The 48,398-nt window shown below is 66.9% G+C and carries 48 protein-coding genes and 1 pseudogene; 22 read left to right on the top strand and 27 right to left on the bottom strand.

The annotated features are described in order from the left end of the window. The coding region (locus VML93_RS20150) for a hypothetical protein (RefSeq protein ID WP_325613393.1) at positions 1 to 248 on the top strand (248 nt) is incomplete at its 5' end. On the opposite strand, the gene mftG is transcribed toward VML93_RS20150, so the two are convergent. The 7 genes from mftG to mftA all read right to left on the bottom strand — a co-directional run bounded on the left by mftG (position 242) and on the right by mftA (position 6,729). Beyond that, complete coding sequence (mftG, locus tag VML93_RS20145) at positions 242 to 1,669, bottom strand: mycofactocin system GMC family oxidoreductase MftG (protein WP_325613387.1); 1,428 nt, start codon at positions 1,667 to 1,669, stop codon at positions 242 to 244. The genes VML93_RS20150 and mftG overlap by 7 nt on opposite strands. Positions 1,670 to 1,683: 14 nt before the next feature. After that, entirely contained in the window at positions 1,684 to 3,096 is a 1,413-nt protein-coding gene (mftF, locus tag VML93_RS20140) for a mycofactocin biosynthesis glycosyltransferase MftF (protein ID WP_325613386.1), read from the bottom strand. Further along, a complete protein-coding gene (gene mftE / locus VML93_RS20135) occupies positions 3,093 to 3,830 on the bottom strand; it encodes a mycofactocin biosynthesis peptidyl-dipeptidase MftE (protein ID WP_325613391.1) in 738 nt (245 codons plus the stop codon). The genes mftF and mftE overlap by 4 nt, the downstream gene beginning before the upstream one ends. Positions 3,831 to 3,968: 138 nt before the next feature. Next, positions 3,969 to 5,156 (bottom strand): pre-mycofactocin synthase MftD, encoded by a 1,188-nt coding sequence (gene mftD, locus VML93_RS20130; RefSeq protein WP_325613384.1) that lies wholly within the window; start codon positions 5,154 to 5,156, stop codon positions 3,969 to 3,971. A 2-nt stretch (positions 5,157 to 5,158) separates the two neighbouring features. Then, entirely contained in the window at positions 5,159 to 6,334 is a 1,176-nt protein-coding gene (mftC, locus tag VML93_RS20125) for a mycofactocin radical SAM maturase (RefSeq protein WP_325613383.1), read from the bottom strand. A 3-nt stretch (positions 6,335 to 6,337) separates the two neighbouring features. After that, entirely contained in the window at positions 6,338 to 6,655 is a 318-nt protein-coding gene (mftB, locus tag VML93_RS20120; protein WP_325613381.1) for a mycofactocin biosynthesis chaperone MftB, read from the bottom strand. Continuing rightward, complete coding sequence (gene mftA / locus VML93_RS20115; protein ID WP_325613379.1) at positions 6,640 to 6,729, bottom strand: mycofactocin precursor MftA; 90 nt, start codon at positions 6,727 to 6,729, stop codon at positions 6,640 to 6,642. The genes mftB and mftA overlap by 16 nt, the downstream gene beginning before the upstream one ends. Before the next feature lie 87 nt (positions 6,730 to 6,816). On the opposite strand from mftA, the gene mftR reads away from it, so the two are divergent. The 7 genes from mftR (at position 6,817) to VML93_RS20080 (ending at position 11,607) form a co-directional block, all read left to right on the top strand. Further along, a complete protein-coding gene (mftR, locus tag VML93_RS20110) occupies positions 6,817 to 7,413 on the top strand; it encodes a mycofactocin system transcriptional regulator (protein WP_325613377.1) in 597 nt (198 codons plus the stop codon). Next, the gene (locus tag VML93_RS20105) at positions 7,410 to 8,456 is read left to right on the top strand and encodes a DUF2332 domain-containing protein (protein WP_325613375.1); all 1,047 of its coding nucleotides are present in this window, start codon (positions 7,410 to 7,412) and stop codon (positions 8,454 to 8,456) included. The genes mftR and VML93_RS20105 overlap by 4 nt, the downstream gene beginning before the upstream one ends. 55 nt (positions 8,457 to 8,511) lie before the next feature. Then, a complete protein-coding gene (locus tag VML93_RS20100) occupies positions 8,512 to 8,874 on the top strand; it encodes a hypothetical protein (RefSeq protein ID WP_325613374.1) in 363 nt (120 codons plus the stop codon). A 65-nt stretch (positions 8,875 to 8,939) separates the two neighbouring features. After that, complete coding sequence (locus VML93_RS20095; protein ID WP_325613372.1) at positions 8,940 to 9,440, top strand: sigma-70 family RNA polymerase sigma factor; 501 nt, start codon at positions 8,940 to 8,942, stop codon at positions 9,438 to 9,440. Continuing rightward, positions 9,425 to 10,675 (top strand): VOC family protein, encoded by a 1,251-nt coding sequence (locus VML93_RS20090; protein ID WP_325613371.1) that lies wholly within the window; start codon positions 9,425 to 9,427, stop codon positions 10,673 to 10,675. The genes VML93_RS20095 and VML93_RS20090 overlap by 16 nt, the downstream gene beginning before the upstream one ends. A gap of 31 nt (positions 10,676 to 10,706) precedes the next feature. Next, a complete protein-coding gene (locus VML93_RS20085) occupies positions 10,707 to 11,135 on the top strand; it encodes a helix-turn-helix transcriptional regulator (protein ID WP_414686401.1) in 429 nt (142 codons plus the stop codon). A 40-nt stretch (positions 11,136 to 11,175) separates the two neighbouring features. Next, positions 11,176 to 11,607 carry a VOC family protein gene (locus VML93_RS20080; RefSeq protein ID WP_325613368.1) on the top strand — a complete coding sequence of 144 codons (432 nt, stop codon included), beginning with the start codon at positions 11,176 to 11,178 and terminating at the stop codon, positions 11,605 to 11,607. 8 nt (positions 11,608 to 11,615) lie between these two features. Here the strand turns inward: VML93_RS20080 and VML93_RS20075 are convergent, their stop codons facing one another. The 8 genes from VML93_RS20075 to VML93_RS20040 form a co-directional block, all read right to left on the bottom strand. Then, entirely contained in the window at positions 11,616 to 12,788 is a 1,173-nt protein-coding gene (locus VML93_RS20075) for an NAD(P)/FAD-dependent oxidoreductase (protein WP_325613366.1), read from the bottom strand. A gap of 25 nt (positions 12,789 to 12,813) precedes the next feature. Continuing rightward, positions 12,814 to 13,641, bottom strand: coding sequence for a mycofactocin-coupled SDR family oxidoreductase (locus VML93_RS20070; RefSeq protein WP_325613365.1), 828 nt, complete (start codon positions 13,639 to 13,641; stop codon positions 12,814 to 12,816). 93 nt (positions 13,642 to 13,734) lie between these two features. Then, complete coding sequence (locus tag VML93_RS20065) at positions 13,735 to 14,541, bottom strand: SHOCT domain-containing protein (protein ID WP_325613364.1); 807 nt, start codon at positions 14,539 to 14,541, stop codon at positions 13,735 to 13,737. A 152-nt stretch (positions 14,542 to 14,693) separates the two neighbouring features. After that, positions 14,694 to 15,884, bottom strand: coding sequence for an elongation factor Tu (tuf, locus tag VML93_RS20060; protein WP_325613362.1), 1,191 nt, complete (start codon positions 15,882 to 15,884; stop codon positions 14,694 to 14,696). 110 nt (positions 15,885 to 15,994) lie between these two features. Then, entirely contained in the window at positions 15,995 to 18,100 is a 2,106-nt protein-coding gene (fusA, locus tag VML93_RS20055; RefSeq protein WP_325613360.1) for an elongation factor G, read from the bottom strand. Between the two features lie 85 nt (positions 18,101 to 18,185). Then, positions 18,186 to 18,656 carry a 30S ribosomal protein S7 gene (rpsG, locus tag VML93_RS20050; protein ID WP_036352615.1) on the bottom strand — a complete coding sequence of 157 codons (471 nt, stop codon included), beginning with the start codon at positions 18,654 to 18,656 and terminating at the stop codon, positions 18,186 to 18,188. Beyond that, positions 18,656 to 19,030, bottom strand: a complete 375-nt coding sequence (gene rpsL / locus VML93_RS20045) for a 30S ribosomal protein S12 (protein WP_007167812.1) — start codon at positions 19,028 to 19,030, stop codon at positions 18,656 to 18,658. Before rpsL ends, rpsG begins: the two co-directional genes overlap by 1 nt. A 301-nt stretch (positions 19,031 to 19,331) precedes the next feature. Beyond that, positions 19,332 to 19,976: a TetR/AcrR family transcriptional regulator gene (locus VML93_RS20040; RefSeq protein ID WP_325613390.1), complete on the bottom strand. Its 645-nt coding sequence runs from the start codon at positions 19,974 to 19,976 to the stop codon at positions 19,332 to 19,334. 209 nt (positions 19,977 to 20,185) lie between these two features. On the opposite strand from VML93_RS20040, the gene VML93_RS20035 reads away from it, so the two are divergent. From VML93_RS20035 to VML93_RS20025, 3 genes are all read left to right on the top strand, one after another. Beyond that, positions 20,186 to 20,563 carry a DUF3060 domain-containing protein gene (locus VML93_RS20035; RefSeq protein ID WP_325613357.1) on the top strand — a complete coding sequence of 126 codons (378 nt, stop codon included), beginning with the start codon at positions 20,186 to 20,188 and terminating at the stop codon, positions 20,561 to 20,563. Between the two features lie 67 nt (positions 20,564 to 20,630). Continuing rightward, positions 20,631 to 21,137, top strand: a complete 507-nt coding sequence (locus tag VML93_RS20030; RefSeq protein WP_325613356.1) for a DUF3060 domain-containing protein — start codon at positions 20,631 to 20,633, stop codon at positions 21,135 to 21,137. Positions 21,138 to 21,157: 20 nt separating this feature from the next. Next, positions 21,158 to 22,405 (top strand): serine/threonine-protein kinase, encoded by a 1,248-nt coding sequence (locus VML93_RS20025; RefSeq protein ID WP_325613354.1) that lies wholly within the window; start codon positions 21,158 to 21,160, stop codon positions 22,403 to 22,405. On the opposite strand, the gene VML93_RS20020 is transcribed toward VML93_RS20025, so the two are convergent. Genes VML93_RS20020 through VML93_RS19990 form a run of 7 tightly spaced genes read right to left on the bottom strand, consistent with a single transcriptional unit; the run spans position 22,402 to position 29,105 of the window. Beyond that, positions 22,402 to 23,169 (bottom strand): crotonase/enoyl-CoA hydratase family protein, encoded by a 768-nt coding sequence (locus VML93_RS20020; protein WP_325613353.1) that lies wholly within the window; start codon positions 23,167 to 23,169, stop codon positions 22,402 to 22,404. The genes VML93_RS20025 and VML93_RS20020 overlap by 4 nt on opposite strands. Then, complete coding sequence (locus tag VML93_RS20015) at positions 23,166 to 23,897, bottom strand: PaaX family transcriptional regulator C-terminal domain-containing protein (protein WP_325613351.1); 732 nt, start codon at positions 23,895 to 23,897, stop codon at positions 23,166 to 23,168. Before VML93_RS20015 ends, VML93_RS20020 begins: the two co-directional genes overlap by 4 nt. Before the next feature lie 5 nt (positions 23,898 to 23,902). After that, on the bottom strand, positions 23,903 to 24,841 hold the full coding sequence (locus VML93_RS20010; protein WP_325613349.1) for a crotonase/enoyl-CoA hydratase family protein: 939 nt from the start codon (positions 24,839 to 24,841) through the stop codon (positions 23,903 to 23,905). Next, on the bottom strand, positions 24,841 to 26,469 hold the full coding sequence (locus VML93_RS20005) for an acyl-CoA dehydrogenase family protein (RefSeq protein WP_325613347.1): 1,629 nt from the start codon (positions 26,467 to 26,469) through the stop codon (positions 24,841 to 24,843). The genes VML93_RS20010 and VML93_RS20005 overlap by 1 nt, the downstream gene beginning before the upstream one ends. A gap of 46 nt (positions 26,470 to 26,515) precedes the next feature. Continuing rightward, positions 26,516 to 27,358, bottom strand: a complete 843-nt coding sequence (locus VML93_RS20000; RefSeq protein WP_325613345.1) for an alpha/beta hydrolase family esterase — start codon at positions 27,356 to 27,358, stop codon at positions 26,516 to 26,518. A gap of 43 nt (positions 27,359 to 27,401) precedes the next feature. Further along, positions 27,402 to 28,157, bottom strand: a complete 756-nt coding sequence (locus VML93_RS19995) for a deoxyribonuclease IV (RefSeq protein WP_325613344.1) — start codon at positions 28,155 to 28,157, stop codon at positions 27,402 to 27,404. Positions 28,158 to 28,166: 9 nt separating this feature from the next. Continuing rightward, complete coding sequence (locus tag VML93_RS19990; RefSeq protein WP_325613342.1) at positions 28,167 to 29,105, bottom strand: hypothetical protein; 939 nt, start codon at positions 29,103 to 29,105, stop codon at positions 28,167 to 28,169. A 345-nt stretch (positions 29,106 to 29,450) separates the two neighbouring features. Here VML93_RS19990 and VML93_RS19985 point away from each other — a divergent pair, with 345 nt between their 5' ends. Beyond that, positions 29,451 to 30,713 carry an IS110 family transposase gene (locus tag VML93_RS19985; RefSeq protein WP_325613341.1) on the top strand — a complete coding sequence of 421 codons (1,263 nt, stop codon included), beginning with the start codon at positions 29,451 to 29,453 and terminating at the stop codon, positions 30,711 to 30,713. A 134-nt stretch (positions 30,714 to 30,847) separates the two neighbouring features. On the opposite strand, the gene VML93_RS19980 is transcribed toward VML93_RS19985, so the two are convergent. Genes VML93_RS19980 through VML93_RS19970 form a run of 3 tightly spaced genes read right to left on the bottom strand, consistent with a single transcriptional unit; the run spans position 30,848 to position 36,575 of the window. Further along, positions 30,848 to 31,759 carry an ROK family protein gene (locus VML93_RS19980; RefSeq protein WP_325613339.1) on the bottom strand — a complete coding sequence of 304 codons (912 nt, stop codon included), beginning with the start codon at positions 31,757 to 31,759 and terminating at the stop codon, positions 30,848 to 30,850. After that, complete coding sequence (locus tag VML93_RS19975; protein ID WP_325613338.1) at positions 31,759 to 32,379, bottom strand: DUF7158 domain-containing protein; 621 nt, start codon at positions 32,377 to 32,379, stop codon at positions 31,759 to 31,761. Before VML93_RS19975 ends, VML93_RS19980 begins: the two co-directional genes overlap by 1 nt. Continuing rightward, positions 32,376 to 36,575: an NEW3 domain-containing protein gene (locus VML93_RS19970; protein ID WP_325613336.1), complete on the bottom strand. Its 4,200-nt coding sequence runs from the start codon at positions 36,573 to 36,575 to the stop codon at positions 32,376 to 32,378. The genes VML93_RS19975 and VML93_RS19970 overlap by 4 nt, the downstream gene beginning before the upstream one ends. A gap of 135 nt (positions 36,576 to 36,710) precedes the next feature. Here VML93_RS19970 and VML93_RS19965 point away from each other — a divergent pair, with 135 nt between their 5' ends. From VML93_RS19965 to VML93_RS19920, 10 genes and pseudogenes are all read left to right on the top strand, one after another. Then, positions 36,711 to 37,286 (top strand): DinB family protein, encoded by a 576-nt coding sequence (locus tag VML93_RS19965; RefSeq protein WP_325613388.1) that lies wholly within the window; start codon positions 36,711 to 36,713, stop codon positions 37,284 to 37,286. A 19-nt stretch (positions 37,287 to 37,305) separates the two neighbouring features. Continuing rightward, on the top strand, positions 37,306 to 38,229 hold the full coding sequence (locus VML93_RS19960) for an alpha/beta fold hydrolase (RefSeq protein ID WP_325613335.1): 924 nt from the start codon (positions 37,306 to 37,308) through the stop codon (positions 38,227 to 38,229). A 118-nt stretch (positions 38,230 to 38,347) separates the two neighbouring features. Continuing rightward, entirely contained in the window at positions 38,348 to 39,694 is a 1,347-nt protein-coding gene (locus tag VML93_RS19955) for an AarF/ABC1/UbiB kinase family protein (protein WP_325613333.1), read from the top strand. Between the two features lie 51 nt (positions 39,695 to 39,745). Beyond that, complete coding sequence (locus tag VML93_RS19950) at positions 39,746 to 40,651, top strand: alpha/beta hydrolase (RefSeq protein WP_325613332.1); 906 nt, start codon at positions 39,746 to 39,748, stop codon at positions 40,649 to 40,651. 85 nt (positions 40,652 to 40,736) lie between these two features. Beyond that, positions 40,737 to 41,597, top strand: a complete 861-nt coding sequence (locus VML93_RS19945) for a cyclopropane mycolic acid synthase family methyltransferase (RefSeq protein WP_325613331.1) — start codon at positions 40,737 to 40,739, stop codon at positions 41,595 to 41,597. 120 nt (positions 41,598 to 41,717) lie between these two features. Beyond that, positions 41,718 to 41,915, top strand: a pseudogene (locus VML93_RS19940) (class I SAM-dependent methyltransferase); the annotation flags it as partial. A gap of 171 nt (positions 41,916 to 42,086) precedes the next feature. Continuing rightward, the gene (locus tag VML93_RS19935; protein ID WP_325613328.1) at positions 42,087 to 42,968 is read left to right on the top strand and encodes a cyclopropane mycolic acid synthase family methyltransferase; all 882 of its coding nucleotides are present in this window, start codon (positions 42,087 to 42,089) and stop codon (positions 42,966 to 42,968) included. A gap of 99 nt (positions 42,969 to 43,067) precedes the next feature. Then, complete coding sequence (gene mmaA4 / locus VML93_RS19930) at positions 43,068 to 43,964, top strand: hydroxymycolate synthase MmaA4 (protein ID WP_325613326.1); 897 nt, start codon at positions 43,068 to 43,070, stop codon at positions 43,962 to 43,964. A gap of 99 nt (positions 43,965 to 44,063) precedes the next feature. Then, on the top strand, positions 44,064 to 44,762 hold the full coding sequence (locus tag VML93_RS19925; protein WP_325613324.1) for a YciI family protein: 699 nt from the start codon (positions 44,064 to 44,066) through the stop codon (positions 44,760 to 44,762). Between the two features lie 8 nt (positions 44,763 to 44,770). Further along, positions 44,771 to 45,988 (top strand): RNA polymerase sigma factor, encoded by a 1,218-nt coding sequence (locus VML93_RS19920; protein ID WP_325613323.1) that lies wholly within the window; start codon positions 44,771 to 44,773, stop codon positions 45,986 to 45,988. A gap of 1 nt (position 45,989) precedes the next feature. On the opposite strand, the gene VML93_RS19915 is transcribed toward VML93_RS19920, so the two are convergent. Together VML93_RS19915 and rplA are read right to left on the bottom strand one after the other, a co-directional pair. Further along, positions 45,990 to 47,855, bottom strand: coding sequence for a fatty acyl-AMP ligase (locus VML93_RS19915; protein WP_325613322.1), 1,866 nt, complete (start codon positions 47,853 to 47,855; stop codon positions 45,990 to 45,992). A 66-nt stretch (positions 47,856 to 47,921) separates the two neighbouring features. Continuing rightward, positions 47,922 to 48,398, bottom strand: a 477-nt coding sequence (gene rplA / locus VML93_RS19910; RefSeq protein WP_325613320.1) for a 50S ribosomal protein L1, incomplete at its 5' end; no start/stop codon positions are given.

The following is a 48,398-nucleotide window of genomic DNA, read 5'->3' as shown; positions in this document are numbered from 1 at the left end:
ACTACGCCCGCGATGTCGGCGGACCGGCGTTGAGTGCACTCACGTTCCCGCAACGTGCCGGTTGCCTCAAGCAACTCGGCAAGCTGCTGATGGCCGGCAAGGACGAGTTCTATCCGCTGTCCTTCGCGACCGGCGCCACCGCACGCACCGATTACGGGGAAGTACGCTGGGATGCGGTGGTTACCAACCAGGACGACGTGCCGGTCGCCACTTACGACGTATTGACCCTGGTCGCGAAACTTCACTGAACGAACTCCGCGGCGCGGTGCGCCAGCATCACGATCGTCGCGTGCGGACCGCGGCTGGGGATCACCGGCAATATGGAACCGTCTATCACCCAAAGGTTTTCGATGCCGCGGACCCGGCACCCTTGGTCGACAACGGATCTCGGGTCACCCTCAGCGCCCATCGGGGCGCTGCCGCACAGGTGTTGCGAGGTTGACCACACCGCGGGTCCGATATGTGTTGCCGCACCAAATAATTCGCGCGCCAATTCGGTGCCCTGCCGTAACAGCACGATGTCGGCGGGCTCGCTGTCGTAACGGTGCTCGATCCGGGGCGGCACTCCGGGATCGGCTGAGACCAGCGTGATGTGTCCACGTGATCGCGGCTGCATGAGCGCCACCCCGATGTGCGGCCAGTCCCGGTGGCCCGCGGTGCCGTCGCCCGTCATCGCTATGAAGCCACCCGTATAGGGGCGGATCTCGATGCCGTCGGTGGTGCTCAGCACCACCTCCAGCACCGGCCTGTCCTCGGCCACCGCCCAGTTGGTCGGCATCACCCATTCCGGATGGTCACTGCAGTGCAGCCCGACCGGCAGTGCCGCAACCATTTCGACCCCGGCCGCTGCCAGCATCGTCTCTTCCCCGACCCCCGAGAGCATCAGCAGGTGTGCCGACTGAATCGCCCCGGCGCACAGCACAATTCGGTCGGCCGTCAAAGCCACCGGACCGCCTGGGCCGACCGCGTCGACCCCCACCACCGCTGCGCCGGAGAAACGCAACCGCACCGCCCGGGTTCGCGACAGCAGCGTCAGGTTGGCCCGCCCCAGCGCGGGGATCAGATAGCCGGCACCCGAGCCGGTGCGCACGCCGTCAACGACGTTGAGCGGGATCGCGCCCACGCCCGACGGTAGCTGCGTCCCGACATCGTTGAGGTCAGCGATCCAGGGGAAACCCGCGCTTTGCGTGGCGGCTACGAAAGTCTCGGTGGCACCCGTCATATCGCGGGTCCGGCGAACACGAATGGGACCGCTCTGGCCGTGCGCGTAGGTATCGAAATCCAGGTCGGTTTCGATCGCCCGAAAGTGCTCGAGGACGTCGGGCCACGCCCAACCGGGTATCTCGTTGCGGTCGAAATCCGGGGGCAGCGCGCGGCAGAAGTACCCGCCGTTGACCGCGCCGGAACCGCCGACCGTCGCCCCACGCACGATGGGCGATTGGCGGGCCGGCCGATCGGTGAGCTTCGTCAGATAGCGCTGGACCAGCGGGCTGCCCGACCCGATCGGAAGTTGATGCCCATTCGCGGTCTGAGCCAGCAACTCCGGATCGTCCAGGCCGGGCCCGGCTTCCAGGACGGTCACCGCGCAGCTGGGATCGGCGGAAAGACGTTCGGCAACAACTGATCCAGCACTGCCGGCGCCGATGATCAGCACATCGCTGTGAGTCAATTTCGGGCGACGGTCTAGGTCCGAATCTTGGGTTTGAGCGCGCCGAGATTGCGTTCGCGCACCACCCCGCTCCACAGCCCGATGCCGTAGGCCATGTCGTCGATGCGCTTGAGCAACAGGAAAGTGAATACGCCGATCGGTTCGGCGTCCTCGCCGACGGCATCTCGACGGCGTAGCCAGTCCACCACGCCGTCGACGATGCCCGCGATCAGCACGACGCGTCTGCAATGTCGCGACAGCAGGGCCGCCACAAATGCCAGCGGCCAGTAGTGGCGGCAAATGGCCGAAGCCAGTTGCAGCGCCGCCGACCACAGACCGCGGGTGGCGATCAGCAGAACATCTCCGAGCGAGGTGTCGGCTTTGCTCATCGCTTTGGCGATCCGCCGGCCCGTCAGGATGGCCAGCACCAGCGACGCCAGCTGGGCGATGCTCGTCCCCAACGCCATCAGGATCCAGACCATCAGCGCCCCGCCGGAGATCACCAACGGAGACGTCTTGTCCGGGTGACGCACCGACAGCGGAGCCGCCGAGCCACCATAAAACGCCTTGCGGGCAATCCAATCCTTCAGTTCGGTGCGGTGATCGTGGGCGACCAGCGCGATCGGCTCGTAGCGCAGCCGCGCGCCCGACTCGATCAGCCGCCAGCACAGGTCGACGTCCTCGCCGGACCTCAGGGTTTCGTCGAACCCGCCGACGTCACGGATAGCGGTGCTGCGGCAGATGATCGCCGCGCTGGGAACATAGGACACGGTGCTGTGCGGTAACACCGGAGCCTCTCGCTGGCCCAGGTCCAGTGATGAACGCAGCGCCTCATACCTGGCTACCAGGTTCTCGGTTTGCGACAGACCGACGATGCGGGGTGCGACCAGTGCGACCGTCGGATCACAGAAGTGCCCGAGCAGCGCCTCCAGCCAGCCACGGCGCGGCGACACGTCGGAATCCAGGAATGCCACGAAGTCGGTGGCGCAGGCGGCGAAGCCGGTGTTGCGTGCCGCCGCCGGCCCCTTGCTGCGGTCGTGGCGTAGCACTTCGACGTCGCAATGCGCACCCACGAGGTCTTCCGGCTGGATGGCGCAGTCCGACCCGTCGTCCACCACGATGACCCGCAATCCACGCAGTGAAGACACCAGCCGCCGCACACCAGAGGTGTTGTCCCGCACCGGAATCACCACGGTCACGTCCCGGTGCGACGGACCACCGGCGGGCCGGGGATGTGCCACCGTGGCGTCCAGCAGGGTGCGGGCCAACTGGGCGCTGAGCTCGTCGCGCACCTTCAATCGCCCGTCGGACAGCATGTCTTGGGCAGCGGGCGCCAGCTTCAGCAGCCGGGTCGGTGAGCCGCCGAGCAATGCGGAGCCGTCACCGAGCACCCGCACACGGCGGTCAACCTGCACGGCGAACCCGTCTGGGAGCCGAGTCTGGATCATGTCAGCATCCCGTCCGGCCCGGGCAACCACCGGGCAACTCGACGTGCACACCCATCTACCATCTCCCCGAAGATGCGTCTCCCTTCGGCCGCGGTCGCGGTCGTCGGGTCCCCCAGCACACCCACCCGGCTGACTGCCGCGACTCCTCCGCGGCGCATCGACGGGAGCAGCTCGTGCAACGGCGCACCGTTGCCGGCCAGCCACCGGTCGGTCAGTACATCGGCGGGCGAAATATGCAGCAACACGGATGTTTCGGTATGGCCGGCATGAGCATCGCCGCCGGCCACGGTGCAGGGGGACCAGCCGACGTCGCGGCCTTCGGTCCGCAGCCTGCTCACCGCGTCGTTCAATGCCGCGACGTTGCCGCCGTGGCCGTTGACGAAAACCAAGCGCTGTGCCCAGCCGGCGGCCGACCTGCCGTACTCCACCAGCAGGGACGTCAGGGCCTCGGTACCGATCGAGATCGTTCCGGCGAAGCTCTGATGCTCGCCGCTGGCGCCATAGGCGATAGCGGGTGCCACCAGCCATTCTCGGCCGTCGTCGAGGAGCGCGGCGGCCGCTCGGGCTACCGCGGTAGCGATGCGCGTGTCGGTGTCCAGCGGCAAATGCGGGCCGTGTTGTTCGGTCGAACCCAGCGGAATCAGTATTGACGGCGAGGTGCTTGGCAGCTGACTCGACGTCACACTCCCCAGTTCGCCGAGTACGGGCACTTGCCGATGGTAGGACGAATTCACCTGACGTGCACCGATTGTTGTACCTTCCATCGAAATTTCTTACCGGGCGCTAATCCCGCACCGGAATTTCGGGCTCGTCTGCCACGACTGCCACGCCAGCACCAAGATTCTCGGGAAGGTGAATTTGCACCTGGCCGGCTAGGCATCCCCGGGTGGCACACCGAGCGCCCGGGCAAATCCCGCCGGTATCAGGATGTCGTCCGGGCCGAGGTCGTGTATCGACGCAAGCCCGAGGCCCATCAGCGCCGAGTCGATGCCCCCGCGCAGAATGTCGAGGACGTTCTCGACGCCGGCCTGGCCGGCCGCGGCGAGACCCCACAGGTATGCGCGACCGATCATCACGGCCCGCGCTCCCAGCGCCACCGCCTTCACCACGTCGCTCCCCCGCCGGATGCCTCCGTCCAGCAACACCTCGACCTGATCGCCGACGGCCTCGGCCACCGCCGGCAGCGCACGAATCGAGGCGGGCGTACCGTCCAAGTTGTTGCCACCGTGGTTGGACACCGATATCGCCGAAACACCGGCATCCACGGCTCTTTTGGCGTCGTCGACCCGCATCACGCCCTTGAGCATGAACGGCCCGCCCCACAGTTCGCGCAGCCAGGCGATGTCGTCCCAGGTCGGCGGCGGGGTGCCCATCCACTCTCCGTAGGCGGCGAAGAACGGCGGGCCGAGCTCGCCGCGGCGGCCCTGGTTGGGTACCCGCAGGTCCGGTGGCCGCAGCGTCTTGCCGAACTTCCACAGCCACCGCGGCTTGGTGATCGCCTCCGGGGACATGCGCAGCATGGTCCGCAGGTTCATCTCTTCCGGAATCTTGGGGCTGCCCCAGTCGCGGCCGTGCGAGAACGTCCAGTCGGTGGTGACGATCAGCCCGGCGGCCCCGGCTTGCCGCGCCCGTTCCACCCGCTCCGCTATCGCATCGCGACCGCCGAGCCAGTACACCTGGAAGAACACCTTGGGGTTGGCGGCGATGACATCCTCGATCGGCTTGCTGGCAAACGAGGACAACCCCATCGCGGTGCCGCGGGCAGCGGCGGCCCGCGCCACGGCGACCTCGCCGTCCGGATCGACCGCCTGCACACCGGTGGGCGAAATGAGTACCGGCAGCGAAATGTCTTGTCCCATTACCGTGGTCGACAAGTCGCGCTTTTCACTCACACCGATCACATGCGGCGCAAAACCGAGCTCACCGAACGCTGCAACGTTGTCAGCGACCGTAATTCCCTTTTCGCTTGCCGAAATCAAAGAGGAATAAACCGATTTCGGAAGCCGCCGCTTGGCGCGTTGCTGGGCGATGGCTACCGTTTCGAACCACTCGTCTGCCATAGCTATACGGGACTTTCGTTGCAGAGCCGTGCCGGCGGTCGCATGGACAGAGTGAGCGGTACCGGCGTGCTGATCCGCTTTCCGCGGGAGTGGTCGACGCGGGGTTGCGGCGTCTCGCGGTCCCGCTCGAGGGCCGGCGCGCCGTAACCTTGCACGCACTCTGGATCCGGGCCGTCCAGCGGCAGGCCGGTGAAGAACTTCGCCGCCATGCAGCCGCCCCGGCAGCTGTCGTAGTGCCCGCAGCTACCACAGGCGCCCGCGGACTGCGGTTCGCGCAGCTCGCGGAACAGTGGGGCGTTCTTCCAGACGTTGGCGAACCCGCTATCGGACAACACGTTTCCGGCCAGAAAGCGGTCGTGGATGGCGAACGGGCAAGCGTACACGTCGCCCACCGGGTCGATCAGGCACACCACCCGGCCGGCGCCGCACATGTTCAGGCCGGCCAGCGCACCGGACGCGCCGAGCGGCGCCAGATGAAAGAACGAGTCGCCGGTGAGCACTCGCTCGCCCTTGGCGACCAGCCACTGGTAGAGCTCGACCTGCTGGTCGGCGGTGGGATGCAGGTCTTCCCATACGTCGGCGCCCCGGCCCGACGGCCGCAGCCGGGTGATCCGCAGGGTGGCACCGTAACGGCTTGCCAGCGCGGCGAATTCGTCGAGCTGGCCGACGTTGTGCCGGGTCACCACCACAGAGATCTTGGCGTCCCGGAAGCCCGCTTCCGCGAGGTTTTCCAGCGCGCGCACCGCCACGTCGAATGAACCGGCGCCGCGGACAGCGTCGTTGACCTCGGCGGTGGCGCCGTCCAGCGAGATCTGGACGTCCACGTAGTCGCTGGCCGCCAGCCGCGCGGCCACCTCGGGCGTGATCCGGACCCCGTTGGTGGAGAACTTCACCCCGACGTGGTGCTCGGTGGCGTAGTCCACCAGCTCCCAAAAGTCCGGGCGCACCGTGGGTTCCCCGCCTCCGATGTTGACGTAGAACACCTGCATGCGTTCCAGCTCGTCGATGATGTCCATGCACTGGCGGGTGGACAGCTCGCGCGGATCGCGCTTGCCCGACGACGAAAGGCAGTGCACGCAGGCCAGATTGCACGCGTAGGTCAGCTCCCAGGTCAGGCAGATGGGCGCGTCGAGGCCGTGCTCGAACTGCTCGATGAGCCGGGGTTCGGCGGTTGTCATGGACTAAGCCTCCTGGGGCACCAGCATGTTGGAGTCGGCCAGCACGCCCAGCGCGTGCAGGTAGGGCGCCTGGCCGGGATCGCCCACCCCCGCGGCCCGGCAGGCGGACCGGACGTCGGGATGGTCGGCCAGCGACTGCACGACGGCGAGGATGGTGCGATTCTTCAGAAACGACAGCTTGCGCGTGCCGAAGTGGTAGAGCAGCGCGCCGAACGGCTCGGGCCGAACCGCCACCTGCGGGTGTAACCGCCAGCCGCGCTCCGGGTCGAAAAGGCCTACATCGGCCCGCGCGGACGCAGGCACGGTCAGTAGACCCCGCACATACCGTCGATGGACACTTCTTCGACCAGAGTCTCGGTGACGAGTTCGGTGTCGGTCTCGTTCTCGTGGTCCATGCGAATTTCCTCTCCTGGGGTCTCGACAAGGTTGAATCGATCTGGACACAATATGGCATCGAGTGCCGAAACGGAAGGGCGGATCTGATGTTGCCGCAGCCGCGGGTGGGCCGGCGCCGCTCGACGACGCCGAACCACATCAGCAACGTCGGCATCGACCTGTTCGCCGCCCGGAGTTTCGCCGAGGTCAGCGTCGACGACGTCGCGCATGCGGCAGGCATCGCACGACGCACCCTCTTCCGCTATTACGCGTCAAAGAGCGCGATCCCGTGGGGCGACTTCGACACCCACCTCGCGCACCTGCGCGACCTGCTCGACAATGTCGACGAGAGGGTTCCGCTGGGCGCGGCGCTGCGCTCAGCACTGCTGGCGTTCAACACCTTTGACGAATGCGAGACCGCGCGGCACCGCCAGCGCATGCGGGTCATTCTGCAAACCGAGGAATTGCAGGCCTACTCGATGACGATGTACGCCGGCTGGCGGGAGGTGATGGCCGGGTTCGTCGCCGGCCGGTTGGGCCTCAAGACCACCGACCTGCTGCCCCAAACCGTTGCCTGGACGATGCTGGGGGTTGCACTGAGCGCCTACGAACACTGGCTGGGCGACGAATCCGTCCCATTGCCCAAGGCGCTGGGAAACGCGTTCGACGTGGTCGGCGCCGGACTGAACGGACTGGAGCGATGAGCACCGAGCACCTGTTGCACATGCTGCGGTCCCAGGGCGGGTTCTGCGCCGGCTCCGGCTCGCCGATGTACGGCGAGCTGTTCGAGTTGGTGGCCCGCGACGTCGAAGCCGACGGTGTCTTCGCGACGATCTTGTCCGGCCACGAAGATGCTCCGTCGCGCCAAGCGGTGCCGCTGCGACTGCTCGGCGGCCTGCACCGGATGGTGCTCGACGGCGGGGCACCGGAACTGCGGCGCTGGTATCCCAGCACCGGCGGTGACTGGGACGCCGAAGCCGCCTGGCCCGAGATCACCCGGATCGCGGCCGCCCACACCGACCTGCTGCGCGCCGCTCTCGAGCACCCGCCGCAGACCAACGAGGTGGGCCGGTCAGCTGTGCTGATCGGCGGACTGCTGTGCGTCAATCGCCAATTCGATTTTCCGGTACGGCTTTTCGAGATCGGATCCAGCGCCGGACTGAACCTGCGGGCCGACCACTACCAGTACCGCTACGCCGGTGGCCGGTGGGGACCGGCCGACTCGCCGGTGACCATTGACGACGCGTGGCACGGCGCGCTGCCGCCGGAGGGTGGGGTGCGGATCGTCGAGCGCCATGGATACGATATCGAGCCGATCGACGTCACCGGCAGCGACGGCGAGATGGCCTTGGTGAGCTACGTCTGGCCCGATCAGCGCGCGCGGCTGGAACGGCTGCGCGGCGCCATCGCCGTCGCGCGCAACGTTCCGGCGGGGCTGGAACGGCGGCCGGCGGGCGACGCGGTCGCCGGCCTGAGTCTGGCCGACGGCGCGTTGACCGTGCTGTGGCATTCCATCACCTGGCAGTACCTGTCCGACGACGAACGGGCCGCCATCCGCGACGGGGTCGACGCACTGGCCGCGCAAGCCGATGCCCGGTCGCCGTTTGCGCATCTGACCCTCGAGCCCGCGCGGGACGGACCCGGCGCCCCGCTGAAGTTCCTGGTCCGCGTGCGCAGTTGGCCGGGCGGCGAGCTACAGGTCCTGGCCGAATCGCATCCGCACGGCCCGCCGGTGAACTGGCAGTAGGGTGTTGGCCGCTGTTCGTTGAGCACACACTCGGCGAAAGTCCCATAATCAGCTGATGACTAGCGCAGGACCGTCGCTCAGTGCGACCTTTAAGAACCCGCGATTCTCCACGGCGGCGATGGCCGCGGGGATCAAGGTACGGGAAAAGATGGGCGTGCCGTATATCGCAGTCGACGGCGTCGAGCATGAGGGTGATTGGCTGAACCCGACTCAGGTGGCCATCTCCCCGGGGGATCACCAGGTCGAGGTGTACTTCCGCCTGAAGGGACTGCCGGTCAAACGCGGCAAGGGTAAAGCCAACTTCACCGCGACGGAGGGCCAGGTTTCGGTGCACGCTGAGTTCGGTCAGTTCTTCACCACCACGGAAGTGGCCAGTCCAGGTCAGCCGCCGAGTCGCAGCAAGCGGATGGTGTTCTAGACACCGTAGACAGAAATTTGTGTCGGGGGCGTCGGAGTTCGGCCCCCAGCGGCGACGATAAGGGTGTGAGCGAGGCTCAACGCGCGTTATTGGAGCTGTACGACGAGGCGTTGCCGGTGGTGTACGGGTATTTCGTCCGGCGGTGCCCGGATCGCGGGACGGCCGAGGACCTGACGTCGGAGACCTTTCTGGCGGCTATGGACGCGGCGCGCAAGAGCGATCCGCCGCCGATCGCCGTCCCGTGGTTGCTCGGCGTGGCACGGCACAAGCTGGCCGACCACTATCGGCGCCGCCGTGACCCGGTACCGGTTGCCGAGCCGCCGGATGACCCGATCGACGACTGGGACGCCGAGCTGGATCGGCTGGTCGCCGAAAGCGTGCTGGCCCGGCTCAGCGAGCCCCATCGCGCGGTGCTGGTCTTGCGTTATATGGACGACTGCTCGGTCGGCGAATGCGCGCAGCTGATCGGGCGCACGCTGCACGCCACCGAGGCGCTGCTGGTGCGCGCCCGGCGGGCTTTCAAACAGGAGTATCCGGAGGGAGGCACGTCGTGGACGACCCGTTGAACGTGCTGCGCACCGATGACCTTCCGGTGCAACCTGATCCGGCTTTCGCCGCGCGACTGCGCCGGCGTCTGGAATCCGCATTGTCGCTACCGGAAGGAGTTCTCATGAGCGGCACCGCAACAGCAATTTCCGAGCTAACCGAACCATCATCCGCGGAGGTCCCGCGACCCGCTGCACTGCCCTACCTCAGCGTCGCGAACGCGCGTACCGCGATCGCGTGGTACACCGACGCGTTCGGCGCCGTCGTGGTCGGAGACCCAATTGTGATGGACGACGGGCGAATTGGGCACGCGGAACTCGCCATCGGCGACGGTGTGCTGTACCTGGCCGACGAATATCCCGACCTCGGGTTGAAAGCCCCTGCGCCGGGCGCTGTCTCGGTCAGCCTGATGCTGCACGTCGCCGACACCGATGCCGCTTTGCAGCGGGCACGCGAACACGGCGCCAACGTCGAGCGTGAGATCTACGAGAACTACGGGGGCCGCAACGCGACCATCGTCGATCCGTTCGGTCATCGCTGGATGCTCACCGGCCCGATGCGCGTTGCCGCCATTCAACACGGGGACATCGGATACGTCTCGGTGTGGACGCCCGACGCCGACCGCGCGGCCGCCTTCTACCGGCAGGTGCTGGGCTGGACGTACGATGCCGAGTCGCACCGGGTAACGAATACCGAACTGCCAACGGGCATTTCGGTGGGCGATGCCACCGCCCTGTTCTGCTGCTACGCCGTCGACGACGTACGTGCCGCTCGTGCTGCGATCGCCGAAGCGGGCGGCGTGCCCGGCGAGATCACCGAAAGGGAGTACGGCGTCCTGCTGGACGCCACGGATCCGCAGGGCACGGCGTTCGCCGTCTACCAGCCGGCCCCCGGCCAGAAACGCCCGGAGCTCAACGGATCCGGGCCGGGCGAACTGTCCTATGTCACCTACCAGACGCCGGATTCGGCCGGGTTCCGCGACTTCTACGGCCGGGTGCTGGGGTGGACCTTCGAGCCGGGCCGGGTGGCGGACGGCTGGCAGGTTCAGGACACCCACCCGATGGCCGGTGCCGCGGGCGGCAGCCCGCGTCCGGTCACCGTGCCGATGTGGACCGTGGCGGACATCGACGCGGCGGTCGCACGGGTCCGCGAAGCGGGCGGGACGGTGCTGGCCGAGCCGTCGCGTCAGCCCTACGGTATGAGCGCCGAATGCACCGACGATCAGGGCACCCGCTTCTACCTGGGCCAGCTCTGACGGCCAGCGGAAGATACGGCACACTTTGACGGTGGCACCGGTATTGACAGCCCGACATCTGTTGCGCGCCAAAGACCTGGTCGACGCGCGTTACTGCGAACGGCTGACAGTCGCCGACCTCGCCGCGGTGGCCGGCCTGTCACCCGCCCACTTCAGTCGGCTGTTCAGGCGGACGTTCGGCGAGTCACCACACCAATACCTACTCACGCGGCGATTGGAGCGCGCGGCCGCGCTGTTGCGCACGACCGATTGGACGGTTGCCACAATTTGCTACCGAGTGGGCTGGGAGAGCCTCGGGTCTTTCACGACGAGCTTTCGCCGGATGTTCGGTGAAACGCCGCTGGCGTATCGCGCCGGTTGTCCTCCCGCAGAGCGGCATGTGCGGATTCCCCGCTGTGTCGCAATGGCCTACGGGCGGCCACAAAACCGCACGTTTCGAGAAGACGGGCCAACCACGTAGCTCGTAGTGTCGAACCGACACCAACGGACGAGGAGAACCAATGCTCAAGATTGCCAACGCGCAGTTCTGGGTGCATGACCAGGACGAAGCGCTGAAGTTCTACACCGAGACGCTGGGCTGGGAGGTCCGCTCGGACGTGACGATGGAGGCATGGAACTTTCGCTGGCTGTGCGTCGGACCGGTCGGCCGGGACGATGTCGGCCTGGTGTTGATGCCTGTGCCGGGTCCACCGATGCTCGACGCTGCCGCAAGCGGGCAACTCGCAGAGCTGGTGGCCAAGGGAGCCGGTGGCACGCTGTTCCTGGAGACGGACGACTGCCAGGCCTGCTACGACGAATTATCTTCTCGCGGCGTAAGATTCAACGATCCTCCCACGCCGCAGGCCTATGGCATCGACACTTCTTTTCGCGATCCCTCCGGAAACAACATCCGGCTCACCCAGGTTCTTGAGTTCGACCCGGCACGGAGCTGACGCCGAGCCTAAGCCAGCATCTCTGAAATGGGTGTGGCGGCAGCGATTTTGGCGCGCACCTTCATCACCTTGCCCGGCATGCCGCCGCCGACGACGCCAACCAGCACGCCGTCTCGCTCGTAGTAGGCCAGGAACTTACGGCCATCGTCCTCGAGCACGTGCACGACGTCGGTGGCTTCCGGCTCCCCGAGGCACTGGATCTTGACGTCGTATTGATCGCTCCAGAAGTACGGGACGACCACTGCCGACGGCATGTCCTGCCCCAGCATCGCCGGCACCACGACGCGGGCCTGGTCGGCGACGTTGCTCCAATGTTCCACGCGCGCTTGGTGTCCCGTCGGATCACGCCAGGAAGCGACGTCACCCAGCGCCCACACGTTGGGCGCGCTGGTGCGCCCGGCTTCGTCGCAGATCACGCCGTTGTCGACCTCGATGCCGCTGCCGTGCAGCCACTCGGTCGCCGGCCGCGACCCGATGCCCACCACCACCAGATCGGCGGCCACCTCGGTACCGTCCGTCAGCACCACGCTGTCGACATGGCCCTGGCCCCGCACCTCCGCCACGCCTTGCCCAAGGCGGACGTCGACTCCCTCGTCGCGATGCAACCGCGCCACCAGCTCGCCGATCTGCTCGCCGAGCACCGATGCCAACGGCTGCGGCTGCGGCTCCACCAGCACCACATCCACGCCGAGGCCGCGCAGGCTGGCCGCCACCTCGCAGCCGATGAAACCAGCGCCGATCACCAGGGCACGCTTCGCCGACGACGCGTGCTCGCGCAGGGCCATGCTCTCGTCGAACGACCGCAACACCCGAATGCCCTCGAGATGGGGAAAGGACGGGATGCGGCGCGGCACCAGACCGGTGGTGATGACGAGTTCGTCGTAGCCGAGCACGGATCCATCGGCCAGCGTCACCGTCTGGGCCGAGGTGTCGAGGCCGGTGGCGGCCGAACCCAGCCGCAGCGTGATGTCCTTCTCGTCGTACCATTCCCGCGGCTTGAGGAAGACGTCGTCGACCTCGCTGCGCAGCACCTCCTTGGAGAGCGGCGGCCGGTCGTACGGCAGGTGCACCTCGTCGCTGACGATCGTGATCGGACCGGTGTACTCGGCCCGGCGCAGTTGCTCGGCGGTGCGGGCGGCACCGAGGCCCCCGCCAACGATCACGATTCCGTTATTGGTCACGTGGAGTTCATAGCACGACGACCGGTCAGTACTTTAGGGCGCCCTTATCCACCGGGATCTGCGTGCCCGACAGCGTGCCCGAGCCATCGCCGGCCAACCAGGCCACGACGTCGGCTACCTCGTCGGCCGTCATGAACCCCTTGTACTGCAACGGCATTGGCGGGAAGCTGTGCACGAAACGGGGATGCTTGGCGAAAATCTGCATCATCGCCTCGGGCTCGATCATCGGGGTGTCGACCGAGTAGGGGTGGATGGAGTTGACCTTGATGCCGTATTCGCCGAGCTCGATCGCCAGCGTATTGGTCAGCGCGGTGAGCCCGTGCTTGCTGGCCGCGTAATGGCCGTTTCCGGGCGTGGCTTTGAGACCGGCCGACGAGCTGACGACCACGATCGAACCGCCGTTGCCCGCCTCGATCATCGCCGGGATCGCGGCGCGCAGCGTGCGCCAGGTGCCGGTCAGGTTGACCCCGATGACGGTGTCCCACTGTTCGTCGGTGAGCTCCCAAACCCGGCCCCAGCCCAGCACCCCGGCGTTGGCCACCAGGATGTCGAGCCTGCCGAACTGCTCGACACCGTCGGCGACCAGTTGCCGCAGGGCGGCGTCGTCGCGGATATCCACCTCGCGGGCCAGCACCTTGCGGCCCTCGGCTTCCACCAGGCGGACGGTCTCGTTGAGGTCCTCCGGGGTGGCCGGCGTGTAGGTCAGCGTGTCGGACACCGGCGCGCAGATATCGAGCGCGATGATGTCGGCGCCTTCCCGAGCCAGCCGCACCGCGTGTGCCCGTCCCTGCGCGCGGGCCGCGCCGGTGATGAATGCCACCCGGCCTTGCAGTAATCCAGCCTGTCCAACCACCCAGACAGGCTAGCAGCAAAACTGAAACGTGTTCTAGTTGGGGCCGAGCGTCACGCCAGCGTGACGCTCGGGCGGGGTGGCGGCGCGACGGCGCTAGATCTCGGAGATGATCTGGGCGCGTTGGGCGTTGTATTCCTGCTCGGTCAACGCGCCGCTGCTGTGCAGCGTCTCGAGTTGCTGCAGACGCTCGGCGATCGACGCCTCCGGAGCCGACGGGACCGCAGCAGCCGGCTGCGATTGCTCCGCAGCGCGGCGCACCACCGCCTGGACCTGCTGACGCAGGCCCGGATTCGACCGAATGTCGACCATCCGGTTCAGCGGGACATTGTTGGCCTTGAGGATCTGCAGGATCTCCATCAGCGGGCCGGCCTGCCCGCTGAGGTCATAGGTCTTGCGGTCTTCCTCCACGGTGAACTGCGCCGGCACTAAACCGTTGATCAGAGAGCTACTCGCCCAGTCGATTTCGTATTCCTGCGTGGTGGGGTTGACCAGCACGACGAGCTTACGCGCCAACAGGTTGCCCTGAATCGCGATGCCGGCGGTTACCCGCTTCTCGCTGTCGAAAGGCACGACCCCGGGGCCCGCGATGTGCAGGCTCACCTTCACCACCCGCCGGTCGTTGATCTCCATGTTCGTTTCGACGAGCCCAGTGATTTGGGCCAGCGCCAGCACCCCGTTCGCCTCGAGATCCGCCTTCTTGACGGCCGCCTTCCCGCCGGCGTTGGCCAACCAGATTGCGATCGCCACGTCGGCGATCGTGATCAGCACGCCGATGTAGAACAACAGCTTGATCGACTCGCCGAGGTCGCCCATGGCGAAGTAGACGATGACAAAGATCGGGCCGACCATGCCGCCGAACAGCAAAACCAGCAACTGGGCCTTCACATAGCGCGCCAACACGTATCTGCTCCTCACTTCACCCAATAAGTGGTGTCAGATTAGCGCCCCCGCAAGCGCTACCGATCCCATAATCGGCTGCGCGCGCCCGGTACTGGGGCAAACAAAAACCCGGACTGCCGAAATCGGCAATCCGGGCTTTGTACTAGAGAAACCTACTTGATGATCTTGACGACCCGGCCGGCGCCGACGGTGCGGCCACCCTCGCGGATCGCGAACCGCAGACCCTCGTCCATGGCGACCGGCTGGATCAACTTCACGTTGATGTTGGTGTTGTCACCGGGCATCACCATCTCGGTGCCCTCCGGCAGCGTCACCACACCGGTCACGTCGGTGGTGCGGAAGTAGAACTGCGGACGGTAGTTGTTGAAGAACGGCGTGTGCCGGCCGCCCTCGTCCTTGGACAGGATGTAGACCTGGCCCTCGAACTCGGTGTGCGGCGTGGTGGTGCCAGGCTTGACCACGACCTGGCCGCGCTCGACGTCCTCGCGCTTGATACCACGCAACAGCAAACCGACGTTGTCGCCGGCCTGGCCCTGGTCCAGCAGCTTGCGGAACATCTCCACGCCGGTGACGGTCGTCTTGGTGCTGGTCGGCTTGATGCCGACGATCTCGACTTCCTCGTTGACGTTGATGACGCCACGCTCCACGCGACCGGTGACAACGGTGCCACGGCCGGTAATGGTGAAGACGTCCTCAACGGGCATCAGGAACGGCTTGTCGGTCTCGCGGACCGGGTCCGGAATCGACTCGTCGACCGCGTCCATCAGCTCCTCGACGGACGAGACCCACTTGGCGTCGCCCTCGAGCGCCTTGAGCGCCGAGACCCGGATGACCGGAGCCTCCTCGTCGAACTCCTGGGCCGCCAGCAGCTCGCGCACCTCCAGCTCCACGAGCTCGAGCAGCTCCTCGTCGTCCACGGCGTCGGCCTTGTTCAGCGCGACCAGGATGTAGGGCACGCCCACCTGACGGGCGAGCAGCACGTGCTCACGCGTCTGCGGCATCGGGCCGTCCGTGGCGGCGACCACCAGGATCGCGCCGTCCATCTGGGCGGCACCGGTGATCATGTTCTTGATGTAGTCGGCGTGGCCCGGCGCGTCGACGTGCGCGTAGTGGCGCTTGTCGGTCTGATACTCGACGTGCGCGATGTTGATGGTGATACCGCGCTGACGCTCCTCGGGCGCGTTGTCGATCTGATCGAACGCCTTGGACTCGTTCAGCTCCGGAAACTTGTCATGCAGGACCTTGGTGATAGCCGCGGTCAGTGTGGTCTTGCCGTGGTCAACGTGACCGATGGTCCCGATGTTGACGTGGGGCTTGGTCCGCTGGAACTTCGCCTTCGCCACTTTTGTGTCCTCCTGGACTGTTGGTGCTTAAAAAAAGCAGTGTTGATTTTTCTGTTGTTATGCCGGTTTGCCGCGGTTGGTAACCGAGTCAGCTTACTCGTGGGGTTCAGCTACTCCCCCGTCGCCTTCGCGATGATCTCCTTCGACACGTTCGCCGGCACTTCGGCGTACTTGTCGAACACCATGGAGTAGTTCGCCCGGCCTTGAGTCTTGGACCGCAGGTCGCCGACGTAGCCGAACATCTCCGACAGCGGCACGTGCGCCCGAACGACGCGCGCACCGGCCCGCTCCTCCATGGCCTGGATCTGGCCACGGCGAGAGTTCAGGTCGCCGATCACGTCGCCCATGTAGTCCTCGGGCGTGGTGACCTCGACGGCCATGATCGGTTCCAGGATCACCGGTTGCGCTTGCTGCGCAGCCTTTTTCAGCACCATCGAGCCGGCGATCTTGAACGCCATCTCCGACGAGTCGACCTCATGGAAGGCGCCGTCGAGCAGGGTGACCTTCAGGTTCACCAGCGGGTAGCCGGCCAGCACGCCGTACTGCATTGCGTCCTGCGCGCCGGCGTCCACCGACGGGATGTACTCGCGCGGGATGCGCCCACCGGTGACCTTGCTCTCGAACTCGTAGGTCGCGCCGTCCTCGCCGTGGAACGGCTCGAGGCTGATCAGCACCTTCGCGAACTGGCCGGAGCCGCCGGTCTGCTTCTTGTGGGTGTACTCGACCTTCTCCACGAGCCGCTTGATGGTCTCCTTATAGGCCACCTGCGGCTTGCCGACGTTGGCCTCGACCTTGAATTCCCGGCGCATGCGGTCCACCAGGATGTCCAGGTGCAGCTCACCCATGCCGCCGATCACGGTCTGGCCGGTCTCCACGTCCTGATGGACCTTGAAGGTCGGGTCCTCCTCGGCGAGCTTCTGGATCGACAGGCTCAGCTTCTCCTGGTCGCTCTTGGTCTTGGGCTCGATGGCCACCTCGATCACCGGGGCGGGGAAGGTCATCGACTCGAGCACGATCTGGTGGTTCGGGTCGCTCAGGGTGTCACCGGTGGTGGTGTCCTTGAGCCCAATCACCGCGTAGATGTGCCCGGCCGACGCGGTCTCCACCGGGTTCTCCTTGTTGGAGTGCATCTGGAACAGCTTGCCCAGCCGCTCCTTCTTGCCCTTGGTGGCGTTGATGACCTGGCTGCCGGAGTCGACCTTGCCCGAGTACACCCGGACGTAGGTGAGCTTGCCGAAGAACGGGTGCGTGGCGACCTTGAACGCCAGCGCCGCGAAGGGCTCGTCGGTCGACGGCTTGCGCACAACCTCCTCGTCCTCCTTGCCCGGCGGGTGGCCGATGGCCGGCGGCACGTCCAGCGGCGACGGGAGGTAGTCGATGACGGCGTCGAGCATCGGCTGCACGCCCTTGTTCTTGAACGCGCTGCCGCACAGGACCAGGTAGGCCTCGGAGTTGATGGTGAGCTTGCGCAGCGCGCCCTTGATCTCGGCGACGGTGAGCTCTTCTCCGCCGAGGTACTTCTCCAGCAGCTCCTCGTCGGTTTCCGCGACGGCCTCGAGCAGCTTGGTGCGGTATTCCTCGGCCCGTTCGGCCAGCTCGGCCGGGATGTCGATGGTGTCGTAGGTTTCGCCGAGCTTCGTCTCGCCGCGCCAAACCTTGGCCTTCATCTCGACCAGGTCGACGACGCCTTCGAAGTCGCCCTCGGAGCCGACCGGCAGCTGGATCGGAATGACGTTGGCGCCCAGCCGCTCCTCCATCGTGCGCACCGAGAAGTAGAAGTCGGCGCCGATCTTGTCCATCTTGTTGACGAAGCAGATCCGCGGGACGTCGTACTTGTCGGCCTGCCGCCAGACCTGCTCGGACTGCGGCTCGACGCCTTCCTTGCCGTCGAAAACGGCGACGGCGCCGTCAAGAACCCGCAGGCTGCGCTCCACCTCGACGGTGAAATCGACGTGCCCGGGGGTGTCGATGATGTTGATCTGGTTGCCGTTCCAGAAGCAGGTGGTGGCGGCGGAGGTGATGGTGATGCCGCGTTCTTGCTCCTGCTCCATCCAGTCCATAGTGGCGGCGCCGTCGTGCACCTCACCGATCTTGTAGCTGATGCCGGTGTAGTAGAGGATGCGCTCGGTGGTCGTCGTCTTGCCGGCATCGATGTGCGCCATGATGCCGATGTTGCGGACCTTGGTGAGGTCGGTCAACACGTCCTTCTGTGCCACAGAAGTCTTCCCACTCTTTCGTTGCTCAGTAGTTCGCTATCGGTTCGCGCCGGGCGACTCTGCCCGTTCGGCGCCGTTGGCGCCGCTACCAGCGATAGTGCGCGAAGGCGCGGTTTGCCTCGGCCATCTTGTGAGTGTCCTCGCGCCGCTTGACGGAGGCCCCCAGGCCGTTGCTGGCATCCAGGATCTCGTTTGCCAGCCGCTCGACCATCGTCTTCTCCCGGCGCTGCCGCGAGAAGCTGACAAGCCAGCGCAGCGCCAGCGTGGTGGAGCGGTCCGGACGGACCTCGACCGGCACCTGGTAGGTGGCGCCACCGACGCGACGGCTGCGGACCTCCAGGGCGGGCTTGACGTTGTCCAGTGCACGCTTCAGGGTGATCACGGGATCGGTGCCGGTCTTGTCACGGGCTTGTTCGAGCGCACCATAAACAATGCGCTCAGCCAGCGATTTCTTCCCCTTCAGCAGAACTTTGTTCACCAGCTGGGTGACCAGCTGCGACCCGTAAACCGGGTCGTTGACCAACGGACGCTTGGGTGCGGGCCCCTTGCGCGGCATCAGCTCTTCTCCTTCTTGGCGCCGTAGCGGCTGCGAGCCTGCTTGCGGTTCTTCACACCCTGGGTGTCGAGCGAACCGCGGATGATCTTGTACCGCACACCGGGCAGGTCCTTCACCCGGCCGCCACGCACGAGCACCATCGAGTGCTCCTGCAGGTTGTGGCCCTCGCCGGGGATGTACGCCGTGACCTCGACCTGACTGGTCAGCTTGACGCGCGCAACCTTCCGAAGCGCCGAGTTCGGCTTCTTCGGAGTGGTGGTGTACACACGAGTGCATACGCCACGACGCTGCGGGCTGCCCTTCAGAGCCGCGGTCTTGACCTTGGCGATCTTGTCGCGACGACCCTTGCGGACCAGCTGCTGGATGGTTGGCATCTACCGGCTTTCTGTGTTGTGCGGTGCTACATCTTCTTTGGTTTACAAGTCTCTGTACTGCAGTTTTGCCCCCGGCCACGGAGTGATCCGGCACCCCACGGCCCTGGTGTTTCGCAGGCACCTAGCACCGGAGCCGACCGTTGCATCGTGGACATGCGAATTAGCCCGGCATCCGTTCCCTTACGTCAGGCGCCGTAAGCCGCCAGGCACGAGCTACCACGATACCCGCCGCCGGTCTGGCTGGTCAAAGCGGCGTCAGACTCACATTTACGGGTCGCTTCCAGGGCCTTTCGGCCGGCGCCTAGGTCGGCCGCGCAGCGCCGGGTGCGGTGCGCCGATCCAGGCCCGCCGCCAGCCGCAGCACCATGTCGGAGAACACCGCGTCGGTGTCGATGTCGTCCATCACCCCGGTCATCTCCAGCAGGACGAACCCGTGCATGGCCGACCAGAACTCGAGCGCGGCATGAAAGGCCTCTTGGCCGTCGAGGCCATAGGAGGACAGCACCGCGATCACCGGCGCGGCGGCGCCCCTGGTCGCGGCGGTGTACTCGGGGTCGTCGCCGTCCAGCGGCATCCGGGTGAACGCCGAGTACCGACCCGGGTGGTGGTGGGCGTAGCTGCGATAGGCAGCCGCCATCACCAGCACCGCGTCGTCGCGAGCACGACCCTCGCCGACCCTGTTCAGCATCATGATGATGTCGTCGATCACCCGAATCCGCACGGCCCGGCGCAGGTCCTCCAGGCTGTCCACGTGGTTGTAGAGCGACGGCCCCTTGGTGCCGAGCTGGGTCGCCAGTGCGTTGATGGTCAGCGAGTCCCAGCCTTCCCGGTCCAGGAAAGTCAGGGCGCCGTCGACGATGCCGTCGCGGCTCAGCTTGGCCGGACGGGCGGACTTGCCCGCACGCTGGCGCCCACCAGCTGCCGGCTGGTCCGGCTGAGCTGCCATGCGATCGCCCTCCGATTGGATTTCAGTCAACTAATGACTCTAGTTGACCAGGTCGCCCAGCCGCCCCACCCGAACGCTGTGGCGGCGTTCCGGCCAAGCAAAAACTTGAGATATGTGGCCCGGTAAATCCAGTTAAGTCTGTTAACGGGCAGGCTAATGCACGTAGGCTCAGTCGAGCAGATCTCTCGCCGACGCGAAGGGGGCCCACGGTGAAGTGGACAACCGTCCTCGGGTCATTGGCCAGCTGTGCCATCACCATCGCTGCCATGGCGGCCGCGCCACCGCAGATCGCCCACGCCAAGAACGGCGACACCCACATCAGCGGGCAGGGCCTCGAGCAGATAGTGGACTGCAACGACGCGACCCTGATCGTCAACGGCACGGATAACCAGATCACCGCGAAGGGCAACTGTTTTGCCGTGACGGTCATGGGCTCGTCGAACACCGTCGTCGCGGACAACGTCAGCCACGACATCACCGTCTACGGCTACAACCAGACGGTGTTCTTCCACACCGGTGACCCGATCATCTGGGACCGCGGCCGCGAACTGGGCATGACAAACCGGCTACAGCGGGTCGGCCCCTGAACGAACGCAACAAGCACCACCCAGGTAAGAAGCGCCAACAACCCCAACGACGAGGAATCGAGGAAGTATGCGCGCCCATGGAACCGCGAAATCATTCAGGCTTGCCGGGGTGGTCCTGGCCTCGGCGGCAATAGCGGCGGCTTTCGGGCTGGCGGCCTGCAGTTCGACGGCCAACCCCCCGGCGGGCACTTCGGCAACGTCTAGCGCCGCGAGCAGCTCGTCGGCGAGCACCAGCGGCAGCGGAACCGCGGAGACGACCTCTGGCGGCGGCGGCCCCACCATCAGCACTTCGGTCGAGGTCGGGAACACCATCGTCTACGCATTCACGAACCAGACCGCCACTGTTGCCTGCGAGAACGGCAAGTCGTTGAACGTGACCGGCGGCAGCAACACGTTAACCGTCACGGGCACCTGTGAGTCGGTTTCAGTCGGTGGTACCAACAACAAGATCACCATCGACAAGGTCAACACGAAGATCACGGTGCTGGGGATGGACAACACCATCACCTACAAAGACGGTGACCCGAAGGTCAGCAATATCGGTCACAACAACACCGTGACCAAGGGCGGCTGACCCACTAACGATCCGGGCCCGTGGACGTCGTCGAGTTCGGGCGTTATCGCCTGCTCGAACCGATCGGCGAAGGCGGCATGGGCCGGGTGTACAAGGCCCGCGACACCCTGATCGACCGCGATGTGGCGATCAAGGTGTTGTCGACCGAGCTGGCCGCCGAGGAGGGCTACCGGGAACGGTTCCGCCGCGAAGCCCAGACCGCGGCGCGGCTGACCGAACCGCACATCGTCCCGATTTTCGACACCGGAGAAATCGACGGGCGCCTGTACCTGGTGATGCCCATCATCGAGGGCGTCGACGTGGCGAGCGTGCTGCAGCGAGACGGGCCGATGACGCCCCGGCTGGCCGTGCGGGTGATCGAACAACTGGCGAGTGCGCTGGATGCGGCGCACGCGCAAGGCCTGGTGCACCGCGACGTCAAACCGTCCAACGCGTTGATCACCGGTGCGGCCGGCCGCGAGTTCATCTATCTGATCGACTTCGGCATCGCCCACGACCTCCGCACCGCAGCCACCAAGCTGACCCGCAAGGGCTCCATTTTGGGCACGTTCGCCTACATGGCACCTGAGCGGTTCACCACCGGAAAAGCCGACGGCCGCACCGACATCTACGCGCTGACGTGCGTGCTGCACGAGTGCTTGACGGGCAGCCGGCCGTTTCCGGGTGACAGCATGGAGCAGCAGGTCACCGGGCACCTGACCAAGGAACCGCCTCGGCCCACCGCGTTACGGCCCGGAATACCAACGGCTTTCGACGACGTCGTCGCGCGCGGCATGGCCAAGGATCCGGACCAGCGTTACCAAACCGCCCTCGAACTGGCTACCGCCGCCGAGCACGCCCTCAGCCAGCCCGCTCCGCCGCCAACCCCGGAACCGCCCCCCACCGTGCTGCCCCACCCCGAACCCGAAACCGCACCCGTCACTTTTCCGACGGCGCCCGTTGCGAACACCCCGCTGACGCAGCCGGCGCACGCACCGCCGTTCGTGCCTCCACCGGTCGTGCCTCCGCCGGCGGTGCCTCCGCCAGCCCTGCCGCCGCCGGCCGTGCCCGCCGCAGGGCGCAACCGCAACCTGTTGGTCATCGCAGGGTCCGCACTGGGTGCCGTCGCTTTGCTGGCAATCCTTGTCTACCTGGTATTTTGGCCATCCCGTGACGGGCCGACCGGCCCACCGCCCACGACGAGCACCTCGACGCAGCGGCACACCACCTCGTCACGGGTGCCGACGCCGACGACGACGATCAGCTCGCCGTATTACGGAAACCGCTAACTCGCGGGCGCACCGTGCCGGCCGGCACCCGCGGCGAACCGTCCGGCCCCTTCCATGGCCTCGGCGGCGACGCGGGAGATGCTGGCGAACTCGACGTCGATGGCTTCGGGTTCTGACAATCCCCACTGGTGCAGCGCCGAGAGCCGGTCCGAGCGCATGCACTGCTGGGGCAGCGCGGCCAGTTGGGCGGCCAGTTGCTCGGCCGCCTCCCGGGCCTGGCCCTTGGGCACCACCCGGTTGGCCAGGCCCATCGCCAGCGCTTCATCGGCCTTCACTCCGCGGCCGGTGAGGATCAGGTCCATCGCCCGGCTCTGCCCGATCAACCGGGGCAGCCGCACCGTCCCACCGTCGATCAGCGGCACGCCCCAGCGCCGGCAGAACACCCCGAAGACGGCGTCTTCCTCGGCTACCCGCAGATCACACCACAGGGCCAGCTCCAGGCCCCCCGCGACGGCGTGGCCGCTCACCGCGGCGATCACCGGTTTGGACAGCACCATCCGTGTCGGGCCCATCGGCCCCGGCCCCTCCCGGTGCACGGCATTGGCTTGGGGCGTACCGAAGGCCTTCAAATCGGCTCCCGCGCAAAAGGTTCCGTTGTCACCCCACAACACCGCCACCGACGCGCTGTCGTCGCGGTCGAATTCGTCGAACGCCGCGTAGAGCGCCGTGGCCGTCGGGCCGTTGACCGCGTTGCGCGCTTCCGGCCGGTTGATGATCACCGTCGTCACCGGACCATTGCGTTCTACCCGCACCGGATCAGTCATGTCGCCTCCACGAGTTGGATCTTGTCTTGTTGGTCCCGTCGCTCCGCCAGTTCGGTGGCAAAGTCATGGTAGGCAGCGCGCAGCTGCGGGCCGGGCCAATCGGCCGGCAACAGTTCGGCGGGCAGCATCGGGTCGGTGAGCAGGTGGCGCACCATGGCCGCGGCCACCACAAAACGGCCGGGAATGTCTGTGGCGTTCTTCATCTCGTCGAGCAAACGGTGCCCGGCCTTGCCCCATCCCGGGAGGTCCCACAGTTGATCGGCCAGCTGAGCCGGGGCGTCATCGCGCGCCTTGAGCACCCGCACCCGAGCCTGGACGTCGCGGTCCCACTCCAGCTCGAGGTTGTCGGGCCGCAGCCACACCCCTTCGCGTAGTTCGCCGAATCGCTTGTCGCGCATGGTGTTTCGCAGTGCGGCTCGGGCGCGGGCGTCGGTGCCCACGCTGGTGACGACCAACATGACCCAGTCTCCGCTCCAGGCCCTGACGTGGGGCCGCATCGCCTCGTCCTGGCGGCGCTGCCGGGCCAGCAACCGATCCGAGAGCCGATAGCCGTCGCTGGAGCGGATCAGGTCGCCGGCGCCGACCATGCGGGTCAGCGCGACCCGCAAAGTCGTCTCCTTGATGCCGAAATCGGCCGTGAGCCTGATCAGTTCGCCCGCGCTGGCGACCGCCGGGTGGGCGCCGAGCAGCACACTGAGCACCACCGACCGGGCCGTCATGGCGGGCATGGGTGTTACACCTGTGACGCTTGACGGCCGTAGTCGCCGAACGGCTCGTCGCGGTGCTTGACCGCATCCCGGAAGCCGTGTTCGACGGCGTCGGCGACGAAGGCGTGCCCCTCGGGCGTATGCCGGGCGACACCGTCGAACACGGTGCTGACCATCCTGCTGGTGGCCACACCCTGTTGCAGCAGAGCCGAATTGAGCGCGAGCTTGACCATGATCAGCTGGTTGACCGGCACTGCCGCGATCCGCTGTACCAGTCGCTCGGTGCGCTCGTCGAGGTCGTCGGGCTCCGGCGCCTCGACCGCCAGGCCCCACTCCGCGGCCTGCGCGCCGGTGATGCAATCGCCGGTGAACAACAGCCGCTTGGCGCGCTGGTCGCCCAGCCGGTGCGCCCACAGGCCCGCCGCCGGGACACCCCACACCCGCGTCGGGGGGTAGCCGATCTTGGCGTCGGCGGCGGCGATCACCTGGTCGGCATGCAGGGCGATGTCGGTGCCGCCGGCCACGCAGTAGCCGTGAATCTTGACCACCGTCGGCTTGTCGCAATGCATCAGGCTGGAGAACCCGCGCACGAAGCGGCTCATCATCTGGTAGTCGATCATCGGGTCCCACGGCTGATTCGCGAAGTGGTTGATGGCCTGGGTCTTACCGTCGAGCACGGTGCCTTCGTACGCGCCGGTCCCGCCGGCCGATCCGGTCCCGTCGGCGTAGGCCGACAGGTCGAAGCCGGCACAGAAGCCTTCGCCGCGACCGGACACCAGGATGACGTGCACATTGGGGTCGAGGTCCGCGCGCTCCACCAGCGCCGACAGCTCCAGCGGAGTGTCGGCGATGATCGCGTTGCCCTTGTCCGGCCGGTTGAAGGTGATCCGCGCAACCCGGCCGGTGACCTCGTAGGTCATCGTTTTCAGGTTGTCGAAGTCGACCGGCCTGATCGCGTGAGTCATCAGCCCTTGACCATGGCGCGCTCGAGAATGGGCGCCAGATCCAGGCCGGTGGGCATGGTGCCGAACGCCCCGCCCCACTGACCGCCGAGGCGGGTGGCCAGGAAGGCCTCGGCGACGGCGGGATGCCCGTGGCGCAGCAGCAGCGAACCCTGCAGCGCCAGGCAGATGTCCTCGGCGACCTTGCGGCCGCGGTACTGGATGGTCTGCAGGTCGGCCAGTTGCTGCCTGACGTTCTCGACATGGCTGTCCTGGCGGGCATCCTGACCCGCGCTGGCCGCCAGCTCGTCGAACAGCACCTCGACGGATTCGGGGCGAGTTGCCATGGCGCGCAACGTGTCCAGCGCACTGACGTTGCCGGAACCCTCCCAGATGCCCATCAGCGGCGCCTCCCGGTACAGCCGCGGCATGCCGGAGTCTTCGACATAGCCGTTGCCGCCCAGGCACTCCAGCGCTTCGGCGGCGTGCGGGGTGGAGCGCTTGCACACCCAGTACTTGCTGGCCGCCAGTCCGATGCGGCGCAGCAGCGCCTCCTTGCCGTCGCCGCGTAACGCGTTGTCGGTGGCGCCGGCCATCCGCATCGCCACGATGGTCGCGGCCTCGGCCTCGACCGCCAGGTCGGCCAGCACGTTGCGCATCAATGGTTGGTCAATCAGGTAGGCGCCGAACGCCTTTCGGTGCTGGGCATGGTGAATCGCGCGGGTCAGGCCGGTGCGCATGCTGGTCGCGCTACCGAGGGTGCAGTCCAGCCGGGTGAGGTTGACCATCTCGATGATGGTCGGGACACCGCGACCTTCCTCACCCACCAGCCACGCGGTGGCGCCGTCGTATTCGACCTCGCTGGACGCGTTGGCGTGGTTGCCGAGCTTGTCCTTGAGCCGCTGCAGGAACATCCGGTTGCGGGTGCCGTCGGGCAGGATCCGCGGCAGCATGAAGCAGGACAAGCCTTTTGGAGCCTGGGCGAGCACCAGGAAGATGTCGCACATCGGCGCCGAGGTGAACCACTTGTGGCCGGTCAGGCTGTAGGTGCCATCGGCGTTGGGGGTGGCCTGGGTGGTGCCGGCGCGCACGTCGGAGCCGCCCTGCTTCTCGGTCATCGACATGCCCGCGGTGATACCGGCCTTGGTGGTGGCCAGTTTCAGCTCGGGGTCGTATTCGCGGCTGGTCAGCAGCGGCTCGTAGACCTTGGCCAGTTCGGGGCTGAACCGCAGTGCCGGGACGACGGCGTAGGTCATCGAGATCGGGCACACGTGGCCGGCCTCCACCGTCCACACCGACGTCTTGGCGGCCCGCACCACGTGCGAGCCCGGTCGCTCGTCGGCCCAGGGCGCGGCGTGCAGGCCGTGGGTGATCGCCACCCGCATCAGTTCGTGGTAAGCCGGGTCGAACTCCACCTCGTCGACTCGGTGACCTTGCCGGTCGTGGGTGTGCAGGATAGGTCGGTTGCGGTCGGCCAGCTCACCCCAGCGTTCGGCTTCGCGGCTGCCGTTGATCGCGCCGAGTTCGGTCACCTCGTCCAGGCCCCACTGGCCGCCCTCGCGGATCAGGGCCTCGACGAGTACCGGGGACGTCGCGGGGTTGTGGTTCTCCAGCACGGGAACCTGGTTGGTGACGACATGGGTATCTGGCATAGCGTCAATATTACATTTTATCGACAACCGCACAAGAGCTGTAATGTCAGCGCGGGTGCGCGGCGAAGAATTGCCACAGCGCTGCGGTGGCGAAGGACGGCCATTCGTGGCCGCCGCCGTCCACCGTGACGAGCACGACGCTGCGCTTGTCCGGGCAGCCGGCGGTCGACGTGGTGACTCCGGCGTTGGTCGTTTCGGCCGGGGCCGCACAGTTATCGGCGTTGCGCCAGAACGCATTTACCTCGGGCACCGACGGGCCGTTGATGATGCTCAAGCCCTGTCCGCCCTGGTAGGGGATGAGCCGATCCCGGGTGCCGTGAATGTGCATCACCGATGTCGGGTGCGGTGACCGGCAGGGGTCCAGCTGAGTCGCCGAGTCCGGACCGATTGCGGCGAAGATGCCGGTATTGCACGCCAGCGTGTAGGACATGATGCCGCCGTTGCTGATGCCGGTGGCATACACCTGCGAGGAGTTGATGCCGACGTTGCGGACGATGTCGGCGACGGCCGCGGTGATGAAGCCGACGTCGTCGACGCCGTCTCGCCCGGACGGGCCGCAGCAGCCCCCGCCATTGGTGTTCCAGGCCCTGTTGAGGCCGTCCGGATAGGCGACGACGAACTTGGCCGAATCGGCTAAATTGTCCCAGCCATAAGCTCTTTCGGCTTGCGCGGCGGTGCCGAACCCGCCGTGCAGTACGACGACCAGCGGAGCCGACGCCGGCACTCCCGCCGGCTTGTAGACCCGGTAGGTGCGGTCCTGGTTGTGAATCTTGATGGTGTGGATGCTGGTGCCGGTCACGAAGCCCGTCGGGAGGTTCTCGCCCTCCCCTTTGGCACAACCTGCGAGCAGGAGGGCTGCGCCGAGAAGAGCGACGACCCGACGCAGCATGGCTTCCACGGTAGGACCGTCAGCTTAGAAAACTCTTAGATCTTCAGCCGCCGGTCTTTTCCCGCAGGAACGCGATGTCGTCCTTGCGGCCCTCGTCGGCGGTTTCGCAGATAACCGGCGCATCGGCGGCCTCGACGACCGCGACCAGCAGCTCCGGGTCGATCTGACCGGTGCCGAAATTGGCGTGCCGGTCGGCGCCCGAGCCCGCCGCGTCGCGCGAGTCGTTGCAGTGCACGAGGTCGATGCGGCCGGTCAGCGCCTTGATGCGGTCGACGGCGTCGATCAGGCCCTCACCCGCAGCCCACGCATGGCAGGTGTCCAGGCAGAAGCCGATGCCGCTGTCCCCGATGTGGTCCCACAGCCGGCCGATGGTGTCGAAGTAGCGGGCCATCGCGTGGTCGCCGCCCGCGGTGTTTTCCAGATACACCTGGACGTCGGTTTCGAGATAGTCCAGCGCCTTGACCCACCGCTCGAAGCCTGCCTCCATGTCGTTGTCGTCGGCGTGGCCGCCGTGCACGATCACCGCCGTGGCGTTGATTTCCGCGGCCGCGTCGCAGGTGTCCTGCAGGATCTTGCGCGACGGGATGCGGATCCGGTTGTTGGCCGATGCCACGTTGATCAGATACGGAGCGTGGACGTACAGCGGCACGCTGGACGCCTTCAACGCGGCGGCGTCGTCGCGCGGCTTGGGCTTCTTCCAGCTCTGCGGGTTGCCGAGGAAGAACTGCACCACGTCTGCGCCGTCTGCCGCCGCGGCGGCCAGGGGATCTTCTTGGTGGACATGCGAACCGATGAGCACGCGGCCAGTCTAGTGCGTCGCCTGGTTGTGGCGAGCAGACGCAGAAGTACCCAACCCGCCGGGCGTGCGGGTGCTTTCGCGTCTGCTCGCCAGGTGAAACTTGACCCGCTCGGAGAGCCCTACCGGATCCTGGCGGATATCCTCCACCGTCATCGGAATGCTCAGCCAGCCGCATTCCTGCAGCCGTGCGGCTTTCAGCCGGTCGTGTATCAGGGCCACGCGGCCCAGGTGCCAATCCACGCTGTCGTATTCGGCGACGACCATCGCGTCCGGCCAGGCGAAATCGACACGCCACAGCTTGCCGTAGGAGTCCACGATTTCGTACTGCAGTTCCGGCGTGGGTACCTGGTTGTCGATGAACACCAGTCGCGCCTCGCTCTCCATCGGCGACTCGGCGCACCCGTCGGCGTGGCCGATCAACTCGCGGACTTTGACGATGCCGCGGCGGCCCTTCTGCTCGCGGATCGCCACGCTCAATTCCGCTGTCGTGCAAGCGCCGATGTGCAGGGCGGCGTCCAGCGTCGCCAGGGCGCGCGGCCGCCGCAGCGTCCGCGCGACTTCGATCGCCGTCCAGGCCGGCGCCGTCGCGAGTCGGCCCTCCACCCGTCGTAGTGGTGCGCCGACCCGCTGATGCACCATCAGGCCCGACGAAGGCCGCATCCGCACCCCCGGATCGAGGATGTGCAGGCGCGACGTGTTCTCGGTGTCGAAGCCGTACAACGCCGCGGCGGTGCCCATGCAGCTCACAATCGGCTCGCGGGCCGACAGGTCGAGCGCGGCAAGCTGCCCGAGCACGTCGGGTCGACTCACCGCGTAGACCCCATGGCATACCCGAATCAGCCTGCCCGCCTTGACCAGTCCGCCCAGCTGCCGGCGCGTGACCGTGGTCAGCAGCTCGGCGGTGGTCGCTAGTCCGCCGCTGGCCAGCAGCACACTTTCGGTGTCCACGGCGAACAGGATGCTGCGTGGTCAGTCCCGGCGGTAGGCAGCGACGGGCGATATGTGGACCAGCGCGCGACTGTGCGCGGGCACGCGCCAACAGACGCAAAAGAGGGTGATGGGCGCTGGTGCGTCCGTTTGTGGTGAATGAGAATCGGAGGGTGCGCTGCGGTGTTGATGTCGTAGGTGCTTGGCTGTGTGTGGTCGGGCAAAAGAATGACACTGGAGCCCTTGTTTTCCGGGTGTTCCCGGTTGCTGCTGTGAGCGCGAGTACCAGTCTCTGAGTTCGTGTTGGGGGCTTCCTTGTGGCGCACGCTGTTGGTTGCGGTGCTGGCTGGGAAAGGGGCTGGTGAGATGCAGGTTCTCTATGAGCGGTGTGCTGGTATTGATGTCGGCAAAGATATCGTCGCGGTGGCGGTGCGGGCGCCGGGTGATGGCCCCGATGGGCGCACCACGATCAAGCGCATGTTCAAGACGTTCTACGGGGTGTTGCGGGAGTGTGCGCGGTGGTTGACCGGCCAGGGTGTGACGCATGTGGCGATGGAGGCCACCGGGATCTACTCGATGCCGGTCTATCACGCGTTGTTGGCGCACGGTGATTTCGAGGTGTGGGTGTGCAATGCCGCCCATGTGAAGAACGTGCCGGGGCGCAAGACCGACCTCTCGGATGCGGAGTGGTTGGCGCATCTGCTCGAATGTGGGCTGCTGCGGGGCTCGTTCCTGCCCCCTGAGCAGATCAAAGCCGCCCGCGATGTGATGCGCTATCGCCGCAAGCTGGTCGAGCATCGCAGCTCGGAGCTGCAGCGGCTGGGCAACGTGCTGCAGGATGCCGGGATCAAGGCCGACAGCGTGGCGTCCTCGATCGCCACCAAGTCGGTGCGGGCGATGGTGGAGGCCCTGATCGACGGGGAGCGCCGCCCGGCGGTGCTCGCCGAGCTGGCCAAGGGCAGCATGCGTGCCAAGATCCCCGATCTGGCGCGGGCGTTGGAGGGGCGTTTTGATGACCATCACGCCCTGATGTGCCGGTTGCATCTGACCCATCTCGATCAGCTCGATGCGATGATCGTCGCCCTAGACGAGCAGATCGAGCAGATGATGCAGCCTTTTTGTGCCCGACGCGAGCTGATCACGTCCATCCCAGGGATTGGGCATCACGCCGCAGCGACGGTCATCAGCGAAATCGGCACCGATCCCGCAGCCTGGTTTCCCTCCGCCGAACACCTGGCCTCCTGGGCGGGGCTGTGCCCCGGTAACCATGAATCGGCCGGCAAACGTCGCCACGGTCACCGCCGCAAGGCCAACCAGCACCTGCAACCGGTCCTGGTCGAGTGCGCCTGGGCCGCTGTGCGCACCCACGGCTACCTGCACGAGTACTACCGCCGCCAGGTCCGAAAGTTCGGCGGGTTCCGCAGCCCCGCGGCCAAAAAGAAGGCCATCATCGCCGTCGCGCACAAGCTGATCGTGATCATCTGGCACGTCCTGGACACCGGCCAGCCCTACCAGGACCTGGGCGCCGACTACTTCACCACCCGCATCGATCCCGACAAGGAGCGCCAACGTCTCGTCGCCAAGCTGGAGGCCCAAGGGTTCAAAGTCACCCTCGAACCCGCCGCCTAACACTCGAAATACACACCGTCACAAGCCGACACCCCGCTGCGGTCCGCCGGCTGGTCACCCCCGCCGTGGTCACCCTGATTCACGTACCAGCACCCAATTCGGGCCGAATTTGGGGGCTTTCGCGCCTGCTCGCGCTACTGGGTGAGCCCGACCAGCCGGGCCGCGCCGACCAGCCCGGCGGCACCGCCTAGCCCGGCGGGCACCACCCGCAGGCCGGACAGAAAGCTCAGCCCGGCGTAGTCGCCCAGCGACGCGTGCAGCGGGTCGAAGAGCAGGCCGCCCGACTTGGCCACTCCTCCACCGACGACGACGAGGTCCAGATCGCACACCGCGGCCACCGAGGCGATCATCGCCGCCAGGGCCGTGGCGCCCCGGCGAAACGCCGCCAATGCCACCGCATCCCCGGCCACCGCCGCGTCGGCAAGCTCCCTAGCGCCGGAATCCGGGGGCGCAGACCAGCCGTGGGCCCGCGCCCAGCGCGCCATCGACGGGCCCGACGCGACCGTCTCGACACAGCCGCGGCCGCCGCACGTACAGGGCCGGCCATCCGGTTCCACCACGACGTGGCCGACGTGACCGGCATTGCCGGTCCGCCCGTCGTAAGGCATGCCGTCGAGCACCAGCCCGCCGCCCACGCCGGTGGACACCACCATGCCCAGCAGGAAGCGCGCGTCCCGCCCGGCCCCGACCCAGTGCTCGCCCAGGGCCATGCACACGCCGTCGCCGCCCAGCCGTACCGGCACGCCGGGCACGGCGGCGGCCACCTTGTCGCGCAGCGGGAAGCCGCGCCAGCAGCCGATGTTGATCGGGCTGACGGTTCCGCTGTCCAGGTCGACGGGCCCGGCCGACGCGATGCCCACGCCACCGACCGCGTCACCGGCCGCGCGCAAGGCGTCGGCGATCATCGCGGCGACGGCGGCCCAGACCGCGTCAGCGCCGGCCGCGACCGGCGTGGGCTGGGTAGCGGTGTGTACCAGCGCGCCGGCGGCATCGGCCAGTCCGGCGGCGATCTTGGTGCCGCCGATGTCCAGGCACAGGGTGAGCATCAGTGCCGGTGGGTGTTGTCGGGCTGGCGCGGGTCACCGGGATGCTCATAGCCGGGCGCCAGCTCAACCAGCGCGGCGCGACGCGCGTCCAGCCACATGCGGAAGGCACGTCGACGGGCGGCGCCGCGCAGCTGCTCGGCGATCGCCGAACGCACCTGCTCCAGCGGCGGCCCGACGCTCGACGGTGTGCGCCAGCCATCCGGGCCGGGCCGCGGCGATGCAAACCGGAGCGGGTTGCGGGCGTGGTAGTCGGCCACGTCGTCATCGGCCACGTCGACGTCGGCGGTGATGTCGACGAACAGCGCCCGCGCCCGCGGGTCGGCCAATGCCGCCGCGGCCACGCTGCCGATCTCCAGTCGGGCGGTCACGTCGGGCAGCAGGTCGGCCTCGCTCGGGGCTTGCCCCGCCGTCAGGCCGCGGCCGGCCGCCTCGGCGGCGACCATCCGCTCGGTCACGATCAGCTGCGTCAGCCAGCGTCTGAGTTGCCGTCCCTCACTGGTGCCGCTCGCCGGTAACGCGGCCGCGCGGGACCCGCTGCGTAGCGCCGCCTCCCGCGCGTCCACCTCGCCGACGGTAACCGGGGCGCCCGCGACGGTCGCGACCACTGGGGCGCGGCTCATGTCACCGTCACCTGAACCGCCGGCGAGTACAGCAGCCGGCCGGCGCACCCGACCCGGACCAGGGCCCACCACTGGCCGGGTTCCAGCCACGCCGGCGGCGCGACGTCGAAGCCGAGCTCGACCGTGCCGGCGGCCGGCAGCGTCGCACCCAGCGCGGCCGGGCCGATCCACTCCCAGGTGCCCCAGGGGCTGATCAGGTGCGCCTCCAGCGCCAAGTCGGCCCGGGCATGGCTGCCGACCGTAACCGTCAGGCGGGCGGAGTTGCCGGCTTTCAGCTCAATCCCGGCCGGCGAATCGACGAGGTACACCAGCTCGGCATCGGAAACGCCGCCGACAGCCACCACACACACGTCCTCGACCACCTGGTGCCAGGCGGCCGGCACGTAGTTGCCGGTGACGCGCAACTGGGCCCGGACCGGATACAGCCCCGGTTCGGCGCCGGCCGGAATCGTCAGCGCAACGTCGGCCTCTACGTACTCGCCGGCGCACAGCGTGAAGGGCCGCTCGGCGGGCGTGGCCGACCAGCCTTCTGGGCACACCAGTTGAACCGCGCCGCTCAGCGTGTAGTCGCTGCTGTCGCTGGCCGCGGTGAGCCGCAACACCACCTCGCTGCCCGCCTCGGCCGCCACCAGCTCAGGGTGCAGGTGGGCGACGGCCGGCAGACCGCCCAAGGGTGCCGGGCCGCGATTGTGCAGCCAGTAGCGCGCGTACAGCGGCTGGGCGGTCTCGGTTTGCGGGGCCAGTTCGCAAGAACCGGCAAGCACCTTGGGCGCGTCGATCCGGGCCAGCACCGTGGCGACCTGATAGCCGTGCAGGTCCACCGCCCGTTTGCGTCGTTCCGGCTTTTCCAGCAGGTCGGCGAGCTGGAGCGCGCGGACTTTGCCGAGCTCGGAGCCGATCGTCACGCGAGTGTGGGCGCCGGTGGTCTCCACCAGCCGCAGGGCCACCACGCCAGGGTCGACCCGCTGGGCGCTGCCGGCTGCCAGCGGGTTGCCGGCCGCCTTGAGCGCGCCCAGGTGCACCGAGTCGACGGGCTCGACATGCAGCAGCGACCCGACCGGTGACAGCCTTCCCCCCCGCTTTTGCGGGGTCACCGCGCTGAGCGGGTGGGAGAACTGCGCGCTGCGGACCGGGATCCCGGCACGTCGCCAGTCGCCGTCGCCGCAGACCAGTGCGTAGTCGAAATGGTGGGTCCAGTGCTGGAGTTGGAAGTTGGACCCGTCGGGCGCGGTGCGCCGTGGTTCGTCGATCCACACGCCGGACGGCCAGCCGGTGCAGGAGCGCAGCAGCGCGGTGTGCAGGGTGCCATCGGAGTCGACGGCGAAGCTCGGCACCCCGCGGTTGAGCAGCGCGACGGTTCGGTCCTCGAACGGCTCGCAGCCGGAAGGGGCCTCCTGGGCCACGACAATCTCGGCGTCGGCGAGGTCGTCGGTCACCGCCGCGATCGCGGCCCGCAGGCTGCTCTCGTCGCGGCCGTCGATCACCAGCACCGGCAATGCGCGCGGTCCGCGCAGATCGGCGCCGGGCACCCAGACCGCGGCCAGCGGCCTGCACTTTTCGTCGGCCGGTATCCACACCCTGGCCCGGCCGGTCTTGGCAAGCTGCCGCTCGAGCTCGGCGGTGTATGCCGGGTCGGCTTCGGCCAGCACGGCTTTGGTGAAGGCGTTGCGGGTCGGTCCGCCCAGCGCGATGCGGGTGTCCGGCAGATTGGAGTCGACCTCGAGGTTGCCGTAACGCGGCTTGTCCGCGCCGCTGCAGGTCGCCGTCACACCGGCGCGGACCAGCGCGACCATCAGATCACGCGCCATCGGGCCCGACATCGGCTCCGACGGCGACACCACTTCGGCCACCGATACCGCCCGCACCGCGTCCGGACCCACCCGAACCCGCGCCGCCAAGGAGAGCCCGAACCAGCTGTAGGCCGGGTTGTCCAGCGTCCATAGGTGCTGTGCGGTGTCCACCGCGCGGGAATTGTCCTGACCGTCGTGCAGCAGCGCGAACCCGCGCCCGACGACGGCGTCGCCGACCTCGCTGACCGGCATGCCCCCGGGCACCGGACACGGCCAGCGCAGCCGCAGCAAGCGGTCGACCCCGGTGAACTCGTGGATGGTGGTGCGGCAGTCCACTCGTGCCACGTCGTGCCACAGCGTGAGGGTCTGCGTATAGCGCAGCAGCGTGCCGATCCGGCCGTGCACGACGAGCCGCTGACCCAGCCGACCACGGTAGGCCCGCACCTCGGCGGGCGACTCCGACGAGCCGACCACCGGCCCCTTGGATAGCAGGTGCCACGGGCCTTCACCCTGTGTCGGGTGGGAGGCGTATTCCTCGTAGACGGCGAGCTCGTTGCCCACCTTGCCATCGGCGATGAGCTCACGACCGTTATGAACCAGCGAACGGACCGCCCCGCCCCGCGCGGGGTCGACGGCAAGCCGGTAATGCTCGTTGGCGATCTCGGTAGCGGGCAGCGCTTCCCAGCCCGCGGCTTCCCTTCCCGCGTCGCCGGGCACCAGCCGGTACGCGCGCCAGCCCAGCGACGGCACATCGCGGGCCAGCCAGGTGACCAGCCGCCCGCCGTGCTCGACGTGCGCGGGTACGTCGTCACCGTCGGGGTCCAGCACCCGCACCCCGGCGGCCGGCGGCGGGTCGAGCCGGGCGGTGACGACATCGGTGCGCAGATGCGTCAACGGGTTCCACACCAGCATCGAGTTGTCGGGGACGTCCACCGCTCCGGACAGCAGCGCCAGCGAATTGCCGCGCGCCTCGCGTCCCAGCTCCCACGCGTCGCGCCAGCCGGTCAGCAGGTCGAGGTAGACCTGGTCGGACTCCGATCCGGTGATCGCGTCGTGGTGTGCACCGTAGGCCAGTTGCACCCATGCCTTGGCCAGCGCCGCCTGGGGGTACGCGGCTCCGGTCATCAGCCCGGCGAACACGGCGAACCGTTCGGCGTCCAGGACGGCGTTCTCGGCGGCCCGGTTGGCTTGTTTGGTGTCGATGTACGACACGTCCTTGCCGGTGTAGATCGGGTTCATGTCGCGGGTCTGCGGCGACGGCTGTTCGCCCCGCTCGGCCAGTTCGGCGCGCACCGCCGCGAAGAACTCGCGCGGCAGCGCGCACACGAATCGCGGCCAGGTGTAGCGAGCGGCCCAGTCGCGGTGGATGGCGGTGACCCATTTGTTGGGCGGCGTGTAGTCGGTGCCCACCGGCAGCAGCACGTTGCGGGTCAGCGCAACCTTCTTGAGCTGGTCGAACAGCGCGTAGGTGGCGTCCTCGGCCTCGGCCAGCGAGGCCGACGAGTCCATCCACCAGCCCGCCGAATAGTGCGCCGGCATGTAGTGGGTGAGCAGGCCCCGGCCGGACGGCGAAATCCACTCGAACTCGCTGGAAAATTGCATGCGGTCGACGTCCCCGCCTTGCGCGGGGCCCCACTGGTGATGCGGCCCGCGGGCCCACGAACTGGACGTCAGCCCGGCGTCGGCGGCCATCCCGGGGAATTGCGGGTCGTGGCCGAACACGTCGAGCTGCCACGCGGTGGCCGGCTCAGCGCCCAGCACATCGCGCTGAAATCCTATGCCGTGCACCAGGTTTCGGATGGTGGTCTCCGGACTGGTGAGGTTGGTGTTGGGTTCGTTGTAGGTGCCGCCCATCACCTCCACCCGGCCCTCGGCGAGGAATCGGCGCAGGTCGGCGCGGTCCTCCGGGTGGGTGTCCCAGTACGGCTTGAGGTAATCCACCTCGGCCAGCACGAACTTGTACTCCGGCTCCCGGCGAGCCATCTCCAGATGCGCATGCACCAGTTCGAAGCCGTTGGCCTGCCGGGCCCGGCCGGGCGGGTCTTCCCGCCACTGGCTGGTGTAGCCGGCCTGCGTGTTCCACCACACCGGGTCGTAGTGGAAGTGGCTGACCATGTGCATGGTCCAGCCGGGCTCGGCGACGGTGAACTCGAACGGCACGCTCGTCGCGCCGGCGTGCACCCGCGCCGCCCGGCGCTGGCCGACGACGGGATGGTCGACCCTGACCGGAACCTCGACATACCCGTCGTCCCCCGCGGCGACGACCACCTCGCCGTTGAGCCCGTCGCCGTCGATGCGGATCGGCGTCGGCTCGGTGCATCCGCTGACCGTGACGCGTGCCAGCTGCGACAACGCGTCCGTCGGGCCGACGAAAAGTTCGGTCGATTCGGCCGAAACCACCTGCATGACAGCACCCTACCGACCCGGAAGCGCCTATCAGGGGCACTTTGTCGCCGGGTGCTGGAAAGCTCGGTGCCATGGCGCCAACCCGTCGAGCAGACGCAACAGGAAGGATTGACCATGCCCGGACTCGCTCCACCCGTGGCCGACGACCGCAGCGCCCTGCGTGAGTACCTGGCCTACCACCAGAGCGCCTACTTCGCCGTCTCCTACGGCCTCACCGATGAGCAGGCCCGATCCGCGCCGTCGGTCAGCGCCCTGTCGGTCGGTGGCCTGATCAAGCACGCCACCGGCATGCAACGCAATTGGATGGCACGCGTCGCGGCGGCGCCGGACGCGCCGCCGGCGGACGGCCGACCGTTCGAGGAGATCGCCAAGGGGCGCGCCGACGAGCACGTGATGCTGCCCGACGAGACGCTGGACGGGCTGCTGCGCGCGTTCGAACAACAAAACACCGAGTCGCTGCGGCTGGTGGAAACTACGGACCTCGACGCCGCGGTGCCGGTTCCGCACCACATCCCGTGGTTCCCCAAAGACGTCGACGCCTGGTCGGTGCGCTGGGTGATCCTGCACGTGATCAACGAGCTGGCCCGCCATGCCGGGCATGCCGACATCATCCGGGAGAGCATCGACGGCGCCACCATGTACGAGTTGATCGCCGGGCTGGAGCAGTGGGAACCGACGCCGTGGCTGCAGCCCTGGACACCGCGCGGGTAGACGCGGGTAGAACGGAAGCATGCTGACCAGCAGCGGAACCGCGCGCCGCGAGACGGCGGACGGCCCGGTCGAGCTGTTCTACGAGGACCTCGGCGACCCGGCCGGCCCGCCCGTGCTGCTCATCATGGGCTTGGGCGCCCAGCTGCCCATGTGGCCCGACGGCTTCTGCGCGCAGTTCGTCGACGCCGGTTACCGCGTCATCCGGTTCGACCACCGCGACACCGGGCTGTCGGCCAAGATGCATGGCCGGCGCGCCCAGGGCTCGGTCTACCGGCGGGTCGGCCGCTACCTGGTGGGCCGGGCCAGTCCGGTGCCGTACACCTTGGTGGACATGACCCAGGATGTGGTCGGCCTGCTCGACCACCTGGACATCGGCCGGGCCCACGTGGTCGGCGCCTCGCTCGGCGGCATGATCGCGCAGATCCTGGCGGCCCAGGAGCCGAACCGGGTGGCTTCGCTGGGCATCATCATGTCGACCACCGGCAAGCCGTTGTCTGCCCTGCCGGCCTGGCGCGTCATCAGGCTGGCCTTCCGTTCTCCGGCCAACGACGCGTCCGCCGAGGAGAAGCTGGCGTTCGAGATGCGCAATATCGCGGTGTTCAACGGACCCAACTTCCTGCCGTCCGACGGCGAGCTGCGGCAGCGGGTGCTGCGGCTGGCCGAACGCTGCACCTACCCACCCGGCATGCTGCGCCAGTTCGACGCCGTGCTGGGCACCGGCAGCCTGCTCGGCTACAGCAAGGCCATCACCGCGCCGACGGTGGTGCTGCACGGTTCGGTGGACCCGATGGTGCGACCGCGCAACGGGCGCGGGGTCGCTGCGGCCATCCCGGGCGCGCGCTTCGTCATGGTCGACGGGATGGGCCACGATCTGCCCGAACCGGTGTGGCGCCCGATCATCGAGACGCTGACCGAGAACTTTTTCGCTTCGCCGAACGTGTAATGAGGGTGAAATTGAGGCCCGATTTTCACCGTGAATGCGCGCTCGGCGAGATATATCGGCGCGTGAGCGGCGTCACGCAAATTGGGACTTGCCTGCCCGGATTTGGCACACTGCTTCAATGAGTTCCACCAAACACCGCGAGGTGGCAAAGCTCGACCGGGTGCCGTTGCCGGTCGAAGCGGCACGGGTGGCCGCCACTGGTTGGCAGGTCACCCGCACCGCCGCCCGCGTCGTCACGAAGCTGCCGGGCAAGGGTCCGTGGCAACGAAAAGTGATCAAGGAAATCCCGCACACGTTCGCCGAGCTGGGCCCCACTTACGTCAAATTCGGACAGATCATCGCGTCCAGCCCCGGCGCATTCGGCGAGGAGCTGTCCCGCGAATTCCGCGGCTTGCTTGACCGGGTGCCACCGGCCGACAGAAACGAAGTGCACAAGCTCCTCGTCGACGAGCTCGGCGGCGAGCCCGCCGAGTTGTTCGCCAGCTTCGAAGAAGATCCGTTCGCGTCGGCGTCGATCGCGCAGGTGCACTACGCGACCCTGAAGAGCGGCGAAGAGGTCGTCGTCAAGATCCAGCGGCCGGGCATCCGCCGCCGGGTCGCCGCCGACCTGCAGATCCTGAAGCGCTTCGCCCAGGCCGTCGAACTGGCCAAGCTGGGTCGCCGGCTGTCCGCCCAAGACGTGGTAGCCGACTTCTCCGACAACCTGGCCGAAGAGCTGGACTTCCGGCTGGAAGCGCAGTCGATGGATGCCTGGGTCTCCCACCTGCACGCTTCGCCGCTGGGCAAGAACATCCGGGTGCCGCAGGTGCACTGGAAGCTCACCAGCGAGCGGGTGCTCACGATGGAACGGGTACACGGCATCCGCATCGACGACGTCGCCGCCATCCGCAAGGCCGGCTTCGACGGCACCGAGCTGGTCAAGGCACTATTGTTCTCGCTGTTCGAAGGCGGTTTGCGGCACGGCCTGTTCCACGGCGACCTGCACGCCGGCAACCTGTACGTCGACGACCAGGGCCGCATCGTGTTCTTCGACTTCGGGATCATGGGCCGCATCGATCCCCGTACCCGCTGGCTGCTGCGCGAGCTGGTGTACGCGCTGCTGGTGACGAAGGACCACGCGGCGGCCGGCAAGATCGTCGTGCTGATGGGAGCCGTCGGCACCACCAAACCCGAGGCCGAGGCCGCCAAGGACCTGGAGAAGTTCGCCACCCCGCTGACCATGCAAACCCTGGGCGACATGTCCTATGCCGACATCGGCCGGCAGCTCTCGACGCTGGCCGATGCCTACGACGTCAAGCTGCCCCGCGAGCTGGTGCTGATCGGCAAGCAGTTCCTGTACGTCGAGCGGTACATGAAGCTGCTGGCGCCCAGGTGGCAGATGATGTCCGATCCGCAGCTGACGGGGTACTTCGCCAACTTCATGGTCGAGGTCAGCCGCGAGCATCAATCGGACGTCGAGGTCTAATCGGGCGGGATGCGAGGCGGCGACGCGAGGCCGGGATGCAAGGAGGATGTAGTGGAGGTTCGCAGCGGCAACGCGACGAGTGGCGACCTGAAGCTGTACTACGAGGACATGGGCGACATCGACGACCCGCCGGTACTGCTGATCATGGGTCTGGGCGCTCAGCTGCTGCTGTGGCGCACCGGCTTCTGCGAACAGCTTGTCGGCCATGGGCTGCGGGTGATCCGATATGACAACCGCGACGTCGGCCTGTCCAGCAAGACCGAGCGGCACAGCAGCGGCCAGTCGCTGCCGTCGCGGATGTTCCGCTCATGGGTCGGCCTGCCCAGCCGCGCCGCCTACACCCTGGAGGACATGGCCGACGACGCCGCGGCCTTGCTGGACCATCTGGGCATCGAGCAGGCCCACATTGTCGGGGCATCGATGGGTGGGATGATCGCCCAGATCTTCGCGGCGCGTTTCACCGAGCGGACGAAGAGCCTGGCGGTTATCTTCTCCAGCAACAATCGCCGCTTCCTGCCGCCGCCCGCCCCGCGCGCGTTGCTGGCGATCCTCAAAGGCCCGCCACCGAATTCGCCCCGCGAGGTCATCGTCGACAACGCGGTGCGGGTCACCGGGATCATCGGCAGCCCGGGTTACCGCGCTCCCGAGGAACGGGTGCGTGCCGAAGCGGCCGAGAGCTACGACCGCAGCTACTACCCATGGGGTGTCGCGCGGCAGTTCAGCGCGGTACTGGGCAGCGGCAGCCTGGTGCGCTACGACCAGCGCATCGTCGCGCCGACCGTCGTGATACACGGACGGGCCGACAAGTTGATGCGGCCGTTCGGTGGTCGCGCCGTCGCACGCGCTATCCAGGGTGCTCGATTGGTGTTATTCGACGGAATGGGTCATGATCTGCCGCAGCAGTTGTGGGATCGAGTCATCAGCGAGCTGAGGACCAACTTCGCCGCGGCCGGATGAACCCCAGTCCAGATGGCTTTAGACTTCTCAGGGCGATGTCACCCAAAGCATCACAGGTTACGGCTGGGACGGGAGGTTGCGGCAAGTGACGAAGTTGAGACCGTTTTACGAAGAGTCGCAGTCGACTTACGACATTTCGGACGAATTCTTCTCGTTGTTCCTGGACCGCAACATGGTCTACACCTGTGCGTACTTCAAGAACGACGACATGACCCTCGAAGAGGCGCAACTCGCCAAGCTGGATTTGGCACTGGACAAGCTGAACCTCGAGCCGGGTATGACGCTGCTCGACGTCGGGTGCGGGTGGGGCGGAGCGGTAGTCCGGGCGGTGGAGAAGTACGACGTCAATGTCATCGGCATCACGCTGAGCCGAAATCACTACCAGCTCAGCAAGTCCAGGCTGGCCGAGATCCCGACTGAGCGGCACGCCGAGGCGCGGCTGCAGGGCTGGGAGGAGTTCGACGAGAAGGTCGATCGAATCGTCACGTTCGAGGCCTTTGACGCATTCAAAGCGGAGCGCTGGCCCGCGTTCTTCGATCGCGCCTACGAGATCATGCCCGACGACGGCCGGATGCTGTTGCACAGCATCTTCACCCGCCCGCAGACGTATTGGCGCGACCACGGCATCACGGTGACCATGAGCGATCTGCGGTTCTTTCGCTTTCTGGCAACGGAAATCTTTCCCGGCGGGGGTATGTGCGGCGAAGCCGACATCGTCGACAACGCAGAGGCCAGCGGATTCAAGGTCGGTGAAATTCAATACCTGCCGGAGCATTACGTGCGGACTTTGGACATGTGGGCGGCCAACCTGGAGGGCAATCGCGAACAGGCGATCGCCGTCCAGTCCGAAGAGGTCTACGACCGCTTCATGCGCTATCTGACTGGCTGCGCGAACCTCTTCCGCAAAGGCCTGTCCAGCGTCGCCCAATACACTTTGACCAAGTAGCCGCCTGGCGGCGCCAGGGGGCAAACGCACCCATTCTGACCTGCGCGAATTGCGTCTCGGTTTAGTGCGGGAGCACGAAGTCGGCTAGGATTCCCCAACCATGCGGGGGAACTTCTCCAGATGTTGCATGCACCGTGGGGCCGATCGGTCCAGAAAGGCAATACGGCCTCGTGGCTTTTGAAGCTAACGCCGCACTTCGCCGATGTGCAGGCGCACTACGACTTGTCGGACGACTTCTTCCGGCTGTTTCTGGACCCGACCCCGACCTACCTGGCGCTAAGCAAGCTGCGCCTGCGGCCCGGCATGACGCTGCTCGACGACCAATTCACCCGGGAGAAGTGGTGTTTGCGCCGGCCGGACTGCTAACCGGGGGATCTCGATCGAGAAAATCGCAGTCACGCGCCCTCAAACGCGCGGGATGCCGCCGGCCCCGTGTAGGGTTCCGGAGACGGCTATCTCTTGAAGATGTCCGTCGCAGCGGGAGGGCTTATGTCTGAAAACCCAACGGCCCCTGTGAACACGCGGCCGAACGACGAAAACGTCCAGGCACACTACGACATTTCGAACGAGTTCTTCGCGCTGTTCACGGATCCGACTCGCACCTACAGCTGTGGCTACTTTCCGCGCGAGGGCATGACCCTGGAAGAGGCACAGATCGCCAAGCTCGACCTCGCGCTGGACAAGCTCGGGCTGGAACCCGGCATGACCCTGCTCGACATCGGCTGCGGCTGGGGCTCGGCGATGAAACGCGCCATCGAGAAGTACGACGTCAACGTCGTCGGCCTGACCGTGTCGAAGAACCAGCACGCTTACTGCCAGCAACTGCTCGATGGGGTCGACACAAACCGCTCGTACCGGGTCTTGCTGAATGACTGGTGCGAGTTCAGCGAGCCGGTGGATCGCATCGTCACCATCGAAGCGCTGGAGCACTTCGGCTTCGACCGCTACAACGACTTCTTCAAGTTCGTCTACGAGGCGCTGCCCCAAGACGGTGTGATGCTGCTCCACTCGATCACGGGCTTGCACGTCCGGCAGGTCATCGAGCGTGGCATACCGTTGACGATGGATATGGCCAAGTTCATGAAATTCATCGTCACCGACATCTTCCCGGGCGGCCGGCTGCCGACCATCGAGACCGTCGAGGAACATTCGGCGAAGGTCGGTTTCCGGGTCACCCGGATCCAGTCGCTGCAGGCGGACTTCGCAAAGACCCTCGACTTTTGGTCTGAGGCCCTGGAAGCACACAAAGACGAGGCCATCGAGCTCCAGTCCGAAGAGGTTTATGAGCGGTACATGAAGTACCTGACCGGCTGCGCCAAGGTATTCCGGGCGGGCTATGTCGACTGCAATCACTTCACCTTGGAGAAGTAGTCGAGCGGCGCGTTGAATAATCGGTATGGTTGCACGTCACACAAACCACGCGTGCGTGTCCTCAAGTAGTTGAAGATCATCCAGGAGAACGAAACGACAATGGCTGAGAACCAGGCTGGCCCGACGAAAACGCGCACACGGTCCGAGGACATCCAGGCGCACTATGACGTCTCCGACGATTTCTTCGCGCTGTTCCAAGATCCGACCCGGATCTACAGTTGCGCCTACTTCGAGCCGCCGGGCATCACCCTTGAAGAGGCCCAGTACGCCAAGATCGACCTCAATCTGGACAAGCTCGACCTCAAGCCCGGGATGACGCTGCTGGACATCGGCTGTGGTTGGGGCACCACCATGAAGCGCGCCGTCGAGAAGTACGACGTCAACGTCATCGGCCTGACCCTGTCCAAGAACCAGCACGCCCGCAGCCAGCAACTGCTGGGTGCCATCGACACCAATCGCTCTCGCGAGGTGCGGCTACAGGGCTGGGAGGATTTCAGCGAGCCCGTCGACCGCATCGTGTCGATCGAGGCCTTCGAGCACTTCGGGCACGAGAACTACGACGACTTCTTCAAGCGGACCTTCAACATCATGCCGGAAGACGGCCGGATGACCGTTCAGAGCAGCGTCAGCTACCACCCGTACAACATGGCGGCGCGCGGCAAGAAGCTGAGTTTCGAGACGGCGCGCTTCATCAAGTTCATCGTTACCGAGATCTTCCCGGGCGGCCGGTTGCCGTCCACCGAGATGATGGTCGAGCACGGCGAGAAGGCCGGCTTCGTTGTTCCCGAGCCCCTTTCGCTGCAGCCGCACTACATAAAGACGCTGCGGATCTGGGGCGACACGCTGGAGTCCAACAAGGACAAGGCGATCGAGGTCACCTCCGAAGAGGTCTACGACCGGTACATGAAATATCTGCGCGGCTGCGAGCACTACTTCGCCGACGAGATGCTGGACTGCAGCCTGGTGACCTACCTCAAGCCGGGTGCCGCCGCTTAGATTCCTGGGCTGCCGGTGTCGGATTGAGGCGGCGACGTTCGTCGAATTAGATAGAGAGTGGAACACTGGGTTTCGCTCGCTATCCGGAGGTGACGAGACATGCAGTATTTCGCCCTGTTGATCAGCAAGGAAGTCGAGCGCACGCCCGACGAGCAAGCGGCCGAAATGGCCAAGTACCAGGACTTCCACGTCAAGGCCGCCTCAGCGATCCGCGCCGGTGATGCCCTGCACTCCGCTGCCGCGGCGGTGCGCATCACCGGCGGTCCGGACGCGCCCGTAGTCACCGACGGGCCGTTCGCCGAGGGCGCCGAGGTGGCCGGCGGCTACTACGTGTTCGAGGCCGAAAACCTGGACGAGGCTCTGGCTTTGGCGCGTGACATTCCGGTGGCCACGTATGGCGCCGTGGAACTGTGGCCGGTGTTCCACTCCTTCGAACCGTCCCGCAAGCTCACCGGGGACGACTGGCTCGCGTTGCTGCTGGAACCACCCGCATCCGCGCACACACCGGGCACACCGGAGTGGGAGGCGATGTCGGCGCGCCACGGAGAGTTCATGACCGCGGCGGGCGATCACGTGATCAGCGGCGCCGCATTGCACGACCGGTCCGCGGCGACGACCGTGCGGGTCCGCGACGGTGACGTCCTGATCACCGACGGGCCATACGTGGAAGGCGCCGAAATCGCCACCGGCGTCTACCTGCTCGACGCCGCCGACCGCGACGAGGCCGTCAAGGTCGCGTCGATGATCCCCGCTACTGCTGTGCAGCTGCGGCAGTTCGTGGGGGTAGCCGGGCTCTAGCTACCCGAATGGCCGACCTGGACGGCGTCTTCCGCCGGGAATGGGGACCCGCCGTCGCCGCGCTCGCGCGGTGGTCCGGCGACCTGTCCGTCGCCGAGGACGCCGTCCAGGAAGCCTGCGCCGAGGCGCTTCGCAGCTGGCCCCGCGACGGGGTGCCGGAACGTCCGGGCGGCTGGCTGGTAACCGTTGCCCGCAATCGGGCCCGCGACCGATTGCGCCGCGAATCCATCCGTCCCGGAAAGGAATTGGTGGCCGTGCTGGACGATATTCGAGCCCGCACCGAGCACACCGAACCGCATCCGGTTCGCGACGACGAGCTGCGGATGATGTTCACCTGCGCACACCCGGCGCTGGACCGGCAGTCGCAATTGGCGCTGACGCTGCGGCTGGTGTCCGGGTTGACCGTCGCCGAGATCGCCCGTGCGCTGCTGCAGACGGAGACCGCCGTCGGTCAGCGAGTCACGCGGGCCAAGAACAAGATCCGGCATGCCAACATCCCGTTGCGGGTGCCGCCCGCCGACTTGCTGCCCGAACGCACACCACATGTGCTCAGTTGCATCTACTCGGTGTTCACCGAGGGCTATTGGTCGACGGCAGGGCCGTCGGCGATCCGCGACGAGCTGTGCGACGAAGGGGTCCGGCTGGCCGGCGAGCTGTGCACGCTGATGCCCGCCGAGTTGGAGGCGCACGCATTGGCAGCCCTTGTGCTGCTGCATGATTCGCGTCGGACGACGCGCGTGGACGGCGACGGGGCGCTGGTGCCGCTGGAGGAACAGGACCGGCGCCGGTGGGACGGCGCGCGCATCAGCCGCGGCCTGGATCGGCTACGACGGGCCCAGGGATCAACCGGGCCCTATCTGCCGCAGGCGGTGATCGCTGCTGTGCACGCCACCGCGCCGTCCTGGGAGCACACCGACTGGGGTGCTATCTGCGCCGCATACGACCGGCTGCTACAGACGACCGACTCGCCGGTGGTGTTGGCTAACCGCGCGCTGGCGGTCGGGCTGCGCGACGGCGCCGACGCCGGCCTGGCCGCACTGGAAAAGGTGGCGCATGATCCCCGGCTGGCCCGCTCGAATCTGGTGGCGTCGGTGCGCGCCGATCTGCTGCGGCGCGCCGGACGACCCGCCGAGGCCGTCACCTGGTATCGAACGGCGTTGGCGTCCAATGGTTCCGAGCCGGGCCGCGACTATCTGCGTCGGCGCATCGCCGAACTTTCGCCGTAGATCAGCGCTGACCCAAGCCCCGGACGCTCAGCTCGCCCTTGAGATATTGGGCGCGGCATGCCCGACGGGCCAGCTTGCCGCTGGTGGTTCGTGGGATGGTGCCGGCCGCCACCAGCAGCACATCCGACAACGCCAGGCCATGCCGGCGCGATACCGCCGCGCGGATGGCATCGATGACCGGTTGCAGATCGGTCCGGGCCGCGATCGGTGCCCGTTCGGCAACGATGACCAGACGCTCGCCGGCCTCGCCGGGCCCATTGGCGGGCACCGAGAATGCCGCGACGTAACCCGATCGCACTGCTGAGGACGCCTCGGCTGTGGTGGCCTCGATATCCTGGGGATAGTGGTTGCGGCCGTCCACGATGATCAGATCCTTGATACGACCGGTGATGTAGAGCTCACCGTCGAGGTAGATGCCGAGATCACCCGTGCGCAGCCAGGTGGCCTCGCTCGGCGCCCCGTCCGCATGGCTGCCGACCGGCAGTCGGCACTGCAGCTTGTTGCCGAACACGCGCTCGGTTTCCTCGGGGCGTGCCCAGTAGCCGCGGCCGATGTTGTTGCCGTGCAGCCAGATTTCGCCGACCTCACCGTCGGGTAGTTCCGCCTCGGTGTCCGGGTTGACGATGGCAGCCCACTGGCTGCGGGAGATCCGGCCGCAGGAAACGTGCGCGGTGGCATTCGGCTCGTCCGGCGGGACTCGAACCGCATGCCCAGCGCCCAACTGTTCGCGGTCCAGGTAGACAACGGTTGCCCCGGCGGCGGGATCGATGGTCGAGACGAAAAGGGTCGCCTCGGCCATGCCGTAAGACGGCTTGACCGCCGTGCTTGGCAGGCCATACGGGGCGAACGCCGCGTTGAACTTCGCGATCGAGTAGATGCTGACCGGTTCGGAGCCGTTGATCAGCGACACCACATTGCTCAGGTCGAGCTCCTCGCCTGCATCCGGGAGGCCGCGCTTAACGGCCAGTTCGAACGCGAAATTCGGCGCCGCCGCGAATGTGCGGCCGTGCTGAGACTCGGCTGCCAGCTGTCGGATCCACCGCTGCGGCCTTCGGACGAACGCGATCGGCGACATGAGTGTGACCTGGGTGCCGAATACCGCCACGCACACGATCATCAGCAGGCCCATGTCGTGATAGAGCGGTAACCAGCTGACGCTGCGGATGTCATAGTCCATGCCGGTCGAGATCACCATCTGGAGCACGTTGGTGCCGATCGCCCGATGGGTGATCTCGACACCGACCGGCGCCCGCGTCGACCCCGAGGTGTACTGCAAATACGCAAAGTCGTCGGTGTCGAGATGAACCGGGGCGAACGTGGCGCCCACCGAATCGGGGACTTCGTCGATCGCAATCACCCGCGGTCTACGGTCGCGCGGTAGCGACCGGACGAACTCCTGAACCGCCGCACCCGCAGCAGCGGTGGTCAGTATCGCCGCGGGTTGGGCATCGGCAAGCACCGTGTTGAGGCGCTCCGCGTGGCCAGGCAACTCCGGCGCGAACAACGGCACCGCGATGTCGCCGGCCTTGATCGCAGCGAAAAAACCGACGATGTAGTCGATGCCCTGCGGAGCCAGTATGGCCACCCGATCACCCCGCGAGGTCACCTGCTGGAGGCGCGCACCGATCGCCCGCAACCTGGTGCCCAGCTCGGTCCAGGTCAAGTTGATCGCCTTACCGTCGGCGTGCTGGGTGTAGTCGAGGTAGCGGTAAGCGACGGCATCGCCGATGTCGGCTATGTGGCGGTCCAGAAACGTCACCAGGTTGACGCCGTCTGGCAGCACGATGCTGCCGGTTGCGTCGAGGTAATCGGCCAACTCCGGTCGACTTCCCCGACCGCCATCTCCACTCGCTGAAGTACTACTCATGAGGGGAGTCTAAGAGGCGGCTGTACGTTGCATCGTCAGGGACGCACGGTGAACATCCGAGCCAGCTTAGGCCTCTGCGAAGTTGCGGACGATCGACGGGTCGACCGGGATGCCCGGGCCGGTGGTCGTCGACACCGTGATCTTCTTCAGGTACCGGCCCTTCGATGACGACGGCTTGAGCCGCAGCACCTCGTCCAGCGCGGCGCCGTAGTTCTCGGCCAGGTTCTTCTCGTCGAACGACGCCTTGCCGATGACGAAGTGCAGGTTGGCCTGCTTGTCCACGCGGAAGTTGATCTTGCCGCCCTTGATGTCGGAGATCGCCTTGGTGACGTCGGGGGTGACGGTGCCGGTCTTGGGGTTCGGCATCAGGCCACGCGGACCCAGGATCCGGGCAATACGACCGACCTTGGCCATCTGGTCGGGCGTGGCGATCGCGGCGTCGAAGTCCAGGAAGCCGCCCTGGATCTTTTCGATCAGGTCGTCGCTGCCGACGATATCGGCGCCGGCGGCCTGGGCCTGCTCGGCTTTCTCGCCGACGGCGAA

The organism is Mycobacterium sp., from assembly GCF_035499775.1.
In the GTDB taxonomy this organism is placed as follows: domain Bacteria; phylum Actinomycetota; class Actinomycetes; order Mycobacteriales; family Mycobacteriaceae; genus Mycobacterium.
The sequence above is the reverse complement of the archived record's forward strand: the minus strand, read 5'-3'. Positions and strand labels throughout refer to the sequence as shown.

What these genes read in the sequence shown, in the direction of transcription:
- mftF (WP_325613386.1), bottom strand. Translation starts at nt 3,096, where the DNA reads ATGATCCAGACTCGGCTCCCAGACGGGTTCGCCGTGCAGGTTGACCGC.
- mftD (WP_325613384.1), bottom strand. Translation starts at nt 5,156, where the DNA reads ATGGCAGACGAGTGGTTCGAAACGGTAGCCATCGCCCAGCAACGCGCC.
- mftC (WP_325613383.1), bottom strand. Translation starts at nt 6,334, where the DNA reads ATGACAACCGCCGAACCCCGGCTCATCGAGCAGTTCGAGCACGGCCTC.
- mftA (WP_325613379.1), bottom strand. Translation starts at nt 6,729, where the DNA reads ATGGACCACGAGAACGAGACCGACACCGAACTCGTCACCGAGACTCTG.
- mftR (WP_325613377.1), top strand. Translation starts at nt 6,817, where the DNA reads ATGTTGCCGCAGCCGCGGGTGGGCCGGCGCCGCTCGACGACGCCGAAC.
- VML93_RS20105 (WP_325613375.1), top strand. Translation starts at nt 7,410, where the DNA reads ATGAGCACCGAGCACCTGTTGCACATGCTGCGGTCCCAGGGCGGGTTC.
- VML93_RS20100 (WP_325613374.1), top strand. Translation starts at nt 8,512, where the DNA reads ATGACTAGCGCAGGACCGTCGCTCAGTGCGACCTTTAAGAACCCGCGA.
- VML93_RS20080 (WP_325613368.1), top strand. Translation starts at nt 11,176, where the DNA reads ATGCTCAAGATTGCCAACGCGCAGTTCTGGGTGCATGACCAGGACGAA.
- rpsG (WP_036352615.1), bottom strand. Translation starts at nt 18,656, where the DNA reads ATGCCGCGCAAGGGGCCCGCACCCAAGCGTCCGTTGGTCAACGACCCG.
- rpsL (WP_007167812.1), bottom strand. Translation starts at nt 19,030, where the DNA reads ATGCCAACCATCCAGCAGCTGGTCCGCAAGGGTCGTCGCGACAAGATC.
- VML93_RS20040 (WP_325613390.1), bottom strand. Translation starts at nt 19,976, where the DNA reads ATGGCAGCTCAGCCGGACCAGCCGGCAGCTGGTGGGCGCCAGCGTGCG.
- VML93_RS20030 (WP_325613356.1), top strand. Translation starts at nt 20,631, where the DNA reads ATGCGCGCCCATGGAACCGCGAAATCATTCAGGCTTGCCGGGGTGGTC.
- VML93_RS20020 (WP_325613353.1), bottom strand. Translation starts at nt 23,169, where the DNA reads ATGACTGATCCGGTGCGGGTAGAACGCAATGGTCCGGTGACGACGGTG.
- VML93_RS20015 (WP_325613351.1), bottom strand. Translation starts at nt 23,897, where the DNA reads ATGCCCGCCATGACGGCCCGGTCGGTGGTGCTCAGTGTGCTGCTCGGC.
- VML93_RS20010 (WP_325613349.1), bottom strand. Translation starts at nt 24,841, where the DNA reads ATGACTCACGCGATCAGGCCGGTCGACTTCGACAACCTGAAAACGATG.
- VML93_RS20005 (WP_325613347.1), bottom strand. Translation starts at nt 26,469, where the DNA reads ATGCCAGATACCCATGTCGTCACCAACCAGGTTCCCGTGCTGGAGAAC.
- VML93_RS20000 (WP_325613345.1), bottom strand. Translation starts at nt 27,358, where the DNA reads ATGCTGCGTCGGGTCGTCGCTCTTCTCGGCGCAGCCCTCCTGCTCGCA.
- VML93_RS19985 (WP_325613341.1), top strand. Translation starts at nt 29,451, where the DNA reads ATGCAGGTTCTCTATGAGCGGTGTGCTGGTATTGATGTCGGCAAAGAT.
- VML93_RS19980 (WP_325613339.1), bottom strand. Translation starts at nt 31,759, where the DNA reads ATGCTCACCCTGTGCCTGGACATCGGCGGCACCAAGATCGCCGCCGGA.
- VML93_RS19975 (WP_325613338.1), bottom strand. Translation starts at nt 32,379, where the DNA reads ATGAGCCGCGCCCCAGTGGTCGCGACCGTCGCGGGCGCCCCGGTTACC.
- VML93_RS19970 (WP_325613336.1), bottom strand. Translation starts at nt 36,575, where the DNA reads ATGCAGGTGGTTTCGGCCGAATCGACCGAACTTTTCGTCGGCCCGACG.
- VML93_RS19960 (WP_325613335.1), top strand. Translation starts at nt 37,306, where the DNA reads ATGCTGACCAGCAGCGGAACCGCGCGCCGCGAGACGGCGGACGGCCCG.
- VML93_RS19955 (WP_325613333.1), top strand. Translation starts at nt 38,348, where the DNA reads ATGAGTTCCACCAAACACCGCGAGGTGGCAAAGCTCGACCGGGTGCCG.
- VML93_RS19935 (WP_325613328.1), top strand. Translation starts at nt 42,087, where the DNA reads ATGTCTGAAAACCCAACGGCCCCTGTGAACACGCGGCCGAACGACGAA.
- mmaA4 (WP_325613326.1), top strand. Translation starts at nt 43,068, where the DNA reads ATGGCTGAGAACCAGGCTGGCCCGACGAAAACGCGCACACGGTCCGAG.
- VML93_RS19925 (WP_325613324.1), top strand. Translation starts at nt 44,064, where the DNA reads ATGCAGTATTTCGCCCTGTTGATCAGCAAGGAAGTCGAGCGCACGCCC.
- VML93_RS19920 (WP_325613323.1), top strand. Translation starts at nt 44,771, where the DNA reads ATGGCCGACCTGGACGGCGTCTTCCGCCGGGAATGGGGACCCGCCGTC.
- VML93_RS19915 (WP_325613322.1), bottom strand. Translation starts at nt 47,855, where the DNA reads ATGAGTAGTACTTCAGCGAGTGGAGATGGCGGTCGGGGAAGTCGACCG.